Origin of the sequence: Pseudomonas sp. 25 R 14 (assembly GCF_900004755.1) — a bacterium.
Taxonomy (GTDB): Bacteria; Pseudomonadota; Gammaproteobacteria; order Pseudomonadales; family Pseudomonadaceae; genus Aquipseudomonas; species Aquipseudomonas brenneri.
In genome coordinates, this window is record NZ_CVTS01000049.1 from 1 (window position 1) to 55,193 (window position 55,193).

The 55,193-nt window shown below is 61.3% G+C and carries 55 protein-coding genes and 2 pseudogenes (1 of these 57 running past the window's edge); 25 read left to right on the forward strand and 32 right to left on the reverse strand.

Going from position 1 to position 55,193, the window contains the following annotated elements; all coding sequences use genetic code 11:
- A pseudogene (locus tag BFQ03_RS16800) lies at positions 1–459 on the reverse strand (cystathionine gamma-synthase); the annotation flags it as partial.
- 303 nt (positions 460–762) lie between these two features.
- Here BFQ03_RS16800 and BFQ03_RS16805 point away from each other — a divergent pair.
- From BFQ03_RS16805 to BFQ03_RS16820, 4 genes are read left to right on the forward strand one after another with little or no spacing between them, the layout of a single operon-like run.
- On the forward strand, positions 763–2,160 hold the full coding sequence (locus BFQ03_RS16805; RefSeq protein WP_065943598.1) for a COG3014 family protein: 1,398 nt from the start codon (positions 763–765) through the stop codon (positions 2,158–2,160).
- Positions 2,161–2,170: 10 nt separating this feature from the next.
- Positions 2,171–2,539, forward strand: a complete 369-nt coding sequence (locus tag BFQ03_RS16810) for a YcfL family putative periplasmic lipoprotein (protein WP_065943599.1) — start codon at positions 2,171–2,173, stop codon at positions 2,537–2,539.
- Between the two features lie 35 nt (positions 2,540–2,574).
- Complete coding sequence (gene lpoB, locus BFQ03_RS16815) at positions 2,575–3,162, forward strand: penicillin-binding protein activator LpoB (RefSeq protein ID WP_032856934.1); 588 nt, start codon at positions 2,575–2,577, stop codon at positions 3,160–3,162.
- A 3-nt stretch (positions 3,163–3,165) separates the two neighbouring features.
- Positions 3,166–3,906, forward strand: a complete 741-nt coding sequence (locus tag BFQ03_RS16820) for a penicillin-binding protein activator LpoB (RefSeq protein ID WP_065943600.1) — start codon at positions 3,166–3,168, stop codon at positions 3,904–3,906.
- Between the two features lie 78 nt (positions 3,907–3,984).
- On the opposite strand, the gene BFQ03_RS16825 is transcribed toward BFQ03_RS16820, so the two are convergent.
- From BFQ03_RS16825 to BFQ03_RS16835, 3 genes are all read right to left on the reverse strand, one after another.
- Positions 3,985–4,617 (reverse strand): LysE family transporter, encoded by a 633-nt coding sequence (locus BFQ03_RS16825; RefSeq protein WP_032856931.1) that lies wholly within the window; start codon positions 4,615–4,617, stop codon positions 3,985–3,987.
- 70 nt (positions 4,618–4,687) lie between these two features.
- The gene (locus BFQ03_RS16830; RefSeq protein WP_032856930.1) at positions 4,688–5,257 is read right to left on the reverse strand and encodes a mechanosensitive ion channel family protein; all 570 of its coding nucleotides are present in this window, start codon (positions 5,255–5,257) and stop codon (positions 4,688–4,690) included.
- On the reverse strand, positions 5,257–7,167 hold the full coding sequence (locus BFQ03_RS16835) for an ATP-binding cassette domain-containing protein (RefSeq protein WP_065943601.1): 1,911 nt from the start codon (positions 7,165–7,167) through the stop codon (positions 5,257–5,259). Before BFQ03_RS16835 ends, BFQ03_RS16830 begins: the two co-directional genes overlap by 1 nt.
- Positions 7,168–7,217: 50 nt before the next feature.
- On the opposite strand from BFQ03_RS16835, the gene BFQ03_RS16840 reads away from it, so the two are divergent.
- Positions 7,218–7,682: a TIGR02444 family protein gene (locus BFQ03_RS16840; protein ID WP_032856926.1), complete on the forward strand. Its 465-nt coding sequence runs from the start codon at positions 7,218–7,220 to the stop codon at positions 7,680–7,682.
- Here BFQ03_RS16840 and BFQ03_RS29140 read toward each other — a convergent pair.
- A complete protein-coding gene (locus tag BFQ03_RS29140; RefSeq protein WP_083204865.1) occupies positions 7,679–8,863 on the reverse strand; it encodes an AlgP family protein in 1,185 nt (394 codons plus the stop codon). The two genes, BFQ03_RS16840 and BFQ03_RS29140, sit on opposite strands and share 4 nt — an antisense overlap.
- Before the next feature lie 192 nt (positions 8,864–9,055).
- Here BFQ03_RS29140 and BFQ03_RS16855 point away from each other — a divergent pair, with 192 nt between their 5' ends.
- Complete coding sequence (locus BFQ03_RS16855) at positions 9,056–9,721, forward strand: FKBP-type peptidyl-prolyl cis-trans isomerase (protein WP_032856921.1); 666 nt, start codon at positions 9,056–9,058, stop codon at positions 9,719–9,721.
- A gap of 54 nt (positions 9,722–9,775) precedes the next feature.
- On the opposite strand, the gene BFQ03_RS16860 is transcribed toward BFQ03_RS16855, so the two are convergent.
- The 7 genes from BFQ03_RS16860 to BFQ03_RS16890 all read right to left on the reverse strand — a co-directional run bounded on the left by BFQ03_RS16860 (position 9,776) and on the right by BFQ03_RS16890 (position 16,167).
- Positions 9,776–10,234: an Rsd/AlgQ family anti-sigma factor gene (locus BFQ03_RS16860; RefSeq protein WP_032856919.1), complete on the reverse strand. Its 459-nt coding sequence runs from the start codon at positions 10,232–10,234 to the stop codon at positions 9,776–9,778.
- A gap of 205 nt (positions 10,235–10,439) precedes the next feature.
- Positions 10,440–10,961, reverse strand: coding sequence for a disulfide bond formation protein B (locus tag BFQ03_RS16865; protein WP_032856918.1), 522 nt, complete (start codon positions 10,959–10,961; stop codon positions 10,440–10,442).
- A 236-nt stretch (positions 10,962–11,197) separates the two neighbouring features.
- The gene (locus tag BFQ03_RS16870; protein WP_032856917.1) at positions 11,198–12,439 is read right to left on the reverse strand and encodes a heme biosynthesis protein HemY; all 1,242 of its coding nucleotides are present in this window, start codon (positions 12,437–12,439) and stop codon (positions 11,198–11,200) included.
- A gap of 5 nt (positions 12,440–12,444) precedes the next feature.
- On the reverse strand, positions 12,445–13,557 hold the full coding sequence (locus BFQ03_RS16875) for a uroporphyrinogen-III C-methyltransferase (RefSeq protein WP_032856915.1): 1,113 nt from the start codon (positions 13,555–13,557) through the stop codon (positions 12,445–12,447).
- A gap of 19 nt (positions 13,558–13,576) precedes the next feature.
- Entirely contained in the window at positions 13,577–14,344 is a 768-nt protein-coding gene (locus tag BFQ03_RS16880; RefSeq protein WP_065943602.1) for a uroporphyrinogen-III synthase, read from the reverse strand.
- Positions 14,341–15,282 carry a hydroxymethylbilane synthase gene (hemC, locus tag BFQ03_RS16885; RefSeq protein ID WP_032856911.1) on the reverse strand — a complete coding sequence of 314 codons (942 nt, stop codon included), beginning with the start codon at positions 15,280–15,282 and terminating at the stop codon, positions 14,341–14,343. The genes BFQ03_RS16880 and hemC overlap by 4 nt, the downstream gene beginning before the upstream one ends.
- A gap of 138 nt (positions 15,283–15,420) precedes the next feature.
- Complete coding sequence (locus BFQ03_RS16890) at positions 15,421–16,167, reverse strand: LytR/AlgR family response regulator transcription factor (protein WP_032856909.1); 747 nt, start codon at positions 16,165–16,167, stop codon at positions 15,421–15,423.
- A gap of 551 nt (positions 16,168–16,718) precedes the next feature.
- Between BFQ03_RS16890 and argH the strand changes: the two genes are divergently transcribed.
- Positions 16,719–18,113 (forward strand): argininosuccinate lyase, encoded by a 1,395-nt coding sequence (argH, locus tag BFQ03_RS16900; protein WP_032856907.1) that lies wholly within the window; start codon positions 16,719–16,721, stop codon positions 18,111–18,113.
- A gap of 111 nt (positions 18,114–18,224) precedes the next feature.
- Here the strand turns inward: argH and BFQ03_RS16905 are convergent, their stop codons facing one another.
- Complete coding sequence (locus BFQ03_RS16905; protein ID WP_032856905.1) at positions 18,225–18,884, reverse strand: glutathione S-transferase family protein; 660 nt, start codon at positions 18,882–18,884, stop codon at positions 18,225–18,227.
- A 126-nt stretch (positions 18,885–19,010) separates the two neighbouring features.
- Between BFQ03_RS16905 and BFQ03_RS16910 the strand changes: the two genes are divergently transcribed.
- The 3 genes from BFQ03_RS16910 (at position 19,011) to BFQ03_RS16920 (ending at position 22,742) form a co-directional block, all read left to right on the forward strand.
- Entirely contained in the window at positions 19,011–19,295 is a 285-nt protein-coding gene (locus tag BFQ03_RS16910; protein ID WP_032856903.1) for a hypothetical protein, read from the forward strand.
- 186 nt (positions 19,296–19,481) lie between these two features.
- Positions 19,482–19,736, forward strand: coding sequence for a TIGR02647 family protein (locus BFQ03_RS16915; protein WP_032856902.1), 255 nt, complete (start codon positions 19,482–19,484; stop codon positions 19,734–19,736).
- A 168-nt stretch (positions 19,737–19,904) separates the two neighbouring features.
- Positions 19,905–22,742: a class I adenylate cyclase gene (locus tag BFQ03_RS16920; RefSeq protein WP_065943603.1), complete on the forward strand. Its 2,838-nt coding sequence runs from the start codon at positions 19,905–19,907 to the stop codon at positions 22,740–22,742.
- Here BFQ03_RS16920 and rnk read toward each other — a convergent pair.
- The 3 genes from rnk to cyaY all read right to left on the reverse strand — a co-directional run bounded on the left by rnk (position 22,739) and on the right by cyaY (position 23,846).
- The gene (gene rnk / locus BFQ03_RS16925) at positions 22,739–23,149 is read right to left on the reverse strand and encodes a nucleoside diphosphate kinase regulator (protein WP_032856900.1); all 411 of its coding nucleotides are present in this window, start codon (positions 23,147–23,149) and stop codon (positions 22,739–22,741) included. The genes BFQ03_RS16920 and rnk overlap by 4 nt on opposite strands.
- 143 nt (positions 23,150–23,292) lie before the next feature.
- A complete protein-coding gene (locus BFQ03_RS16930; protein ID WP_032856898.1) occupies positions 23,293–23,511 on the reverse strand; it encodes a DUF1289 domain-containing protein in 219 nt (72 codons plus the stop codon).
- 2 nt (positions 23,512–23,513) lie between these two features.
- Entirely contained in the window at positions 23,514–23,846 is a 333-nt protein-coding gene (cyaY, locus tag BFQ03_RS16935) for an iron donor protein CyaY (protein ID WP_032856896.1), read from the reverse strand.
- Between the two features lie 239 nt (positions 23,847–24,085).
- Between cyaY and BFQ03_RS29150 the strand changes: the two genes are divergently transcribed.
- The 6 genes from BFQ03_RS29150 to BFQ03_RS16960 are packed head-to-tail and all read left to right on the forward strand — an operon-like array spanning position 24,086 to position 28,672.
- Positions 24,086–24,247 (forward strand): LPS translocon maturation chaperone LptM, encoded by a 162-nt coding sequence (locus tag BFQ03_RS29150; RefSeq protein ID WP_032856894.1) that lies wholly within the window; start codon positions 24,086–24,088, stop codon positions 24,245–24,247.
- A gap of 9 nt (positions 24,248–24,256) precedes the next feature.
- Entirely contained in the window at positions 24,257–25,504 is a 1,248-nt protein-coding gene (gene lysA / locus BFQ03_RS16940) for a diaminopimelate decarboxylase (RefSeq protein WP_032856892.1), read from the forward strand.
- A gap of 4 nt (positions 25,505–25,508) precedes the next feature.
- Positions 25,509–26,339 carry a diaminopimelate epimerase gene (gene dapF, locus BFQ03_RS16945; RefSeq protein WP_032856890.1) on the forward strand — a complete coding sequence of 277 codons (831 nt, stop codon included), beginning with the start codon at positions 25,509–25,511 and terminating at the stop codon, positions 26,337–26,339.
- A gap of 13 nt (positions 26,340–26,352) precedes the next feature.
- On the forward strand, positions 26,353–27,078 hold the full coding sequence (locus tag BFQ03_RS16950; protein WP_032856888.1) for a DUF484 family protein: 726 nt from the start codon (positions 26,353–26,355) through the stop codon (positions 27,076–27,078).
- 2 nt (positions 27,079–27,080) lie between these two features.
- On the forward strand, positions 27,081–27,980 hold the full coding sequence (gene xerC, locus BFQ03_RS16955; RefSeq protein WP_032856886.1) for a tyrosine recombinase XerC: 900 nt from the start codon (positions 27,081–27,083) through the stop codon (positions 27,978–27,980).
- Positions 27,977–28,672 (forward strand): HAD family hydrolase, encoded by a 696-nt coding sequence (locus BFQ03_RS16960; protein ID WP_032856884.1) that lies wholly within the window; start codon positions 27,977–27,979, stop codon positions 28,670–28,672. Before xerC ends, BFQ03_RS16960 begins: the two co-directional genes overlap by 4 nt.
- A 183-nt stretch (positions 28,673–28,855) precedes the next feature.
- On the opposite strand, the gene sutA is transcribed toward BFQ03_RS16960, so the two are convergent.
- The 4 genes and pseudogenes from sutA to glnK form a co-directional block, all read right to left on the reverse strand.
- Positions 28,856–29,182, reverse strand: a complete 327-nt coding sequence (gene sutA / locus BFQ03_RS16965) for a transcriptional regulator SutA (RefSeq protein WP_032856883.1) — start codon at positions 29,180–29,182, stop codon at positions 28,856–28,858.
- A 103-nt stretch (positions 29,183–29,285) separates the two neighbouring features.
- Positions 29,286–29,447 (reverse strand): annotated as a pseudogene (locus tag BFQ03_RS29160) (YjbQ family protein); the annotation flags it as partial.
- A 249-nt stretch (positions 29,448–29,696) separates the two neighbouring features.
- Positions 29,697–31,034: an ammonium transporter gene (locus BFQ03_RS16970; RefSeq protein ID WP_065943604.1), complete on the reverse strand. Its 1,338-nt coding sequence runs from the start codon at positions 31,032–31,034 to the stop codon at positions 29,697–29,699.
- 34 nt (positions 31,035–31,068) lie between these two features.
- Positions 31,069–31,407, reverse strand: coding sequence for a P-II family nitrogen regulator (gene glnK / locus BFQ03_RS16975; RefSeq protein ID WP_002555808.1), 339 nt, complete (start codon positions 31,405–31,407; stop codon positions 31,069–31,071).
- A gap of 420 nt (positions 31,408–31,827) precedes the next feature.
- Between glnK and BFQ03_RS16980 the strand changes: the two genes are divergently transcribed.
- Positions 31,828–32,088: an accessory factor UbiK family protein gene (locus BFQ03_RS16980; RefSeq protein WP_032856880.1), complete on the forward strand. Its 261-nt coding sequence runs from the start codon at positions 31,828–31,830 to the stop codon at positions 32,086–32,088.
- A 208-nt stretch (positions 32,089–32,296) separates the two neighbouring features.
- On the forward strand, positions 32,297–33,793 hold the full coding sequence (locus BFQ03_RS16985; protein WP_065943605.1) for a YifB family Mg chelatase-like AAA ATPase: 1,497 nt from the start codon (positions 32,297–32,299) through the stop codon (positions 33,791–33,793).
- Here BFQ03_RS16985 and BFQ03_RS16990 read toward each other — a convergent pair.
- On the reverse strand, positions 33,790–34,374 hold the full coding sequence (locus BFQ03_RS16990) for a TetR/AcrR family transcriptional regulator (protein WP_032856840.1): 585 nt from the start codon (positions 34,372–34,374) through the stop codon (positions 33,790–33,792). The genes BFQ03_RS16985 and BFQ03_RS16990 overlap by 4 nt on opposite strands.
- A gap of 113 nt (positions 34,375–34,487) precedes the next feature.
- Between BFQ03_RS16990 and BFQ03_RS16995 the strand changes: the two genes are divergently transcribed.
- Positions 34,488–35,399 carry an ABC transporter six-transmembrane domain-containing protein gene (locus tag BFQ03_RS16995; protein WP_032856839.1) on the forward strand — a complete coding sequence of 304 codons (912 nt, stop codon included), beginning with the start codon at positions 34,488–34,490 and terminating at the stop codon, positions 35,397–35,399.
- Between the two features lie 6 nt (positions 35,400–35,405).
- On the opposite strand, the gene BFQ03_RS17000 is transcribed toward BFQ03_RS16995, so the two are convergent.
- A complete protein-coding gene (locus BFQ03_RS17000; RefSeq protein ID WP_065943606.1) occupies positions 35,406–37,382 on the reverse strand; it encodes a methyl-accepting chemotaxis protein in 1,977 nt (658 codons plus the stop codon).
- Between the two features lie 190 nt (positions 37,383–37,572).
- Positions 37,573–38,493: a LysR substrate-binding domain-containing protein gene (locus tag BFQ03_RS17005; RefSeq protein ID WP_065943607.1), complete on the reverse strand. Its 921-nt coding sequence runs from the start codon at positions 38,491–38,493 to the stop codon at positions 37,573–37,575.
- Between the two features lie 152 nt (positions 38,494–38,645).
- Between BFQ03_RS17005 and BFQ03_RS17010 the strand changes: the two genes are divergently transcribed.
- Positions 38,646–40,040, forward strand: a complete 1,395-nt coding sequence (locus BFQ03_RS17010; RefSeq protein ID WP_065943608.1) for a NorM family multidrug efflux MATE transporter — start codon at positions 38,646–38,648, stop codon at positions 40,038–40,040.
- A 66-nt stretch (positions 40,041–40,106) separates the two neighbouring features.
- On the opposite strand, the gene BFQ03_RS17015 is transcribed toward BFQ03_RS17010, so the two are convergent.
- Positions 40,107–41,780: a putative bifunctional diguanylate cyclase/phosphodiesterase gene (locus tag BFQ03_RS17015; protein WP_032856835.1), complete on the reverse strand. Its 1,674-nt coding sequence runs from the start codon at positions 41,778–41,780 to the stop codon at positions 40,107–40,109.
- A gap of 267 nt (positions 41,781–42,047) precedes the next feature.
- Here BFQ03_RS17015 and rep point away from each other — a divergent pair, with 267 nt between their 5' ends.
- Both rep and BFQ03_RS17025 read left to right on the forward strand, forming a co-directional pair.
- Positions 42,048–44,057, forward strand: a complete 2,010-nt coding sequence (rep, locus tag BFQ03_RS17020) for a DNA helicase Rep (protein ID WP_032856834.1) — start codon at positions 42,048–42,050, stop codon at positions 44,055–44,057.
- Positions 44,058–44,114: 57 nt separating this feature from the next.
- Complete coding sequence (locus tag BFQ03_RS17025) at positions 44,115–44,687, forward strand: xanthine phosphoribosyltransferase (RefSeq protein WP_029289761.1); 573 nt, start codon at positions 44,115–44,117, stop codon at positions 44,685–44,687.
- Between the two features lie 130 nt (positions 44,688–44,817).
- Here the strand turns inward: BFQ03_RS17025 and BFQ03_RS17030 are convergent, their stop codons facing one another.
- The 6 genes from BFQ03_RS17030 to dadA form a co-directional block, all read right to left on the reverse strand.
- On the reverse strand, positions 44,818–46,740 hold the full coding sequence (locus BFQ03_RS17030) for an acetyl-CoA hydrolase/transferase C-terminal domain-containing protein (protein ID WP_065943609.1): 1,923 nt from the start codon (positions 46,738–46,740) through the stop codon (positions 44,818–44,820).
- 133 nt (positions 46,741–46,873) lie between these two features.
- Complete coding sequence (locus tag BFQ03_RS17035) at positions 46,874–47,287, reverse strand: c-type cytochrome (protein WP_032856832.1); 414 nt, start codon at positions 47,285–47,287, stop codon at positions 46,874–46,876.
- A gap of 181 nt (positions 47,288–47,468) precedes the next feature.
- On the reverse strand, positions 47,469–48,017 hold the full coding sequence (locus BFQ03_RS17040; RefSeq protein ID WP_032856831.1) for a cupin domain-containing protein: 549 nt from the start codon (positions 48,015–48,017) through the stop codon (positions 47,469–47,471).
- Positions 48,018–48,133: 116 nt separating this feature from the next.
- A complete protein-coding gene (alr, locus tag BFQ03_RS17045) occupies positions 48,134–49,207 on the reverse strand; it encodes an alanine racemase (protein WP_065943610.1) in 1,074 nt (357 codons plus the stop codon).
- Positions 49,208–49,284: 77 nt separating this feature from the next.
- Complete coding sequence (locus BFQ03_RS17050) at positions 49,285–49,638, reverse strand: RidA family protein (protein WP_032856829.1); 354 nt, start codon at positions 49,636–49,638, stop codon at positions 49,285–49,287.
- Complete coding sequence (gene dadA, locus BFQ03_RS17055; protein ID WP_032856828.1) at positions 49,610–50,911, reverse strand: D-amino acid dehydrogenase; 1,302 nt, start codon at positions 50,909–50,911, stop codon at positions 49,610–49,612. The genes BFQ03_RS17050 and dadA overlap by 29 nt, the downstream gene beginning before the upstream one ends.
- Before the next feature lie 156 nt (positions 50,912–51,067).
- Here dadA and BFQ03_RS17060 point away from each other — a divergent pair, with 156 nt between their 5' ends.
- The gene (locus BFQ03_RS17060; protein WP_003206849.1) at positions 51,068–51,556 is read left to right on the forward strand and encodes an Lrp/AsnC ligand binding domain-containing protein; all 489 of its coding nucleotides are present in this window, start codon (positions 51,068–51,070) and stop codon (positions 51,554–51,556) included.
- A 126-nt stretch (positions 51,557–51,682) separates the two neighbouring features.
- On the opposite strand, the gene BFQ03_RS17065 is transcribed toward BFQ03_RS17060, so the two are convergent.
- Positions 51,683–52,036, reverse strand: coding sequence for a YkgJ family cysteine cluster protein (locus BFQ03_RS17065; protein ID WP_029289779.1), 354 nt, complete (start codon positions 52,034–52,036; stop codon positions 51,683–51,685).
- A gap of 115 nt (positions 52,037–52,151) precedes the next feature.
- On the opposite strand from BFQ03_RS17065, the gene BFQ03_RS17070 reads away from it, so the two are divergent.
- Entirely contained in the window at positions 52,152–53,444 is a 1,293-nt protein-coding gene (locus tag BFQ03_RS17070) for an NAD(P)/FAD-dependent oxidoreductase (RefSeq protein WP_032856827.1), read from the forward strand.
- Position 53,445: 1 nt separating this feature from the next.
- On the opposite strand, the gene BFQ03_RS17075 is transcribed toward BFQ03_RS17070, so the two are convergent.
- Positions 53,446–53,679 (reverse strand): DUF1127 domain-containing protein, encoded by a 234-nt coding sequence (locus tag BFQ03_RS17075; RefSeq protein WP_032856826.1) that lies wholly within the window; start codon positions 53,677–53,679, stop codon positions 53,446–53,448.
- A 166-nt stretch (positions 53,680–53,845) separates the two neighbouring features.
- On the opposite strand from BFQ03_RS17075, the gene BFQ03_RS17080 reads away from it, so the two are divergent.
- Positions 53,846–55,193, forward strand: partial view of an aminotransferase-like domain-containing protein gene (locus BFQ03_RS17080; protein ID WP_032856825.1) — the 5' portion only. 86 nt of this gene lie beyond the right edge of the window; 1,348 of the gene's 1,434 nt are visible here — the first part of the coding sequence; its start codon is at positions 53,846–53,848; its stop codon lies beyond the right edge, outside the window.

The window sequence follows — 55,193 nt, forward strand, 5'->3', positions numbered from 1 at the left end:
CGCCCCGGCGTCACCGTGGCACACCGAGCAATGCTGGGCGTACAGCGGCGCACCGCGGGTCGGGTCCGGGGTAATGGCCGGCGCCTGGCTGACTTCATAGGCCACCGCCAATTGCGCACCTAACTGCCGCGCCTGACGTGCGACTGCGTTGCCATCCTGGTGACGGGTGACGGCGGCCAACAGTTCATCGACGCCCTTGACCAGGCCTGCGCGCTCGGGCTTGTCCGGCAGCTCGGCCACCAACCCCTGCAATACACCGAGAAATTCCACCTGTTCCTGGTATTCGGACTCATCGACCACCTTGCCCGCCTCCACCGTCGGCGGATAGTCAGCGCCGATATAGTCCAGTAAATGCAGGGCCTGGGGCGCACCTTCTGCGGTGGCCGCCAGCAGATTGAAGCTGCACGACACCAACGCCGGCAACAACAGCCAGGCGAGAAAACGGGAGGGGGCAGTCATGAATGACTCTCAAATGGAAACAAGAAGTAACACATTGTCGAATTTTAATCGGTTTGACTCAAGGCGTTAGTGCTTTTCCCGCCGAAATGACGTGCTCCGATAGTGGCACAAGCCTTTCGCAATGGAGCTTAAAAGCCATTGTTTTGCCAGTAGCGCAGCCTATAATGCGCCGCCTTCGTTATCGCGAAACGGCATTTGTGCTCCTCTTTTTATGAGGAATATGTGGGAAAGGCTTTTCCTGCAATTGGTTATTCGGCCCGACCAGCCCCTTCGGCCGATTACGCTCAGGGAAGCAGCACCTCAATGGCATCTCGCGTCTTCATCTCCCTTGCTCTCGCCGCAGTTACGCTGCTGTCGGGTTGTTCGATGTTCCGCAGTTACGACACAGAACTGCAAGCCACCAACCAACAGTTGGCCAGCGGCAACGTCGACGGCGCATTGACCCTGCTGGAAAAAAACAACAGCCGCGACGACAAGGACCTTCTCTACTACTTCGAGAAAGGCGAATTGCTGCGCGCCAAGGGCGACCTGGCCGGCAGCCAGGCGGCCTGGCACCGGGCGGACCTGGCGGTGTACAAGTGGGAAGAGGCGGTCAAGTTCGACACCGAGCGCTACCTTTCGCAATTCGGCAGCTTCCTGGTCAATGACAAGGTGCGGCGCTACGAAGGCTATGACTACGAAAAAGTCATGCTCACCACCCAGATGGCGCTCAACCTGCTGGCGGTCAATGACTTCGACGGCGCCCGCACCGAGATCAAGAAAACCCACGAACGCGAAGCCGTGATCGCCGAGTTGCGGGACAAGGAATACCTCAAGCGCGAAAACGAGGCCGAACGCCAGGGCGTGGCCACGCAGTTCAAGGACCTGCGCGGCTATCCGGTAGAAAGCCTCGACGCGCCGGACGTGGTGGGCCTGAAGAACAGCTACCAGAGTGCGTTCAGCCATTACCTGGCCGGCTTCGTCTACGAAGCCCTGGGCGAAAAAGACCTGGCCGCGCCGGGCTATCGCAAGGCCGCCGAACTGCGCCCCAACACGCCGCTGCTGGAACAGGCCCTGCTCGATCTGGACGCCTCAGCCGTAGCGGCTGACGAAAGCGACGTGCTGATCGTGGTCCAGAGCGGCCTGGCGCCGGCGCGCGACTCGATCCGCCTGCCACTGCCAATCCCCATCGACGGGCATTGGGTGATCACACCGCTGTCGTTTCCGGTGATCAAGCCAGACACCTCGACAGCCACCTTCGCCCAGATCGGTGTCGATGGCCGGCAACAGAACCTCACAGCCCTCAACAGCACCACCGCCATGTCTCGCCGTGCCCTGCGCGACGATATGCCGGGGATCATCCTGCGCACCACCGTGCGCGCCATCAGCCGTGGCGTGACGCAAAAGAACCTGAACCAGACCAACCCAATGGCCGGCCTGGTACTGGGCATCGCCTCCGCTGTCACCGAGGGCGCCGATACCCGCACCTGGCGCACCCTGCCGGACATGACCCAGGTCGCACGCCTGCGCCTCAAGCATGGCGAGCACCAGGTGAGCCTGCCCAATGCCCTGGGCGGCACCCTGGTGACGGTCAAGGCCGAACAACGCCATCAGGTGATCACCTTGCGCGTGGTCGGCAACCAGGTATTCGCCAGCGGCCTGGCGGCCCATGTGGTCGCAAGCAACCCGGCCCAGGCTGTCGCCAGTCTCAAACAACCTTAAGGAGCACGTTATGCGTCATTTTATCCTCGGCGCCCTGGCGCTGGTCTTCCTCGCCGGTTGCGCCACCCCGCCGCCGGAGCCGGGCAGCGCCGCGAGCAAAGTCGTGGTGATGGGCAAGTTCAAGGGCATCGCCGTCGGCGCGATTCGCGTGGCTCGCGAGAACGGCTTCCTGACCACCAAGGTGCAACTGAGCAACATCACCAGCAGCAACCAGATGATGTATTACCGCTTCGCCTGGCTGGGCGCCGATGGCTTCCCGGTGGGCGATGAAGAAACCTGGAAAGTGCTGAACCTCTATGCCAACCAGGCCACCTTCCTGCCGGCCATCGCCAATCTGCCCCAGGCCGCCGATTTCCGCCTTGAAGTGAAAACGCCTTGAGTCTGCCCCCTATTCAGCTTTCGAGAGACTTTCCCATGCTTGCACGCTTTTCGTTCCTCGCCGTAGTCGCCGTCCTGGCCAGCGGTTGCGCCAACACCTCGCCGGTCATCGGCGGCAAAAACATCAGCTACGGCGATACCAAGGCCGTGGAACTGGTGACCAACGAGTTCGGCTCCACCGACTTGCAGATGATCGCCGAAAGCATGACCCGCTCCCTGGCGCAGTCCGGCATTCTCCAGGGCCGCCCGGTGGTGCAGGTGTATGACGTGAAGAACAAGACCAGCGAGTATATCGATACCCGCGAGATCACCACCTCGATCAAGACGCAGTTGATGAAAACCGGCACCGCCCGCTTCGCCAGCGACAACACCGATATGCAAAGCCAGGTTGACCAGCTCAAGCTGCAAAACCAGAGCGGCCTGTACAAGAAATCCACGGTCAGCAAGACCGGCAACATGATTGCCGCCAAGTACCGCCTGGAAGGCTCCATCAGTTCCATCGTCAAGCGCAGCGCCGACTACAAGGACGTGTTCTACAAGTTCAGCCTGCAACTGGTCGACGTCGAAAGCGGCCTGGCCGAATGGATGGACGAAAAAGAAATCCGCAAGACCACGGAGCGCTAAGCCATGCGCCTATGGATCGGCCTGCTCGGCCTGCTGTGCGCCTTTGGCGCCTCGGCGGCCCCCAAGATCGCCGTCACTGACCTGGCGTACGAAGCCCGCGTAGAGGAATACATCCACGCAGTCTCGGCCAGCAACAACTTCCAGGCCAGCGCCTATAACGCCAGCGGCGCCTCCAGCTACAGCGAGTTCGAAAGCCGCAGCAGCTACATCGAACAGGGCGAACTGCGCAAATTCAGCGGCGATATCAAGGGCGAGATTCTCAAGTCGCGCCAATTCCAACTGGTCCAGGGCACGCCCTACACCAGCGAAGCCAAGGGCGATGTGTACGACGTGATCAAGCGGATCAAGGCCGGCCACTTCAAGGGCGCGGACTATGTGCTGTTCGGCACCTTGTCGGACATCGACTTCACCCGGGACATCAACGCCCTGGATCGCACCAGCAGCTATTCGGCAGTGCTGGGGCTGAGCGTGGTGGCGGACTTCAGTCTGATCAACACCCGCACCTATGAAATCACCTCGGCGTTTACCGCCATGGGTGAGGGCCAGGACACCAAGCTGGTGAGCAGTCGTGATGTGCGCGTGAACCTGAACCGGCCACGGGTGGTGAGGGAAGTGTCGAAAGCCTTGGGTGAGGACGTGGCACGCCAGCTACAAGAGCAACTGGGCGGCGGCGATCAAGAGCCCGGCCAGCCGGCATTGCGCAACAACCTGCCAAGGGACGAAGCGCCGAAGATCCTGCGCTGAGCCTCAATGGCTCGGCTAGCACACATCAATGTGGGAGCTGGCTTGCCTGCTCCCACAGTTTTGATTGGGTTTATTCCGTCAGGCGGTGGCGCGGTGCAAGCTGGCCAGGAACGCCGCAGCGCCCACGAACAACCCGGCAAACGTGCGGTTCACGCGCTTCTGCTGCTTGGGCGTGCGCAACAGGCGCAACACTTTCGATGCCAACCCGGTGTAGCCGGCCATTACGATCATATCCACGCCGATCATCGTCGCGCCGAGGATCAGGTACTGGATCAGCAGCGGCGCCTGCGGGTTCACGAACTGCGGCAGTACCGCCAGCATGAAGACCAGGGCCTTGGGGTTGCTGGCGTTCACCAGAAAACCACGGAACATCATCGCCATGGGCTTGCCAATAGGGCGCACGGCAGCGTCATCGGTCATATCCATGGGCAAGGCACGCCATTGCTTGACGGCCAGGTACACGAGGTAGGCCACGCCGAACCATTTGATCGCGTAGAAGGCGGTAGACGATGCCGCAAGCACTGCCCCAAGGCCGCCGGCAACCACAGCAATCTGCATCGCCAAGCCCAGCTGCAGGCCGATGGCGTTCCAGTAACCGCGCACAAAGCCGTATTGCAGGCCACTGGACATCGAAGCGATGGCACCCGCACCGGGAGAGAGACTGATGATCCAACTGGCCAGGAAAAAGGCCAGCCATGTGTCGAGCGCCATTACACACCTCGTAGCAAATTCGTTGTGAGCACTAAGCTAACTCCGAGGGCCGAGGGCTGGCTAGAGAATTTTAAGGCAGGGGGCTGATATCGCTGCCGCGCCAGCGGCGTACCGCGCGCTGGAAGAACAGGCTGTTGGGCACTTGCACCACAGCGCTGTCGGTACCCGCCTCAGCCACTTCGATCAGCGTGGTGTAAAGCAGGTTGATCGCGATCACCCGGCCTTTGACGCCCGGCTTGTCGACGGTATCCACCAACTCGACCACATCACCCAGGCGAAACGGCCCGACGGTGAAAATCAAAATCGCACACAGCAGGTTGGACAACACCGACCACATGGCAAAGAACGCCACGGCCGCCACGGCCACAAAGCCTGACAGTGCGGTCCACAGCACAGTGGCCGAAACCCCCAGGCGTTCGAGGACAAAGATCAGCGCACTGCCCATGATCAGCCAGCGCAGACCACCACGCAGCGGCATCAGCAGTTGCGGCGGGAACGGGTAGCGCTCGCCCAGGCGCGTCAGGCCCTTGGCGACAAAACGCTGGGTCAGGTAGCCCGCCAGCAGGATCAACAGGATTTGCACGCCAACCCAGATCGGTTCGATCCATTGCGCCGGCAGTGGCAGTTGCAAGGCTTCCATCAGGACAGCGCCTCCAGCTCCGCTTGCAGACCTTCCAGCAATTCGAGGGCTTCCATCCAGGTTTCCTCCAGTTGCCCTTCGCGCACCTTGAGCTTGGCCTGTTCGGCCAGCAGGTCGCGCAGTTCATCCTTGCGTGCCGCTTCGTACACGGCGCTGTCACCGAGGCTGGCCTCGATCTTGGCCAGGCGCTCGTGGACTTTGCCCAACTCGGCTTCCAGTTTGTCGGCTTCACGCTTGTGCGGCGCCAGTTGCTGACGCAGCGCAGCAGCGGCCTGGCGCTGGGCTTTCTTGTCGGTCTTGTCCGGGTTGACCGGGGTGTTGCTGACTGGCGCGTTACGCAGGCGATACTCGGTCAACCAACGGGCGTAGTCGTCCAGGTCACCATCGAACTCTTCGACTTTGCCATCGGCCACCAGCAGGAAGTTATCAGTGGTGCTCTTGAGCAAGTGGCGGTCGTGAGACACCACCAGTACCGCACCACTGAATTCCTGCAGGGCCATGGTCAGCGCCAGGCGCATTTCCAGGTCCAGGTGGTTGGTCGGTTCGTCGAGCAGCAGCAGGTTCGGCCGGTCCCAGGCGATCAGCGCCAGGGCCAGGCGGGCCTTTTCGCCGCCGGAGAAATTCAGCACCGGCTCGTCGATGCGCGCGCCACGGAAGTCGAAACCACCGAGGAAGTCGCGCAGGGTCTGCTCGCGCTCGGTCGGCGCCAGGCGCTGCAAATGCAACAGCGGGCTGGCCTTGGCGTCGAGGGAGTCCAACTGATGCTGGGCGAAGTAGCCCACCACCAGGTTCTCGCCACGGGTCAGGCGGCCGGCCAGGGGTTGCAGCTCACCGGAAAGATTTTTGATCAGCGTCGACTTGCCCGCGCCGTTAGGCCCGAGCAAACCAATGCGCGCACCCGGGGTGAGCTGCAGCTTGACCTTCTCCAGGATGGTTTTGTCGCCATAACCCAGGCGTGCATCCGAGAGGTCGAGCAAGGGGCTGGAGATTTTCACCGATTCGCGGAACACGAAGTCGAACGGCGAATCGACGTGGGCCGCCGACAGTTCTTCCATGCGCTCCAGGGCCTTGATCCGGCTCTGGGCCTGGCGGGCCTTGGTGGCCTGGGCCTTGAACCGGGCGATATAACTTTCCATGTGCGCCCGCTGCGCCTGCTGCTTCTCGAAGGCCTGTTGTTGCTGGGCCAGGCGTTCGGCACGGGCACGCTCGAATGCCGAGTAACCACCGCGATAGAGGGTGATTTTTTTCTGTTCGACATGGGCGATGTTATCGACCACGGCGTCGAGGAAGTCCCGGTCGTGGGAAATCAGCAGCAAGGTGCCTTGGTAGTTCTTGAGAAAATCTTCCAGCCACAGGATCGCATCGAGGTCCAAGTGGTTGGTCGGTTCGTCGAGCAGCAACAGGTCCGACGGGCACATCAGGGCCTGGGCCAGGTTCAGGCGCATGCGCCAGCCACCGGAGAAGTCGGCGACCGGGCGATCCATCTGTTCATTGGTGAACCCGAGGCCGGCGAGCATCTTGCGCGCGCGGGCGTCGGCGGTGTAGCCGTCGGCACTGTCGAGTTCCGAGTGCAGGCGAGCCTGAGCGGCACCGTCCTGGGCTTTCTCGGCCTCGGCCAAGTCGTGTTGCACCTGGCGCAGGCGCAGGTCGCCATCGAGCACGTAGTCGATCGCGATGCGGTCCAGGGTGTCGATCTCCTGGCGCATATGAGCGATACGCCAGTCGGCTGGCAGCAGGCAGTCCCCGGAATCCGGGGTCAGCTCACCGAGCAACAGGGCGAACAACGTGGATTTGCCGGCGCCATTGGCACCGATCAGGCCGGCTTTGTGACCGGCGTGCAGGGTCAGCTCGGCGTCTTCAAGAAGACGTTGCGGGCCACGCTGTAATGTTAGGCTTTGAAGTCGGATCATAATGGCGGCGGAGTCTACCAGCTTCGTTGGCCGCTGGCTTGGGTGTGAATATGTGCGCTGACCTGTGGAGCTTTGCTCTTTCGACCTACGCCCGTGCGGGCGTGGAAGACACGTGCCTGCGCTTGCAGGAACAAGGGACGGATGTGTGCCTGTTGTTGTGTGGGCTGTGGCTGGAGCAACGCGGGGCCGTACCTGAGCCTGAACGTGTGCGGGCGCTGCGAACAATTGCCGAGCCCTGGCAGGTAACCGTAGTGGAGCCCTTGCGCAAGGTACGCAAGCAATGGCGCGCTATGGCGCAGCAGGATGCCGGGCTGGGAGCGTTGCGCGAGCAGGTCAAGGCCCTGGAACTGGAAGCCGAACGGCAGTTGCTGTTACGTCTGGAGGCGTTGGCACAGGCTTGGCCAACGGGAGGAAGCGCCACGGATCAGAAATGGCTTGAAGGACTGGCGACCGAGGCCGCCAACCTCGACCACGGCGCGCTGCATCAACTGCGCGCCGCGGCCACCGGCACTTAGGAAGCGCTGGTTGGGGTGGTGCCTGGTGCTACCGGGGCAGACGTGCTGCTGGCCGGTGCAGTTGTAGCGGCTGGAGCGGCAGGGGTCGCTGGTTTGGCAGCAGCTGGCGCTGGCGCTGGTTTGGCGGCTGGTTTCGCAGCAACAGGTTTGGCAGCTGGCTTGGCAGCAGCAGGTTTGGCAGCCGGCTTGGCGGCTGGTTTCGCGACAGCAGCTTTAGCAACTGGCTTGGCGGCTGGTTTCGCGGCAGCAGCTTTAGCAACTGGCTTGGCGGCTGGTTTCGCGGCAGCAGCTTTAGCAACTGGCTTGGCGGCTGGTTTCGCAGCAGCAGTTTTAGCAGCAGGCTTGGCGGCTGGTTTCGCGGCAGCGGTTTTAGCAGCGGGCTTGGCGGCTGGTTTTGCGGCAGCAGTTTTAGCAGCGGGCTTGGCGGCTGGTTTTGCGGCAGCGGTTTTAGCAGCGGGCTTGGCGGCTGGTTTCGCGGCAGCCGTTTTAGCAACTGGCTTGGCGGCTGGTTTTGCGGCAGCAGTTTTAGCAACTGGCTTGGCGGCTGGTTTCGCAGCAGCGGTTTTAGCAGCTGGCTTGGCGGCTGGTTTTGCGGCAGCAGTTTTAGCAACTGGCTTGGCGGCTGGTTTCGCAGCAGCGGTTTTAGCAGTTGGCTTGGCGGCTGGTTTCGCAGCAGCGGTTTTAGCAGCTGGCTTGGCGGCTGGTTTCACAGGCGCTTTTTTAGCAGCAGGCTTGGCCGCAACTTTAGCCGGTGCCTTGGCAGCAACTGCCTTGGCCGGTGTACGAGTGCTCAACACTTTAGCCACCGCTTCTTTCACGCGACCAACGCCCTGCGCCAGTTTCAGGCTCTCTTGGGCATCGCGCTTGAGTTGAAGGATGTAGGTGCGGGTTTCGGATTGACGATCCTTGAGGGCATCGAGCAAGTCCTCAAGTTCTTTTACGGCGCCCTTGGCTTTGGTTTGTGCCTTGGCTTTGCCGGCGGTCGCGGCATCTTGCAGTTTGGTGCGGGATTTATGCAGTTTTTCCTGAGCCTTGCCGCGTTGCTTTTCCAGCTTGGCGAGCAATTTCTCTGCATCAGCCAAGGCTTGTGAGCAAGCGCTTTCCAAATGTTCGAGCAGGCTGCCCGAGAGTTGTTGGAGCAAGTGCAACGGGGTATTAACAGGCTTCTGTTTGGCCGACATGGTTTACCTCCTGGCTGACGTGGGTGCGGCTCATACTAGCCCTCTGCTCTTACCGCCGCTAGGGCATGTTGACAGTATCGAATGCGTTGCGTTGCACCGCACAGAAATTCTTATCGATATAACGAAAAACCACTCCGTTATTTACCCCTCCACACTGGCATAATCCACCGCACTTTCGGCTGGAGAATACCCATGTCGCGTTACCTTTTTTTCATCCTGGGTTTGTCGCTTTCAGTGGCCAACGCGAGTGAGCCGGCGGCGTCCAAAGACAGCCACGACCTGGCCTACAGCCTGGGCGCCAGCCTGGGTGAACGCCTGCGCCAGGAAGTTCCCGACCTGCAGATACAGGCCTTGCTCGACGGCCTCAAACAAGCCTATCAAGGCAAGCCCCTGGCACTGGATGACGCACGCATCGAACAGATTCTGGCCCAGCACGAAGCGCAGGCAAGCATCGAGTCACAGGTGCCGCAAAGCGAAAAGGCACTGGCCGCCGAACAGAAATTTCTCAGCACGGAAAAAGCCAAGTCCGGCGTGCGTGAATTGGCTGACGGCATCCTGCTCACCGAACTGACTCCCGGCAGCGGGAAAAAACCGGGCGCCAATGACCGTGTGCAAGTGAAGTATGTTGGACGATTGCCCGATGGGACGATTTTCGATCAGAGCACGCAGCCCCAATGGTTTCGCCTGGACAGCGTGATCAGCGGCTGGCAAAGCGCGCTGCAACAGATGCCGGTAGGCGCAAAATGGCGCCTGGTGATTCCTTCTGCACAGGCCTATGGCGCAGACGGTGCGGGCCAGTTGATCGCACCTTACACACCACTGGTTTTCGAGATTGAGTTGCTCGCCACAGGTGCCTGAACCCAACGAAAAACGGTGCGCCATGCGCACCGTTTTATGTCTTGCCGCCGGGGCTCAAGCCTGGGTTGCAGGCTCTTCCTTGTGGGCGTTGTGCAGCACTTCGATCAGGCAGTCTTCCAGCTCGAAACGCTCATGGAGCAGGCCGCCAAGCTCTTTGAATTTCGCGGCAACGCACTCGCCCTTGTCACAGAGGTCGTTGAAGGCGAGGAGCTTTTCGGTGATGACATCAATGCGCGGGTAAATGGTCTCGGCCAATTCCAGGCCACGTTGGTCATCGAAAGCCTCGGCCTCCTTGGTCAGTTGCTCATAGACCCCGAAGTGCCCTGCCGAAACGTAATCCACCAGCACTCCACAGAATTCCTGCAAAGGCCCACGGTTCTCAGCCAACGCCTCAGGCTTCTCGCCAAGCGCATCAAAGGAGCGGACCAGTTCGTGACGTGCCTTCAACCAGCTATCGATCAGCTTGTGCACACCACCCCAGCGTTCCTGAGCATTCTGACAACTTTCCAACATGATGATCTCTTCCCTTATGGGCGGTGCCGCTTTTGCCCGCGCAACACTTCGAGGATAAAGCGGCAACCGGACAACGCCGCATCGAACAAACTGTTTCAATAACGCGTGCGGGCCAGATTATGCCCGCATGACTATGGCTTCAAGGTACGCAGACCAGAAAGTTCATACAAGTGTTTAATCCCTTCCTACGCCCCAACACACCCAATCAGTGCTTCACGAACCGCAAACCCTGACCGGACAACAAGCGGGAAAACTGCGTTGCCCCCAGTATCAGCATGGCCACGAAGAACAGCAGGCTCCATTCCGGAATGCTCAGGTCGAACAACGTCCAGTTGATTTCCACACAGTCGACGGTGCCCTTGAATGCCAATTGCAGAGCTTGCCCCAGCGACAGGTTATCGATCATGTACTCCAGGCTTGGCCAGCAGTTGGGCATCTGGTCAGGGGGGATGTTCTGCAATAACACCTGGCGCACCGCCGTCACTGCACCGAGCAACGCACACCCCGTGCTCGCCGCCCAATACAGGTAAATGCCTACACGCCTGGGGCCATGGATCGCTGCTATCAGGTTGATCAGCGTGAACACCGCCAACAGGCTGCGCTGGATCAGGCACAGGAAACAAGGTCGCAAAAGAGCCCCGTATTCCAGATAAAAAGACGCGCCCAACGTCAACACACCGGCCATGAACGCCAGGAAGAACAAGGAGCGTGAGGGGGCCAAAGACATTGTTTATCCGCAACGCAAGAGATAGGTAGTTACGGTAGAGGAAAGACCTTACCCCTTTCAATACGCGCTGGAGCAGACGCTTCCGCGAGATTGCAGGGATATCCCGTCAGAGGGCAGGTAACTTTACGCGGTGCCGTGTGGGAAACCACCTCAAGCCCCTGAAGCCCGCAAAACCGAAGGATTTTGAAGAGTTGGTTGCCAGATGCTTCTGAGCCAACCCTTCAAAATATCCTACGTTAAACCCGGGCAGGCACCGGTAGCGGTGAAGCCAGCAGGCGACTGTCCAACAGACCCAGGCCCTCCTGGAACAGTTGATTACTGCGCTCGGTATCACCCAACTGCGCCAGCAACCGCGCCAACTCGGCACAGGCCTCGGGGTTGCGTTGCACCTGCAGGCTGCTTTCCAGATAGTCCCGCGCCTTGCCCCACAAACTGTTTTGCAGGCAGAGCCGACCCAGCGTCAGCAACAGGCTGGCATCCCCCGGATGGTCCTTGAGCCAGCCTTCGGCGAATTTCAACTGGCGGGCCGGATCCCCACCGCGCAGCAGGCCATACAAGCGGATCAGGTGACTGTCGTAACCGCGCTTGATCGCGCCACGCAAAGCCTCCTCGGCCTTGGTATCGGCGCCCAGTTGACGCAATTGTTCGGCATAAGCCAGCACCAGTTGCGGCTCCTGGCGCTGGGCCGAGGTCAATTGCTGCCAGGCCCGCTCAAGGGATTGCAGGCCGGCTTCACCGTGCTCTTCGCGCTGGACGGCCAGGCTCAGGTTTTCACCCCAGGCCCGGCGCTCCAGATCCGCCAGCTCGGTGGCGGGCAGTACTTTATCCTTGCGCAGTTCCGGCAATAACCGGATCACCGAGGACCAGTCACCCCGCTGCTGGTGCAAGCGCTGGAGCTGACGCAACACCTGGGCGTTGTGCGGATGGCGCTCATGCATGGCCTGTAGCGTCACCAGGGCGGCATCCGTGTCGCCACGGTCCATCTGCAACTGTGCATGGCTCAAAGCAATGGCCAACTCGGCCTGGGGCTGACGCTCCAGGGCACGCTCCAGCAAGCTGTCAGACTCTTCATAACGCCCCTGCTCGTTGGCTGCCCGGGCCGCACCAAGGTAATACAGCAAGGGTTGGCGCTCAGCTTGCGCAGCACGGTGCAAATGCCGCTCCGCACTGGCCCAACGCCCTTCCGCCAGGTCCATCTGACCCTGTTCGATAGCCACCTGCACCCGCCGGCTACGGTTGCGCCGCGACCAGGGATTGACCACGCCACCGGAGGTCGTCACCAGGCCCAGCAGCACCCGCAGCAGGTAGATCGCCAGACCGACGACAAACACCGCCACCAGGGTCGACCACAGGCCAGACTCGTAATGCAGCACATGGGGATAGCTGATCAGCACATAGCCGGTGTGTTTCGAGATGCCCACCGCCAGCGCCAGGGCGAGCGCAATCGCCAGCACGAGGATCACATAGAAACGCTTCATCGGCGTTACTCCTGGGTCGCCGGCTTACCGGCGGAAGCCTTGGCTTCGTCGGCAGACAGATGGCGGCGTTCAAGGTAAGCCTGCACCGCAGACAAACTCGCGGCGAGGTCCGGGGTCACCACCGAGACGGCCTTGGGCTCAAGCTCGGTGATGCGCGCCAGCATGGCCTGGCTTTGCGGGTTGTCCTGGTTGAAGTTGCCCTGCAACACACTGCGGGCCTCGCCCAATGCGCGGGCGTACACCGCTGGCTCGCCATTGAGCGCAGCCCATTGGGCTTGCTCAAGCGCCAGGCTCAGGGCCAGTCGCACCTGGTTCAGGCCTTGGCCTGCCAGCAGCGGACGGATGTTGTCGTCGGGGTTGAAATCGATGCGGAAGTAGCGGGAAATCTGCTCCCACCATTGGCTCCAGCGACTGTCCGTATCGGTAGTCGGGCGGCCCTGTGCGGTTTCTTGAAGCTGGAACTCCGGGGAAACGGCTGCCAACTGCACCACCTGGTCACGCAAGGCAGCCAACTGCAAGTACAGCCCGGTACGATCCGGCTGCTCGACACTGCGCAACGCCACCAGGCTCTTGGCCAACTGCTCACGGGCGGCGTAGGAGCCGGGGTCGCTCTGCTCACGCAGGATCTCATCGGCGCCCTGCACCAGCGCCTGGGCACTGTTGATGTCCTGCAGCGCTGACAGGCGCAGGCTGGCCAGACGCAACAAGTGCTCGGCCTCAGCCAGGCGCCAATCCTTGCGGCTGGCGCCCAGGACGGTTTCCAAACGCTGGTTCAGGCGTTGCTGGTCGCCCTGCAACTGCGCCACCAACCGACGGCGCTCCTCCAACTCATCAGCGCCCGGCAATTGTGCCAGGCGTGCGGCCAACTGCTGTTGTGCCTGCTTGATGCCCTGGGCTTGTTCGTCCAGGGTCTGTACCTGGCCAAACTGCTGCTGGCTGCTGGCTTGCAGGGCCCGGACCTGCCAGATCCCCCAGCCGCCGGCCGCAACACCTGCGGCACCGAGCAACAAGGCGAGGACCGCCAGGCCGTTACCACGGCGAGGCGCAGTGACCGGGGTCTCAACAGGCGCATCAAGCGCAGGCTGAGCTTCATCTTTAGGCAAGGCTGTTTCGCTCACGTGTCCATCCTTTGCGTTATTAGAGAGTGGGAACGGGCTGGCTCCGTAACGCCACTAGCAAAGCCGCGGCACTGGCACCGCGACAATCCACAACTGTTTCCGCGCCCGCCGCCCGCGCCATTTCGGCGACGCGTGGACTGGGCACGAACAACGGCAACTGTGCCACGCGTGGCCAATCGGCGCCGGCGAGCGCTTGCAGATGTAAAAAACCCTGCCCACTGCTGACCACCACGCCGTTCAAGCGTTCCACTTCAATGCGCTGCATCAGCACACCGGTGTCGTAGGCCGGAAGAAAACGACGATACAACTCCAGATAATCGACACTAGCACCTTGGCCGCGTAAACGCTCAGCCAGCAACTCGCGCCCACCCTGCCCGCGCAGGATCAAGACACGGGCAGCGTCGACAGCGACAGCCTCGCGCAACCTGGGCAAAGCAAGCAAGGCCTCGCTGTCATCCCCAAGCTCGGGGTAACTCACGTCCAGGCCATGCTCGGCCAGGACCTGGGCTGTTGCCGCACCGACGCTGAACCACGGCAAGCTCGGCACCGCTGGCGCGTATCGGTCGAGCAATTGCAGCGCCAGGCGCGCGGCCGGCTTGCTCACGACGATCACTGCGCAATAGCGATCCAGGTCCTGGAAAACCACCGAGTGTTCGCCAGCAAAGGGCAAGGCTTCGGTTTCCAGCAACGCCAGGCTGCTGCTGAAGATACCGGCATCAGACAGCGACACCGCCAGGGCTGCCGATTCCTCCGCAGGCCGTGTCAGCAGCACACGCCAGCCGGTCACTGCGGACCGGCCTCGCCATAGACTTTTTGCAGAATGGCACCGGCGCCTTTTGCCAGGAGTTCTTCGGCCACCTGGACACCCAGGTTCGCGGCGTCGGCTTGTGGCCCGCGGATTTCGGCAGTGAGCAGCAAGCCGCCGTCGGGGTCGCCCACCAGGCCGCGCAGCCAGAGGTTATCGCCCTCAAGCACCGCGTAACAGGCGATCGGCACCTGGCAACCACCGTTGAGGTGTTTGTTCAAGGCACGCTCGGCGGTGACGCGAATTTCGGTTTGCTGGTGATCCAGAGGCTTGAGCAGCGCCTGGATTTCGCGGTCAGCGGTGCGGCATTCGATACCGACGGCACCCTGGCCACCCGCAGGCAGGCTGTCCTCGACACTGATGGCCGAGGTGATGCGATCCTCAAAACCCAGGCGGATCAGGCCGGCTGCAGCCAGGATGATCGCGTCGTACTCGCCGGCATCCAGCTTGGCCAGGCGAGTGTTGACGTTGCCCCGCAGGAAACGGATTTGCAGGTCTGGGCGGCGGGTCAGCAGTTGCGCCTGGCGACGCAGGCTGGAGGTGCCGACGATGCTGCCCAGCGGCAGCTCATCCAGGGAGGCGTAGGTATTGGACACGAAGGCATCACGCGGGTCTTCACGCTCGCAGATGCAATACAGGCCCAGGCCCTCAGGAAAATCCATCGGCACGTCTTTCATCGAGTGCACGGCGATGTCGGCTTCATTCTCCAACAGGGCGGTTTCCAGCTCCTTGACGAACAGGCCCTTGCCACCGATTTTCGACAGCGGCGAGTCGAGCAGCTTGTCGCCGCGACTGACCATGGGTACCAGGGACACCGTGAGGCCCGGATGGGCCTGCTCAAGGCGGGCTTTGACGTATTCGGCCTGCCACAAGGCCAGGGCGCTTTTACGGGTGGCGATGCGGATTTCGCGAGAGGACATGGATCAATCCGTACTGAATAGATACGGCAGATAATAACAGCTCAGGCACAAGCGCCTTGATTTGAATCAGCAAGTGCGGGGCCTCCCTGGCCGCATCGCACCGGGATATGGGACATGAACATCGCCGCAACCCTTGGGCTAAAGCTGCTGCATCATCTTGCGCACACCTGCGACATGGCGCCGGCTGACGATCAACGCGTCGCCGTTAAGCCCTTTGAGGAATAACTGGAAATGCCCCAGGGGCGTGCGCTGCAGGCGCTCGATGCGCTCGCGGGCCACCAGCGCATTGCGGTGGATACGCACGAAGCGCTCGCCGAATTCATCTTCCAGGGCCTTGAGCGGCTCATCGAGCAGCACTTCACCGTGCTCGTGACGCAAGGTCACGTACTTGTGATCGGCAATAAAATAAACCACCTGATCCACAGGAATCAGCTCAATGCCCTTGCGGGTCCTGGCGCTGATGTGGCTGCGCGGGCCGTTGCCACTTTGCGCTGCGGGCTGGGTCAGGGCGGCAAGCTGGACGCGATTGGGTCGCTCCGCCTTCTTCAAGGCCTTGAGCACTGCATCGGCAGAGACCGGTTTGACCAGGAAGCTGACACCACTGGCCGCCAGGGCATCCGAGGAAAATTCCTCCTCGGTGGCGCACAACACCAGTGCTGGCGGCGACTCGCGCTCGCTCAACCGGGCGGCTACCTGCAAGCCATCGAGGCCCGGCATGCGGATATCGAGGAGCACGACATCCGGCTTCAAGCTTTCGATCAAGGTCAAGGCCTCGTCGCCACTTGCGGCGCTCGGCTCTAGGGCAGTGTATCCCTCAAGCTCACTGACCATACGGTTCAGTCGCTCGCGGGCTTGGGGTTCGTCATCAACGATCAGGACATTCATATTGCGCTGGATTCCTGCGTGAGTCTCGCACAAGGATAGCGTAGACAGGTGCGGTGACTTCCGTCACGGCGATCCACGCTAAGACTAGCGGGAGCGGCAAAAAGTGCCCCGAGAGCGGCACCAATATTTACCCGGACCTGCTCAATACCGCCAGAAGCCCGATACCGCAGGGCATCGTCATAGGGTTTGCTGATACACAATATGAACACCCCCTCTACTTTATGGTTAGCCTGGAGTTCGACTTCACCACCCGGCAATGGTGCACTGCACCCCTGTCAGTGGAACTGTAGACGCTCATGAAGACGATATAGCTCAATCGTCAAATATCGTTTCAATAAACACCCCATGTTTACCTCAGGAATCGCCCGCGTTAAAGCCCTTGTGCGATCCTGCCTCCAGTCTCATCCCGGACGCGGTCGACGGCAAGGCACTTTGCCATCCATCAAACAAATAAAAATGCCGATGCGGCGTATCAACGCCTCCACGGGCAACCCTGTTATTATCGACGGCACACTTTCATGCCCTCTTTTAAGCAGATCACGAGCGAATCCATGAGCACCGACAAGACCAACCAGTCCTGGGGCGGCCGCTTCAGTGAGCCCGTCGACGCCTTCGTCGCGCGCTTCACCGCCTCCGTCACCTTCGACCAGCGCCTCTATCGCCACGACATCATGGGCTCTATCGCCCACGCCACCATGCTGGCCAAGGTCGGCGTGCTGACCGATGCCGAGCGCGACAGCATCATCGATGGCCTGACCACCATCCGTGGCGAAATCGAGGCTGGCACCTTCGACTGGCGCGTGGACCTTGAAGATGTGCACATGAACATCGAAGCCCGCCTGACTGACCGTATCGGCGTGACGGGCAAGAAGCTGCACACCGGACGTAGCCGCAACGACCAGGTGGCCACCGATATCCGCCTGTGGCTGCGCGATGAAATCGACCTGATCCTGGGCGAAATCACCCGCCTGCAAAAAGGCCTGCTGGAACAGGCCGAACGTGAATCGGACACCATCATGCCCGGTTTCACCCACCTGCAGACCGCACAGCCCGTGACTTTCGGCCACCACCTGCTGGCCTGGTTCGAAATGCTCAGCCGCGACTACGAGCGCCTGGTCGATTGCCGCAAACGCGCCAACCGCATGCCGCTGGGCAGCGCCGCGCTGGCGGGCACCACCTACCCGATCGACCGCGAATACACCGCGCAACTGCTGGGTTTTGACGCAGTAGGCGGCAACTCCCTGGACGGCGTGTCGGATCGTGACTTCGCCATTGAGTTCTGCGCCGCGGCCAGCATCGCGATGATGCACTTGTCGCGGTTCTCCGAAGAACTGGTGCTGTGGACCAGCGCGCAGTTCCAGTTCATCGACCTGCCGGATCGTTTCTGCACCGGCAGCTCGATCATGCCGCAAAAGAAAAACCCTGACGTGCCAGAGCTGGTTCGTGGCAAGAGCGGCCGTGTTTTCGGTGCCTTGATGGGCCTGCTGACCCTGATGAAGGGCCAGCCCCTGGCCTACAACAAGGACAACCAGGAAGACAAGGAACCGCTGTTCGACGCCGCCGACACCCTGCGCGACTCGCTGCGCGCGTTTGCCGACATGATCCCGGCGATCAAGCCCAAGCACGCGATCATGCGTGAAGCGGCCCTGCGCGGTTTCTCCACCGCCACTGACCTTGCGGACTACCTGGTGCGCCGTGGCCTGCCGTTCCGTGACTGCCATGAAATCGTTGGCCATGCTGTGAAATACGGCGTGGACACCGGCAAGGATCTGGCGGAAATGAGCCTGGAAGAGCTGCGTAAGTTCAGCGACCAGATCGAGCAGGACGTGTTCGCGGTGCTGACCCTGGAAGGTTCGGTGAATGCCCGCAACCACATCGGCGGCACCGCACCGGCCCAGGTCAAGGCCGCCGCTGCGCGCGGCCAGGCACTGCTCGCCAGCCGCTAACAACTGGCAGTCCAAAATGTGGGAGCGGGCTTGCTCGCGAAGGCGGCGGATCAGTCAATTTATATACCGACTGCCACAACGCTATCGCGAGCAAGCCCGCTCCCACCGTTATTACTTCTTCGCCGCGATCATCGCCATGAAGGCTGGCATCGCCGCCTCCTTGTCCGCCGCCACTCGCTGGGCGTTAGGCATGTCTTGCAGCTTCTTCAGCAAGGCCTTGGCCTGCGGAAACTCAGCCAACAGATCCAGGCCAAACAGCTTCCCACCGACCGCACACGCCAAGTCCACGCTGTACAGGAAGTACAAGTCGGCCAACGTAAGACTCTCCCCCGCCACATACGGCGCAAACTTGCCGTGGCGCCCCAGCGACGCAATCCCCAGCAGCAGCTCGGCCCTGGACTTGTCCTTGATCGCTTCTGGCACCGACATGCCAAAGAACGCCTCGGCATAACACGCGCGGGCTGGCAGTTCGATGTACAACTCGATTTCCCTGCACAACGCCAACACCTGGGCACGCTGGAACGCATCGCCAGGCAGCAGGGCCGGGCCCGACTGTGTCTGTTCGAGGTATTCGAGAATCACGCTGGTTTCGTTGATGAAGCCTTTTTCGACCTTCAGCACCGGCACCTTGCCGCGCGGGCTCACCGCCAGGGCTTCGGGGGTTTGCCCGGCATAAAACGGCACTTCCTCGAAGGGCAAGCCCTTTTCCAGGAGCGCCAGCTTGACCATGTTGTAGTAGTTACTGACCGAAAATCCGTAGAGCTTGAGCATCACAAAGCCTCCAGGCCGTGCAGGGGGTTGGCTGGGTAGGTTATAGATCGTGATGAGCCACCTGACCAGCAGCATCACCTGGCTGAATGGGGGTAAACTGGCGCCCTTTCCTGACAGGAGGCTGCCATGAGCGAGCCAACCGATATCGACAACGACGAAGAAGAGTTCGCCGAGTCCACCCTGACCCAAGCGATCGAAAACCAAATCGAAAGCGACAACCCGCCTGCGGCCAAGGCCACGTTCAACAAGCTGACCCTGGTGGGCTACGAGCGCGAAGACATCCTGAACCTGATGGCCCACGTGCTGGCCGTCGAAATCGACGCGATGCTGGAAGAAGACCGCCCGTTCAATACCGATTGGTATGAAACGGCGCTGCGCGCACTGCCAGAGCTGCCGCCCGAAAACCAGTGACCCTGCCCTTGTAGGAGCGAGCTTGTTCGCGAAAAACCTGAGCGCGCTGCGGTTACTCAACTGCCCCGCGTCAACGTTAGCGCTTTTCGCGAGCAAGCTCGCGCCTACACACTGGACAGTTCGCTCAAGTACGTTCACCTTAGGCTCTGCTAGCGTCTGACAATTCCTAGAACGTCTGGAGTCCTTATGTCGTATACCCCTGAGTTGGTTGCCGAACTGGAAATCCTTGTACTTTTCCCCCTGGATAGCACTCATGAAGGTCTGAAAGTCCACCAGACCGCCGCTCCAACTGCCATTGCTGCTGCCAAGCGCCTGTTCGAGAAAAAACTGATCGACCAGCCAGATGGCGGCTACCTGACCAGCCTGGGTCGCGACGCCGCAGAACAAGCCCAGACCTTGCTGACGATTCTGACCACCGCGACCACCAAAGAAGCCGCTTGATACCTCGTATCGCCCACGGGATCCTCTGTTCATGGATTCCGCGGGCACTCCTGCGCCCGCGATAAAATTCTGACGTCAAAAACAGATTCCTCTTAAACCTCCTACGATTCTGTCTGTAAACTCCTACACGGCTGCCCACGCCGGGCCCTGCGAGCCATTGAGTTCGACATGACCAGTACCCATGAAATCCGCCCTGACTTGGATGAAGGCATTGACCGCAAGGTACTGGCCCAACTGCGCGCGCGTTTCCTGACCCTCAACGCAGGCCGCATGGCCCGTGCCGTCGAAGGACTGACCCCGCGCCAGCAAAGCGTGCTGGCGCTGCTGCCGTTGTTTTTCCACGTCAATCACCCGCTGCTGCCGGGTTATGTCTCGGGCAGTACCCCGGCCGGGCTGTCGAATTTTGAACCGGACGCCCAGGTCCTGGCCGAAGCCCAACGCCTGACCCGCTCGTTTTCCTACAAGCCACGCCACGGCAACTCGCCAACCCCGATCCACGGTCTGTTTCTGATGGGCAGCCTCGGCACACTGGCCCAAGCCGACCAGAGCGATATGGACGTCTGGGTCTGCCACGCCGAAGACCTGGACGAGGTCGAACTGGGCGAATTGCGCAAGAAATGCCAGTTGCTGGAGACCTGGGCCCTGAGCATGGGGGCCGAGGCGCACTTTTTCCTGATCGAACCCAAGCGTTTTGTACAGGGTGGTCGCGATACCCAGCTCAGTTCGGATGACTGCGGTACCAGCCAGCACTATCTATTGCTGGACGAGTTTTACCGCACCGCAATCTGGCTGGCCGGACGCACGCCGATCTGGTGGCTGGTACCGGTCTACGAAGAAGCGCGCTATGCCGAATTTACCCACGCGCTGGTTTCCAAACGTTTTATCCGCGCCGACGAAACCCTCGACCTCGGACATCTGGCTCATATTCCACCAGGAGAATTCATCGGCGCCGGTTTGTGGCAACTGTTCAAGGGCATCGAGTCGCCCTATAAGTCCGTGCTCAAGCTGTTGCTGACCGAGGTGTATGCCAGCGAGCACCCCAAGGTGCAGTGCCTGAGCCTGCGCTTCAAACGGGCGGTGTTCGCCAACCAACTGGATCTGGATGAGCTGGACCCGTACATCGTGGTCTATCGGCGTATCGAGGAATACCTGCTGGGCCGCAACGAGCCCGAGCGCCTGGAACTGGTGCGGCGCAGCCTGTACCTGAAGGTCAACCGCAAGCTCACCACCGGCCAGCGCACCACCGGGTGGCAACGTGCGCTGCTGGAGCGTCTGGCCAATGAATGGGGCTGGGACCCGCGACAACTGGCCCTGCTCGATAGCCGCAGCCAGTGGAAAGTGCGCCAGGTGGCGTCCGAGCGCCGCGCGCTGGTCAACGAGCTCAATTACAGCTATCGCTTCCTGACCCAGTTCGCCCGCACCGAGCAGACCGTCAGCCTGATCAACAAACGCGACCTCAATGTGCTGGGCCGGCGCCTGTACGCCGCCTTTGAACGCAAGGCCGGCAAAGTCGAGTTCATCAACCCAGGGATTGCCCCGGACCTGGCCGAAGACACCCTCACCCTGGTCCACTCGCCCAACCGCAAGGAGCCGGGCCAGTCCCATTGGGGCCTGTACAACGGCAGCCTGACCGCACTGGAATGGGAACACTTTGCCCCGATCAAGCGCAGCCGGGACCTGCTGGAGATGCTCACCTGGTGCCATCGCAACGGTGTGATCGACAGCAGCACCCGCCTGGCCTTGCACCCAGGCACCAGCGACTTGAGCGAGTTCGAGCTGTTCAACCTGCTGGGCAGCCTGCAACAGACCGTCGCCCTGCCCCTGGCCACAGTCGATGAGGAGCGCTTGCTGCGCACAGCGATACCCGATGAAGTGCTGTTGCTGGTCAACGTCGGTGTCGACCCGCTCAAGCACCACCGCGATTTGAATATCCTGATGACCACCGAGCGCACCGACTCGTTGAGTTACGCCGGCGTCAGGGAAAACCTGGTGCTGACCCTGGATCAGGTGACGCTCAACAGCTGGAACGAGGTGATGGTCAGCCGCTACGACGGGCCCCACGCCCTGCTCGACTGCCTGCGCGACTATCTGAACCAGTTGCCGCGCAACCAACTGCCACGGCTGCGGGTGCGCTGTTTCTGCCACAACCGGGCACAGTTCATTGCCCAGCGTGTGGAAGAGATTTTCGATACCGCGCAAAACCTGATGCTCAGCCAGCTCAACCACCGCTACCTGATCCAGGTGCAACAGCATTATCACGTCATGGAACTGGCCCCAGGGCAAGCCACTCATGTGCCACTGGCCAGCCAGCAGGCGCTGGTGGATTACCTCAGCGAAGAATTGGCCAGCTACAGCCCGCTGCACCTGGATGCCATGGCCCTCGAAGACCACGACCTGGCAGCCTTGCTGCCCATGGGCCAGGCCGATTGTGTGCAAGTGTTTTATCGCATCAACGAGGGCTTCGCCGAGCTGTACGTGCTCGACGAGTTCAATGCGCTCTGGCAACAACGCCTGCCGTTTCACGATGAACAGAGCCTGTTGGTGCCATTGCAACGTTTCCTGCAATCGGTCATTTATCGGCGTGACGCGCTGTCACCGCTGGACCCGCAGCAGCCACTGGGGGCTGTGCAGGTGCTGTATTACCAACTGTCATCGGCAGGCGGCCGCGCCCGGCGGGTCGAGCCACGACCTGCGCCCCAGACGCCGGCCAACAAACCGTTCTACGACGTGCAGGCAATTATCGGCAAGGGCGCACCAGGGCAGGTGGGGATTACCCTGTACTGCAATCAGCGGGAGTTTTGCGAACTGGAATTTGGCGACCAACTGTTTGCAGTCGTCGCCCAGGAGATCGTCGGGCAGCGCCGGGAAACCGAGCGCTATCGTTGCTACATCACCGATCTGGACCTGTCCGGCCTGCTCGGTGATGTCCAAAGCCCGAGCAATCTGTACCTGCGCTACAAGGCCGAGCTGGAGCAGGCGCTCAACCAGGCGTTGAACCAGGTTTAGAGTGGGAACGCGCCGCCGTCCTTGGGCTGGCCTTCGACACTCAGCAGCTCAAGCTTGAGGGTCTTGCCGCCCGGAGCTGGCCAATCGATATGCTGGCCGACTTGCAGGCCCAGCAACGCACTGCCCACCGGGGCCAGGATCGAAATTTTGCCTTCGTCGGCATTCGCATCCTTGGGGTAGACCAGGGTCAGGTGATAGTCCTTGCCGCTGCTTTGCTCACGGCAATGGACGCTGGAGTTCATGGTCACGACACCGGCAGGCACTTCATCGTGGCCGACCACTTCGTCAGCGCGGTCAAGTTCGGCTTGCAGGGCGATGACGCCTGGCAATTTGTCGTCCATACGGTCGATCAGTTGCTCAAGACGTTGCACATCGAGACGGGTGAGGATGATGGAAGGTGCAGTCATGATTGCGGCAGTCTCCTTTTTTTCTGCACAAAAAAGCAAAACCCCGCCAGGAAAAGGCGGGGTTCTCACGGACCTCGATGAGTTGAGGCGTACCCGGACACTACCACAGCACAACAAATAAACAAGATGGGCCGGCCTGAAGGTCAGGCGCCGGCCTTGCGTTGCTCGGCCTGGGCGACAATCACGCGGCGCCGCTGATCGTCAGCGGAGCGCCATTCACGGATGTCTTCCACGTGTCGGAAGCAGCCAAGGCAGACTTTTTGCTCATCCAGCCGACACAAACTGATACAAGGTGACGGCACTGCCGGGCTGACATTGCTGAACAGCGGCTTGGGCGCTCGGGCGGGTGCGGGCTGAGTCACAATCAGATCTCGTCGAAATCCAGCTCGACGCCGGCTTGTTCCTGGACGAGACGCGCGAGCATTTCGCCCAACTGCTCTTCGGTTTTGTCACACATCCAGTGGCCACTTTCTTCGTCGTAGTCAAAGTGGAAACCACCGGAACGCGCGGCCAGCCAGAGCTGACGCAGCGGCTCCTGGCGACTGAAAATCAACTGGCTGCCGTTTTCGAACTTGACGGTGAGCACACCGGCGGAGTTCTCCTGATCCAGGTCTTCGCCACTCTCGTCGAAAATATCCTCCAGCGCTTGCTGGGTCGCATCGACCAGGTCGTGGAAGCGGGCTTCGGTCAAACTCATGGTGGGAACCTCAAAAAGTGTCTACTCACGCTCAAGCGGCGCACGATACGGACGCGCCATGATGATTGCAAAGGATACCGATTTCATTCCCGTCAGCCGCGTGAAATATCCGCGATAGATGTAGGCCACTTCACGACATACTCGGCAAAGCCCCGCCGGACGGGTGTCCCGGCGCATAGGCAAGCTGGCGGGTGGTCGGTATACTCGGGCGCAATTAATGCATATTCAAGGATTTAGCCATGAAGCGCCTGATCTCTTCCCTTGCTGCGCTCGTCGCGGTCGCTTGCCTCGTCAGTGCCTGTGGTCAAAAAGGCCCGCTGTACCTGCCCGATGACAGCAAAGACCCGAATGAACAGGCGCAAACGTCGCAATCCAAAGCGCACAAGCACGACACCAACTAAGGGCACATCATGGACGCTTTTAACTACCGGGACGGCGAGCTGTTCGCGGAAGGCGTGGCGCTGTCCGCGATTGCCGAACGCTTCGGTACCCCGACCTACGTGTACTCCCGTGCCCACATCGAAGCGCAATACCGCTCCTTTACCGATGCGCTCGTCGGCGTACCGCACCTGGTGTGCTACGCGGTCAAGGCCAACTCCAACCTCGGCGTGCTCAATGTCCTGGCGCGCCTGGGCGCTGGTTTCGACATCGTGTCCCGTGGTGAGCTGGAGCGTGTATTGGCCGCTGGCGGCCAGGCCGACAAGATTGTGTTCTCCGGTGTCGGCAAGACCCGCGAAGACATGCGCCGCGCCCTGGAAGTAGGCGTGCATTGCTTCAACATCGAATCCACCGACGAGCTGGAGCGCCTACAAGTGGTAGCCGCCGAGATGGGCGTGCGCGCGCCGATCTCCCTGCGCGTCAACCCGGACGTCGATGCTGGCACCCACCCGTACATTTCCACCGGTCTCAAAGAAAACAAGTTCGGCATCGCCATTGCCGACGCCGAAGACGTGTACATCCGTGCCGCCCAGTTGCCAAACCTGGAAGTGCTGGGTGTGGACTGCCATATCGGCTCGCAATTGACCACTTTGCCACCGTTCATCGACGCCCTCGATCGCCTGCTGGCACTGATCGACCGCCTCGGTGAGTGCGGCATCTACCTGCACCACATCGACCTCGGTGGTGGCGTGGGCGTGCGTTATCGCGATGAAGAGCCGCCGCTGATTGCCGACTATATCCAGGCCGTGCGCGAGCGCATCGAAGGCCGCGACCTGACGCTGATGTTTGAGCCGGGCCGCTATATTGTCGCCAATGCGGGCGTGCTGCTGACCCAGGTCGAGTACCTCAAGCACACCGAACACAAGGATTTCGCCATCGTCGATGCGGCGATGAACGACCTGATCCGCCCGGCGCTGTACCAGGCCTGGATGAATGTCACCGCCGTGACGCCGCGCGCAAGCGTTGCCCGCGCCTATGACATCGTCGGCCCGATCTGCGAGACCGGCGATTTCCTGGCCAAGGACCGTGAACTGGCCCTGGAAGAAGGCGATCTGCTGGCCGTGCATTCGGCCGGTGCCTATGGGTTTGTCATGAGCTCCAACTACAACACCCGCGGGCGTACCGCCGAGGTGTTGGTGGACGGTGATCAAGCGTTTGAAGTGCGTCGCCGCGAGACGGTAGCCGAGTTGTTTGCTGGCGAAAGCCTGCTGCCGGAGTAATCCCATGCTGCTGCGTTTTACCAAGATGCACGGCCTGGGCAATGACTTCATGGTCCTTGACCTGGTCAGCCAGCACGCGCACATCCTGCCCAAGCACGCCAAGCTGTGGGGCGACCGCCATACCGGCATCGGCTTCGACCAGTTGCTGATCGTCGAGGCGCCGAGCAACCCGGAGGTGGATTTCCGTTATCGGATCTTCAACTCCGACGGTTCCGAAGTGGAACAGTGCGGCAACGGTGCGCGTTGTTTCGCCCGTTTTGTGCTGGACAAGCGCCTGACCGCCAAACGGCAGATTCGCGTCGAGACCAAAAGCGGCATTATCGAGCTGGATATCCGCAGTGACGGCCAGATCAGCGTCGACATGGGCGCCCCGCGCCTGGTGCCAGCCGATATTCCGTTCCAGGCTGACGCCCAGGCGCTGAGTTATCCGCTGGATGTCGACGGCACTGTCGTCGAGGTGGCAGCCGTGTCCATGGGCAACCCCCATGCCGTGCTGCGGGTCAACGACATCAACAATGCGCCGGTGCATGAACTGGGGCCGAAGATCGAACATCACCCGCGCTTTCCGGCACGGGTCAACGTCGGCTTCCTGCAGGTCATCGACCGCTCCCGTGCGCAATTGCGTGTGTGGGAGCGCGGCGCCGGGGAAACCCAGGCTTGCGGCACTGGCGCCTGCGCCGCTGCCGTGGCTGCGATCAGCCAGGGCTGGATGGATTCGCCACTGCTGATCGACCTGCCCGGCGGACGCCTGTCCATCGAATGGGCAGGCCCAGGCCAACCGGTGAAAATGACCGGCCCGGCATCCCGTGTATACGAAGGACAAGTCCGTCTATGAGAGCGCCTCGCCAATGACCGATAAGCCCCAGGCACCCGCCAAGCAGCCCGAAGGATCCCCTTGCGAAAGCCTGGAGGCAGCGGCCGTCGCCGCTTACCTGGAGGCTAATCCGGACTTCTTCGTCGAACACGAAGAACTGCTGCCGGCCTTGCGCATTCCCCACCAGCGCGGCGATACCGTGTCGCTGGTGGAACGGCAGATGAAAATCCTGCGCGAGCGCAACATCGAAATGCGCCATCGACTCTCGCAGCTGATGGACGTGGCCCGCGACAACGACCGTCTGTTCGACAAGACCCGCCGCCTGATCCTGGCGCTGCTGGATGCAGGCAGCCTGGAAGACCTGACCATTGCCGTCGAAGACAGCCTGCGCCAGGACTTCCAGGTGCCGTTTGTCAGCCTGATCCTGTTCAGCGACAACCCGATGCCGGTTGGGCGCTGGGTCAAGGGCAGCGAGGCGCAGACCGCCATTGGTGGCCTGCTGTCGGAAGGCAAGACCATCAGCGGCACCCTGCGTGAGCATGAGCTGGACTTCCTGTTTGGCGAGGACCAGCGCGTGCAGATCGGCTCTACCGCGGTGGTCGCCCTCAGCCATCAAGGCTTGCACGGTGTCCTGGCCATCGCCAGCCGTGATCCGCAGCACTACAAGAGCACCGTAGGCACGCTGTTTTTGACCTACATTGCCGAAGTGTTGAGCCGCAGCCTGCCGCGCTTCACCACCGCCCTGCGCGCGGTGCGCTAGCCATGGAACGACAACTGGACGCCTACTGCGCTCATCTGCGCAGCGAGCGCCAGGTGTCTCCCCATACGCTGGAGGCCTATCGGCGGGACTTGAACAAGGTCCTGGCGTTCTGCGAGAAACAACAGATCGGCAGCTGGAAGGCCCTCGATATCCAGGGCCTGCGCAGCCTGATTGCCCGCCTGCACCAGCAAGGCCAGTCCTCGCGCAGCCTGGCGCGCCTGCTGTCGGCGGTGCGCGGCCTCTATCACTACCTCAACCGCGAAGGCCTGTGCGATCACGACCCGGCCAACGGCCTGGCACCGCCCAAGGGCGAACGCCGCCTGCCCAAGACCCTGGATGCCGACCGCACCCTGCAACTGCTCGATGGCGCGGTCGAGGATGACTTCCTGGCGCACCGTGACCAGGCGATCCTGGAGCTATTCTACTCTTCGGGCCTGCGCCTGTCGGAGCTGACCAGCCTCAACCTCGATCAGTTAGACCTGGCCGATGGCCTGGTGCAAGTACACGGTAAAGGCAGCAAGACCCGCGTGCTGCCCATCGGCAAAAAGGCCCGGGATGCCCTGTTGGTGTGGCTGCCCCTGCGGGCCTTGAGCAATCCGCCGGACGCCGCTGTGTTTGTCAGCCAGCAAGGCCGACGCCTCGGGCCACGAGCCATTCAGTTACGGGTCAAGGCCGCCGGCGAGCGAGAGCTGGGGCAAAACCTGCATCCGCACATGCTGCGGCACTCCTTTGCCAGCCACCTGCTGGAATCGTCACAAGACTTGCGCGCCGTGCAGGAACTGCTCGGCCACTCGGATATCAAGACCACCCAGATCTACACCCACCTGGACTTCCAGCACCTGGCGACGGTGTACGACAGCGCCCATCCACGGGCCAAACGCGTTAAAGGCGGCGACTCATGAGCATCAAGTTAATCACCTTCGACCTGGACGATACCTTGTGGGATAACGTCCCCGTCATCATCAGCGCCGAAGCATCGATGCGCCAATGGCTGGCCACCCATGCGTCCAAGGTCGGCGACTTTTCCCTGGAGCATTTCGCCAGCCTGCGCCAGCAGGTGTTGCAGCGTCATCCCGAGCTCAAACACCGGATCAGCATCCTGCGCCACCGGGTGCTGATGCACGCCTTTGAAGAGGCCGGTTACCCACAACCGCAAGCTACGCAAATGGCCGATACCTGCTTTGAGGCGTTCATTCACGCGCGACACCAGCTCACGGTATTCCCGGAAGCAGAGCCAATGCTTGATGCCCTGCGCCAGCACTTTCTGCTGGGGGTGATCACCAATGGCAACGCCGATGTACAGCGCGTAGGCCTGGCGGATTACTTCCACTTTGCCCTGCGGGCCGAAGATATCGGCATCGCCAAGCCGGATGTGCGCTTGTTTCAGGAAGCATTGCAGCGGGGCGGGGTGGAGGCCAGTGCGGCGGTGCATATTGGCGATCACCCGGGTGATGACATCGCCGGGGCACAGCAGGCGGGGCTGCGGGCAGTGTGGTTCAACCCGACGGGCAAGGCCTGGGAAGGCGAGAAATTGCCGGATGCGCAGATTCGTAGCTTGACCGAGCTGCCCTCACTGCTCCACAGCTGGAAATAACTGTAGGAGCCGGCTTGCCGGCGAAAAACCCGAGAGCACCGCGTGACGTCAGGCACCCCGCATTATCGTTGACGATCTTCGCCGGCAAGCCGGCTCCTACAGAAGTCATCACTGCAGAAAAAGAGTCGCCCATGAAAAAGCCCGCAGCGACGGCGGGCTTTTTCAGCAAGCAAGTAACCGACCTCAGATAGGACGGCTGCCGTACTTGTTATCCGGCTTTTTCGGTGGATCTGCCACCACGTTGGCCTCGACTTCCTGCACTTTGCCGCCCTTGGCGAGGAATTCTTCCATCGCACGGGCCAGCGCATCGCGCTCTTTGTTCTTGGCTTCAACGCTCGGCAACTCGTCAACCGACACAGCAGCCTTGGCCTTGCCTTTGGCTGTCGGGGCCGGCGCGTCATCGCCGCCGTCGTCGTCAGCTACGTCTTCGGCAGCCGCCTCAAGACCTTCTTCGGTTTCATCGTCGTCACCTACTTCGAGGTCGTCGTTTTCCAGATCATCGTCGCTCATGTTCTACCTCATGACTTGCGAAAAGCAGATTAGTTATAGCCCAGCTTCACCATCTGTCGAAGGCTGCCGGAAAAAAATCAACATCCACCGGATAACCAGTGGCTTATGCCCCATCACCATGCAAAGTGGCGAGGACTTCACGAGCACCGTCATGATCACGCTGCTCGCCCAGATAAACGCTTTGCCATGTGCCCATCACCAAGTGGCCGGACTTGACCGGCAAACTCAGTTGGCGGCTCGACAGGCTACCCTTGAAATGACCCGGGGCCTGGCCCGCAGAGTAATCAGAGCCTGTTGCCACCTACAGTTATGCGCCCATCGGCGCGCATTCTAGCGCGCTCTGGGAAAAAACAAAGTGCCGAATACGCCTACATGCCTGTAAGACATTCGCACAGTGAAAAGTACTTTGTGGATCCAATCACAAACTCGGCACAAAAAATCTCACACGCGTTCATGACAGCAAATACCAGACAAAAAAATGCCCGGCAAGCCGGGCATGTTTTTTCAAGCGTACTTACAAGTTGTAGCCGCGTTCGTTGTGCTCCGCCAGGTCCAGGCCAACAGCCTCTTCCTCTTCGGTCACCCGCAGGCCAATGGTCAGGTCCAGCGCCTTGAGAATCACAAAGGTCACGATACCGGTATAGATCACGGTGAAACCAACGCCCTTGGCCTGGATCCAGACCTGTGCGGCAATATCGGTCACCGTGCCGAAGCCACCCAGGATCGGAGCCGCGAACACACCGGTGAGGATTGCGCCGACGATACCGCCGACACCGTGCACACCGAAGGCATCCAGGGAGTCATCGTAGCCCAGCTTGCGCTTGAGGCTGGTGGCGCAGAAGAAGCAGATCACACCCGAAGCCAGGCCGATCACCAGGGCACCCATCGGGCCCACTGTACCGGCGGCCGGCGTAACGGCCACCAGGCCGGCAACCACACCAGAGGCAATGCCCAGGGCGCTTGGTTTGCCGTGGGTGATCCACTCGGCGAACATCCAGCCCAGCGCCGCAGCAGCGGTGGCGATCTGGGTCACCAGCATCGCCATGCCGGCGGTGCCGTTGGCCGCTGCAGCGGAGCCGGCGTTGAAGCCGAACCAGCCGATCCACAGCATCGCGGCACCAATCAGGGTGTAACCCAGGTTATGCGGGGCCATCGGGGTGGTCGGGTAGCCTTTACGCTTGCCGAGCACGATGCACGCTACCAGGCCAGCCACACCGGCGTTGATGTGCACCACGGTGCCGCCAGCGAAGTCCAGCACGCCCCAGTCCCACATCAGGCCGCCGTTGCCGCTCCAGACCATGTGCGCGATCGGCGCATAGACCAGGGTGAACCAGATGGCCATGAACAGCAGCATGGCGGAGAACTTCATGCGCTCAGCAAACGCACCGACGATCAGCGCCGGGGTGATGATCGCGAAGGTCATCTGGAAGGTGATGAACACCGCTTCCGGGAACAACGCCGCAGGGCCTGTGATGCTGGACGGAGTGACACCCGCCAGGAACGCCTTGCCCATGCCGCCGAAGAACGAGTTGAAGTTGACGACGCCCTGCTCCATGCCAGTCGTGTCGAACGCAATGCTGTAGCCGTAGACGACCCACAGGATGCTGATCAGACCGGTAATGGCGAAACACTGCATCATCACGGAAAGAATATTCTTGGAGCGGACCATGCCGCCGTAGAACAGCGCGAGGCCAGGGATGGTCATGAACAGCACCAGCGCGGTAGCTGTCAGCATCCAGGCGGTATCGCCGGAATTGAGGACTGGAGCCGCCACTTCGTCTGCCGCCATGGCCAGGCTGGGCGTTACGATGGACAACAGGGCTCCTAGCCCTGCGAATTTACGCAGAGTCATATTGTTTTCTCCTGGGGCGTTGGGGTTTGGCGGCTTAGATTGCGTCGGTATCGGTTTCGCCGGTACGGATGCGAATAGCCTGTTCCAGATTGACCACGAAGATCTTGCCGTCACCGATCTTGCCGGTGTTGGCCGCCTTGGTTATCGCCTCGATAACCCGATCAAGATCCTTGTCGTCAATGGCGACATCAATCTTCACCTTCGGCAGGAAATCGACTACGTATTCCGCGCCGCGATACAGCTCGGTATGACCCTTCTGCCGACCGAAGCCTTTGACCTCAGTGACGGTAATGCCCTGCACGCCGATCTCGGACAGTGACTCGCGTACATCGTCCAACTTGAACGGCTTGATGATGGCAGTGACTAGCTTCATGAAAACTCTCTCCCGAATTGGTGGACTTGCCCCAGGAAAACAAACCCGTCTCAAGTCTAAGCGCAGTGCCTGGCTTTGTAACGCATCGTCGCCTCGGCAATTGCCTTTGCGACGCCAGCTAACCGTTGGTGACGAAACATGTACCCTGGTCCGTCAGCGCACTGCATTCGTCACAGCGACTGCATCAGTGCATGGGTCATGATCGTCTAAGCAGAAACCTTGCCAGCTCCGTAAAAATCACTGAAATCAATCCGTTGCCGGCTTACGTCCACCCATGGGCCCGTGCAGCGGCCTGGATACGCACAAAAACAGTGCACCACCATTCAGGCCAATGCGCGAAAATCGTGCGCAGGGCACATGAAAAAGACTATAGGCACTGCGTGATACACTGCCGGCCAACTGTTTTCCGGAATGTTTCCCATGCTCGCGCCCAAAGACCTCCTCGACGCCCTGAGCGGCCACGCCTCTCGCCTGTTCAGCGGCGACACCCCGCTGCCCCGCAATGAAATCGAAAGCCAGTTCAAGGCCTTGCTGCAAAGCGGGTTCAGCAAACTGGACCTGGTCAGCCGCGAAGAATTCGACAGCCAGATGGTCGTCCTGGCCCGCACCCGTGCACGGCTGGAGAGCCTGGAAGCGAAGGTGGCGGAGCTGGAAGCACGGTTGAAGCCCAGCGAGCAATAACACGCCGCCCCTGTAGGAGCGAGCTTGCTCGCGAAAAACCTGAGAACGCCGCGTGCATCCAGAAGCCCCGCGTTATCGTTGACGTTTTTCGCGAGCAAGCTCGCTCCTACATGGATACGTTCTGTAAAACCTGCGCACGGCATCCTCCCCTCCCTCGTCTACCCTTGAAAAACCCGCAGGAAGCGGTCGCCCATTTCAAGGAACGAGCATGTCCCTCGCCATCGTCCACAGCCGCGCCCAGATCGGCGTCGAAGCCCCTGCCGTCACGGTCGAAGTGCATATGGCCAATGGCTTGCCGTCGCTGACGTTGGTGGGCCTGCCGGAGACCGCCGTCAAGGAAAGCAAGGACCGCGTGCGCAGCGCCATTCTCAACAGCGCGCTGCAGTACCCCGCACGCCGCATCACCCTCAACCTGGCGCCCGCCGACCTGCCCAAGGACGGCGGGCGGTTTGACTTGGCGATTGCCTTGGGGATTCTCGCGGCCAGTGTGCAGGTGCCAGCGCTGGAGCTGGATGACGTGGAGTGTCTTGGCGAACTGGCCCTGTCCGGCGAGGTGCGAGCGGTGAAAGGCGTATTACCGGCGGCCCTGGCTGCACGCAAGGCCGGGCGCACACTGATCGTGCCTCGGGCCAATGCCGAGGAGGCGTGCCTGGCCTCCGGGCTGAAGGTGATTGCAGTGGATCACCTGCTGCAAGTGGTGGCACACCTGAATGGGCTGGTGCCGATCGAACCTTACAAGTCCGACGGGTTGCTGTACCTGAACAAGCCGTACCCGGACCTGAGCGAGGTGCAGGGCCAACTTGCCGCCAAGCGCGCGCTGCTGATTGCCGCAGCCGGTGCCCACAACCTGCTGTTCAGCGGACCACCCGGCACCGGCAAGACCTTGCTCGCCAGCCGCCTGCCCGGCTTGCTGCCACCGCTGAGTGAACAGGAAGCCCTGGAGGTCGCCGCGATCCAGTCGGTGGTCAGCCTCGCTCCGTTGAGCCACTGGCCCCACCGGCCATTCCGTCAGCCGCACCATTCAGCATCCGGGCCGGCGCTGGTAGGTGGCGGTTCGAAACCCCAGCCTGGGGAAATCACCCTGGCCCATCACGGGGTGCTGTTTCTCGATGAATTGCCGGAGTTTGATCGCAAGGTACTTGAGGTGCTGCGCGAGCCGCTGGAGTCCGGGCATATCGTGATTTCCCGCGCCCGCGACCGCGTGAGTTTCCCAGCGCGATTTCAACTGGTAGCGGCAATGAACCCCTGCCCCTGCGGCTACCTGGGCGAACCCAGCGGGCGCTGTCGTTGCACGCCGGAGCAGATCCAGCGCTACCGCAACAAACTCTCCGGGCCGTTGCTGGACCGTATCGACCTGCACCTGACCGTCGCCCGGGAAAGCACCGCACTGAACCCGGCCAGGCAAACCGGCAATGACACGGCCAGCGCTTCAGCCCTTGTCGCCAGCGCCAGGGATCGCCAGCAACAACGCCAGGGTTGTGCAAATGCCTTCCTCGACCTGACGGGCCTGCGGCGCCACTGCCTGCTCTCGAAAGTCGATGAAGGCTGGCTGGAAACCGCCTGCGAGCGCCTGACCTTGTCGTTGCGCGCAGCTCATCGGCTACTCAAGGTCGCACGCACCCTGGCGGATCTGGAGCAGGCAGAAAGCATCACGCGCAATCATTTGGCCGAAGCGTTGCAGTACCGGCCGGCAGCCATGAATTAAAGCGGCCTGGGCAGATCCAGCAACAGCCCCGCAACTTCCATCACCTCCTCCAGCACGGCTTCTGCCGACTCAACAGAGGGTTTGAGCAACAGGTCATCGGTATAGCCCATCGTCACGGCAAAGATCTGGCGCGCAGCACGGCTGGACGAGTCGCAGCGGAACACCCCGGTGGCGATCCCCTGCTCGATCACTTCGGCGAGCATGGCTTGCCACTGGGCATTGATCAGCAGATACGCCTGGGCCAGTTCCGCGTCATGCATCGCTTCATCCCAGGCATCCAGCCAGAGTGCCCAGCCAGCATCGGCGGTGCATGGCAGGCAGCCGCGCAAGAAGCCCACCAGGGCCTCAAGCGGCGGTGCATCCGCCAACGGCGCGCGCACTTCGTCCAGTTGCTCATTGGCAAAACGGATGAATGCTTCACGGCGCAGTTCTTTCCAGTCGCTGAAGTAGTGATACACGTGGCTGCGGGATAATCCGGCATGCTCCGCCAGGTCGCGGGTGGAGACATCGGCAAAACCCTTGCTGCGAAACAGCTCCAGGGCAGCAGCAATGATCTGGTCTTTACGGTCGATACGCGACATGGGCAATTCCTTACGGGCACCGGCAGATAAGCGGCGCTTGCTTTTTGAGCGACTGCTCAAGGATACTTGAGCGGTCGCTCAATAGTAGCGCCTATTACTCCTTTGGTGCACCCATGCCATCCGTAACGCCAAACATCCTGATCGAAGAAAGCAAGAAAATCGGCCAGCAATCCGCCAGCCAAACCCTCAAGGCAATCGCCAAGGCCTATCCCGGCAAGCTGTTCTGCACGCTGTCACTGGTCGCGCTGGAGAACGCATTGCTGCTGGCCTATCCCCTGTTTGCCGGTTTTGCGGTGGACTCGATCCTGCGCGGCGATGCCGGCAGTGCGTTGTTCTATGCGGCGGTGGTGATGGCTTTCTGGGTAGTCGGTGCCGCACGCCGGGCCCTGGATACCCGCACCTTCACCCGGATCTACGCCGATCTTGCCGTACCGGTGATTCTCAATCAGCGCCTGCAAAATCACAGCACGTCAAAGGCCGCCGCGCGGGTGGTGCTGGCGCGGGACTTTGTCGACTTCTTCGAAAAACATGTGCCAATTATTGCAACGGCCTTGGTGTCCATCGTCGGTGCAGCCGTGATGTTATTGGTGATTGAACCTTGGGTTGGCCTGGCTTGCTTTGCCGCGCTGGCGATATGCATCACCCTGCTGCCGCGCTTTGCCCGTCGTAACGAGCAACTGCACGAACGGTTGAACAACCGCCTGGAGAAGGAGATCGGCCTGGTAGAGAAAGTCGGCGCCCAAACCCTTCGACGCCATTATCAACTGCTGTCGCGCCTGCGGATCTGGCTGTCGGACCGCGAGGCCGCTGCCTACCTGTTCATCGGCGCGTTGGCCGCGCTGCTGTTTATCGTCGCGATCAGCCAACTGGCCTTGTCGCCGGCGGTCAAGGCCGGCCATATCTATGCAGTGATGACCTATCTGTGGACCTTTGTCAGCAGCCTCGACGAAGCGCCAGGGATGGTTGATCAACTGGCGCGGCTCAAGGACATCGGCAAACGGGTGGACCCGGGGCTGGGGGACTGATCAGCCTTAGCGGAACCGATCCACTTCCTGGCGCAACCCTGCCGCCAGGGTCTCCAGTTCCCTGGCGGTAACGGCCAGGTTCGACACCACTTCACGCTGTTCGCTGTTGGCCAGGGCGATGCTCTGCAGGTTGCTGCTGAGCAGGGTTGCGGTGCTGCTCTGCTCCTGGGTGGCGGTGGTGATCGCGGCAAACTGCTGGCCGGCCGAGCGGCTTTGTTCGTCAATGCGCGCCAGGGCCGACGCGACGTCGGCATTGCGCGACAGGCCTTCCTGCATCAGCACATTGCCCTGCTCCATGGTGCTGATGGCATTGCCGGTTTCCTGCTGGATGCTCTGGATCATCCCGGAAATTTCATCGGTGGCCTGACGGGTACGCGACGCCAGGTTGCGCACTTCATCGGCGACCACCGCAAACCCACGCCCTTGCTCCCCGGCCCTTGCCGCCTCGATGGCGGCGTTGAGCGCCAGCAGGTTGGTCTGGTCGGCAATCGAGGTGATCACCCCGACGATGCCGCCGATTTCCTGGGAGCGCTGGCCCAGGGTATTGATCACCGTGGCCGTGCTGTTAAGTGCCGTGGCGATATGTTCCAGGGACGACGACGCCTCCTGCATCGAATCACGCCCGATGCGGGTCTGCTGCGCATTTTCCTGGGCCAGGCGTTCGGTATTGCCCATGTTGTCGGCGATGTTCAACGAGGTCGCGCTGAACTCTTCCACCGCGCCGGCCATGCTGGTGATCTCGCCGGACTGCTGCTCCATGCCTTCATAGGCCCCACCCGAAAGGCCCGACAGCGCCTGGGCACGGCTATTGACCTCCTCGGCCGCCTTGCGGATATGCGAGACCATGGTCGACAGGGCCTCGCCCATCTGGTTGAAACTGCGCGCCAGTTGACCGATTTCGTCATGGCTGGACACATTCAGCCGCGCACTCAGATCACCCGCGCCCAGGGCCTCGGCCTGGCGCACCAGATCGCCCAGGGGCTGCAGTTTGCTGCGCAGCAACCAGACCGCAGCACCCACGGCCAGCAGCATCGCCAACACACTGCCGATTACCAGGCGGATGCCCACTGCCCAGGTCACGGCACGAATCTCGGCCTTGGGCATGCTCGCCACTACCGACCACGGGCCGCCGTCAAACGGCACTGCAACGCTGTAGAAGTCTTCACTCTGGTCGCTCCAGAAACGCCCCTGGCCAGGCTTTTGCGCCAACTCCAGGATCACGGGAACCGCCTGCTCCAACGCCTGCACACCGGCAGGCGGCACCAGCCAGTGTTTTTGCTCGTCCAGCAGCGCCAGCGAGCCGGTCTGGCCAATGCGGAAACGCTTGAGGTTGGCGAACTGGGCGTTCTGCGCATCGGTGTAGTCAAAGCCGATAAACAACACCGCGATCACCTTGCCGCTGGCATCGCGTACCGGGCTGTACTGGGTCATGTAGGAACGTTCGAACAGCACCGCGCGGCCAATGTAGCTCTGCCCGGCGAGCAGACGCTGGTAGGCCGGCCCCTGGCGATCCAGCACCGTGCCGATGGCGCGGTTACCGTCCTGTTTGGTCAGGGAGGTGCTGATGCGGATGAAATCTTCGCCACTGCGCACAAACACCGTGGCCACGCCGCCGGACATCTGCTTGAACTCATCGACGTCGTCGAAGTTGTTGTTCAGCGCTTCATCGCCCAGGTACAGGCTCGGGGTCTGCACCCCGGCCACGTTCACCCTCTGCTCGGGACGTACGCTCAAGCCGGCGCCGAAGCGCTTTTCAAACAGCCCGCTCAAACGCTGGGTGCTTTCGCGCAAGGTGCTGTGGAAGGTATTGAGTTGGTCGGCGAGCAAACGCGCTTCGCTGGCCAGGTGTTCTTCGCGGGTCTGCAGGTTGGCCGAATCGAGGGAGCGCAGGGCAAACACGGTGCTGCCGCTGATCACGACAGCCAATATGACCGCCAGGGCAAGGCCCAGTTGCGAAGCTATGCGGGCGCGGGGTTGAGACATGACAGCTCCTGGCCGAGGCCGGATCATCCTGATCTCATAGCGCTAATCGGCGAATTTCTTGAAATAGGGGGCACGCTGGGCCGCGGCGTATTGGCGGCTCCGACACCCCTTACTTCGGCGGCCTGGATCAATACTTGAGCAAATCACAGGGGTATCACCCAAACACATTGTTTGCGGGCGCTGCATCGATTCAGTCGAGTTGCTCGACTGCCGGCAATTCCATGGCCCGAACCTCGCTTTGCAGGAAGTCCGACAACCGGCGCAGACGCTCACCGCCGGGGCGAGTCTTCGGCCAGACCAGGTAATAGCCTTCGCCGCTGGCCACTGCGGTCGGCCACGGCAGGCTCAAGCGTCCCTGGGCGACATCTTCGGCCACCATCAGCAGATCGCCCATGGACACACCATAGCCCCGGGCAGCGGCAATCATGCCCAACTCCAGCGTATCGAACACCTGCCCGCCCTTGATCGCCACCCGTGCGGCCAATCCCGTGCGTTGCAGCCAACGCCGCCAGTCACGGCGATCCGGCGTGGGGTGCAGCAGTTCAGCGCTGGCCAGGCGCTCCACATCCCAGGGGCCATCGTTGAGCAAATTCGGGGCGCCTACCGGGATCAGCAACTCGGGAAACAGGTAACTGGCCTCCCAGTCCGCAGGAAAATGCCCATCGCTGAGCAGGACCGCGCAGTCGAACGGCTCCTGATTGAAGTCCACTTCATCGATGCTCATCCACGCGCTGGTCAACTGCACCTCATTACCAGGCTGTAGGTGCCGGAAGCGACTCAACCGCGCCAGCAACCAACGCATGGTCAAGGTGGACGGGGCCTTCATGCGCAGGATGTCATCTTCGGCATTCAAGGTATGGCAGGCGCGCTCCAGGGCGGCAAACCCTTCACGCACGCCCGGCAGCAGCAGGCGTGCCGACTCGGTGAGCTGCAAGGTGCGCCCGCTGCGCTGGAACAGGCGACAGGCGAAGTGCTCTTCCAGGGTGCGGATATGCCGGCTGACCGCACTTTGGGTAATTGACAACTCCTCGGCCGCGCGGGTGAAGGAGTTGTGCCGGGAGGCAGCTTCAAATGCGCGCAAGGCATACAGCGGAGGAAGACGGCGAGACATGAGGAAAACTCCGACGGCACGATCCCGAAACCCTACCAGAATCATCCTTGCATGAGTTTTAATCATGCGAACGATCGCATTTATCCCTTTGTGCAAAGCGCTGAGAGCGCCGAGAATCAACCCTTGCACCCCTTCCTGAATTATTGAGCGTGATGATCATGCAGCATCCGGCGCGTACCGAACTCTGGGCCATTCTGCGGCTGTCAGGGCCGTTGATTGCCTCACAGTTGGCGCACATGCTGATGGTGCTGACCGACACCCTGATGATGGCCCGCCTGAGCCCCGAAGCCCTGGCCGGCGGCGGGCTGGGTGCGGCGAGCTATTCGTTTGTGTCGATCTTTTGCATCGGCGTGATTGCCGCCGTGGGCACCCTGGTCGCTATTCGCCAGGGCGCCGGTGACATCGAAGGAGCCACCCGCCTGACCCAGGCCGGGCTCTGGCTGGCCTGGCTGATGGCGCTGGTAGCCGGCTTGCTGCTGTGGAACCTCAAGCCAGTGCTGCTGCTGTTCGGCCAGACCGAAACCAACGTGCAGTCGGCCGGCCAGTTCCTGATGATCCTGCCGTTCGCCCTGCCCGGCTACCTGACGTTCATGGCCCTGCGCGGCTTCACCAGCGCCATCGGCAAAGCCACGCCGGTAATGGTGATCAGCCTGTGCGGCACGGTGATCAACTACCTGCTCAACCATGCATTGATCGAAGGCATGTTCGGCCTGCCCAAGCTGGGCCTGATGGGCATTGGCCTGGTCACCGCGATTGTCGCCAACTGCATGGCCCTGGCGCTGTTGTGGTACATCAAATACAACCGTGCCTACGCGGCCTATCCACTGGGCAAGGGCCTGCTGCGGCCCAACCTGCACTATTTGCGCGAGCTGTGGCGCCTGGGCCTGCCGATTGGCGGCACCTATGCGGTGGAAGTCGGGTTGTTCGCCTTCGCTGCGCTGTGCATGGGCACCATGGGCAGTACGCAGTTGGCTGCGCATCAGATCGCCCTGCAAATCGTCTCGGTGGCGTTCATGGTGCCGGCGGGCATGTCCTATGCCGTGACCATGCGCATCGGCTTGCACTACGGCGGCGGTCAGTTACTCGACGCACGGCTGGCCGGGCGGGTCGGGATTACCTTTGGCGCGACGGTAATGTTGGGGTTCGCCATGGTGTTCTGGCTGTTCTCGGACCCGCTGATCGGCCTGTTCCTGGACCATGACGACCCAGCCTTTGCCCAGGTGATCAGCCTGGCCGTCAGCCTGTTGGCCGTGGCTGCGTGGTTCGAGCTGTTCGATGGCGTGCAGACCATCGCCATGGGCTGCATTCGTGGGCTCAAGGATGCCAAGACCACTTTCCTCGTCGGCCTGGGTTGCTACTGGTTGATTGGCGCACCGGCGGCCTGGTTGATGGCGTTTACCCTGGACTGGGGACCGACTGGCGTATGGTGGGGCTTGGCCCTGGGCCTGGCCTGTGCGGCGATTACCCTGACGTGGGCGTTTGAAAGAAAGATGAAGCGGATGATTGCCCAGGAACCGCAAATCGACACGGCCCCACAGCCGAACTGAAGCATGGACTCGGTCAATGTGGGAGCTGGCTTGCCTGCTCCCACATTTTTGATTGGGTTTACAGGGTTAGATCACCTCACCCAACAACGCCTGCTGGCTGCTGCCAAACGTCAGATACTCCACCAACTCCGGCAACGGCAATGGCTTGCTGATCAGGTAACCCTGGGCCTGGTCACAACCAAACAGCCGCAACAACGCCAGTTGCTCAGGGGTTTCCACGCCTTCGGCCACCACTTCCAGGTTGAGGTTGTGGGCCAGGTTGATCATCGCATGCACCAGCTTGCGGTTTTCCTCGCGCTCCTCCATGCCGCCGACAAAGCTCTTGTCGATCTTGAGCAAGGCAATCGGCAAGCTGTTGAGGTGGACGAACGAGGAGAATCCGGTGCCGAAGTCATCCAGGGAAAAACGCACACCCAGGCGGCCCAAGGCATCCATGGTCTGCTTGACCAGATCGCTGCGGCGCATCACGGCGGTTTCGGTAAGCTCGAATTCCAGCCATTGCGCCTCCACCCCACGCTCGGCAATCAGCCGGCTCAAGGTCGACAGCAACTGACTGTCCTGAAACTGGCGAAACGACAGGTTGACCGCCATGTGCAGCGCCGGCAGGCCGCGTTCGCGCAGGTCCTGCATATCGCGCAGGGCACGGGAAATCACCCAGTAGCCCAACGGCACGATCAGGCCGCTCTGCTCGGCCAGGGGCACGAACTCGCTCGGCGGCAACAGGCCGCGCTCGCCATGGCGCCAGCGCACCAGGGCTTCGAGGCCGACGATATGCCCATCGTCCAGGTCCAGGCGCGGTTGGTAATGCAGCTCCAGTTCGTCTCGGCGCAGCGCCCGGCGCAGTTCGCTTTCCAGGTCGGCAAGGCTACGGGCATTGCGGTTGATACGCTCGTTGAAGATATGAAAGGTGCAGCCCTGGGTGCTCTTGGCTTGCTGCATGGCGATATGCGCGTGCCACATCAACGGGTCGGCGCCAGCCTTGGCGCGGGCGTGGGCCACACCGAGGCTGCAACCGATCAGCAGGCTCTCGCCGTCGACCCAGTAAGGTTCGGCCATGGCCTCGGTGATCCGTTCGGCCATCCACTCGGCGCGTTGCGGCGCGCGGCGGGTGTCGATCAGCAAGGCGAATTCGTCACTGCCCAGGCGCGCCAGTTGGTCGCCGGCTTCCAGTTGGCTCTTGAGCCGCGAGACCACTTGCAGGATCAGCCGGTCGCCCGCCTGGTGGCCAAGGGCATCGTTGGCGTGGCGAAAGTTGTCCAGGTCCAGGTGACCAAGGGCCAGGCCCCGCCCGTCGTTTTCCGCCAGGCGTGCGGCCAGCAGGGTCTGGAACCCCTGGCGATTGGCGATGCCGGTCAGCGGATCTTGTTCGGCCAGGCGTTGCAGGGTGTTTTCCAGCAAGCCGCGCTCGCGCACATGGCGCAGGCAGCGGCGCACCGTATCGACATCAAACGCACCGAGGATCAGCCAGTCACTGGCGCCCAGCGGCGCAACCAGCGGCTCCTGCTCCAGCAGCAAGACGGTCGGCAGGCTGCAACGGCCCGGGCCGGGTTGCAGGCTGGGGGTGGTCAGCAAGACGGCCGTGCGGTCGTCATCGAACAGGCTGCTCACCGACTCCCAGTTTGGCGCACTGATCAGCACTGCCCCGTCGCCCATCGGCGCCAGGCACTCGCGCAACAACGCTGCCCACGTAGGCGTATCGGCCAATAGCAGCAAACGCAAGGGTTCGACAGGCGTAGACAAGCTAGCTCCCTAGACTGTGCAAGATTTCGTTGGCGGCGGGCATTATGACGTGCAGCCTGATAATCACCAATGATATTGGTTATCAAATACGCGCAGTGCGGCTCTAGATCGAACGATAGACCCAAAAACCCCGCACATCCTGCGTCAAAGTAACAAAAGCGGCAAATTTAGATCGAGTGGTACGTCACACTGTCGTTCAGAGGCAGCAGAATCTTGCCAGCCTGTTAAAATGCCCGCCCTTTTGAACAATGACTCCCAAAATTCCGTATGTCCCGACTCAATCCCCGGCAGCAAGAAGCCGTGAACTACGTCGGCGGCCCTCTATTGGTGCTCGCCGGTGCTGGCTCCGGCAAAACCAGCGTGATCACCCGCAAGATCGCGCACTTGATCCAGAACTGTGGCATCCGTGCCCAGTACATCGTCGCCATGACCTTTACCAACAAGGCCGCGCGCGAGATGAAAGAGCGCGTCGGCACCCTGCTCAAGGGTGGCGAAGGCCGTGGCCTCACCGTGTGTACCTTCCACAACCTGGGGCTGAACATCATCCGCAAGGAGCATGCGCGGCTGGGCTACAAGCCGGGCTTCTCGATCTTTGACGAGACCGATGTCAAGGCCCTGATGACCGACATCATGCAGAAGGAATACGCGGGCGACGACGGCGTCGACGAGATCAAGAACATGATCGGCGCCTGGAAAAACGACCTGATCCTGCCCCCCGAAGCCCTGGAAAACGCACGCAACCCCAAGGAACAGACCGCCGCTATCGTCTACACCCACTACCAGCGCACGCTCAAGGCGTTCAATGCGGTGGACTTCGACGACTTGATCCTGCAGCCGGTCAAGCTGTTCCAGGAACACGCCGACATCCTCGAAAAGTGGCAGAACAAGGTGCGCTACCTGCTGGTGGACGAATACCAGGACACCAACGCCAGCCAGTATTTGCTGGTGAAGTTGCTGATCGGTACGCGCAACCAGTTCACCGTGGTGGGCGACGACGACCAGTCGATCTACGCCTGGCGCGGTGCGCGCCCGGAAAACCTGATGCTGCTCAAGGTCGACTACCCGTCCTTGAAAGTGGTGATGCTGGAGCAGAACTACCGCTCCACCAGTCGTATCCTGCGTTGCGCCAACGTGCTGATCTCCAATAACCCCCACGAGTTTGAGAAACAACTGTGGAGTGAGATGGGCCATGGCGACGAAATCCGCGTGATCCGCTGCCGCAACGAAGATGCCGAAGCCGAGCGCGTGGCCGTCGAGTTGCTGACCTTGCACCTGCGCACCGACCGCCCCTACAGCGACTTCGCCATCCTGTATCGCGGCAACTACCAGGCCAAGCTGATCGAGCTGAAATTGCAGCACCACCAGATTCCGTATCGCCTGTCGGGCGGCAACAGCTTTTTCGGACGCCAGGAAGTAAAGGATCTGATGGCCTACTTCCGGTTGATCGTGAACCCGGACGATGACAACGCCTTCCTGCGTGTGATCAACGTGCCGCGCCGGGAAATCGGCTCCACGACCCTGGAAAAACTCGGCAACTACGCCACCGAACGCAAGATCTCGATGTACGCCGCCACCGACGAAATCGGCCTGGGCGAGCACCTGGACACGCGCTTCACCGATCGCCTGTCGCGCTTCAAGCGCTTTATGGACAAGGTGCGCGAGCAGTGCGCCGGCGAAGACCCGATCAGCGCCCTGCGCAGCATGGTCATGGACATCGACTATGAAAACTGGCTGCGCACCAACAGCTCCAGCGACAAGGCCGCGGATTACCGCATGGGCAACGTCTGGTTCCTGATCGAAGCGTTGAAGAACACCCTGGAAAAAGACGAAGACGGCGAAATGACCGTCGAAGACGCGATCGGCAAGCTGGTCCTGCGCGACATGCTTGAACGTCAGCAGGAAGAAGAAGATGGCGCCGAAGGCGTGCAGATGATGACCTTGCATGCGTCCAAGGGACTGGAATTCCCCTATGTGTTCATCATGGGCATGGAAGAGGAAATCCTCCCACACCGCTCCAGTATCGAAGCCGACACCATTGAAGAAGAACGGCGCCTGGCCTACGTAGGCATTACCCGCGCGCGCCAGACCCTGGCCTTCACCTTTGCGGCCAAGCGCAAGCAATACGGCGAGATCATCGACTGCGCCCCGAGCCGCTTCCTCGATGAACTACCACCGGACGATTTGGCCTGGGAAGGCAACGACGACACCCCGACTGAAGTCAAGGCGGTACGCGGCAACACCGCCCTGGCAGATATACGCGCGATGCTAAAGCGCTAGAATCGACTACTTTTTAATCTACTTTCGGCGCCCCTTGCGCCACCAGAGGAAGCTTTTGTGGAAGCACTGCACAAGAAAATTCGCGAAGAAGGCATCGTGCTTTCCGACCAGGTACTCAAAGTCGACGCCTTTCTGAACCATCAGATCGACCCGGCGCTGATGAAGCTGATCGGCGACGAATTCGCCGCGCTGTTCAAGGACTCGGGGATCACCAAGATCGTTACCATCGAAGCCTCGGGCATCGCGCCGGCGATCATGACCGGCCTTAACCTCGGCGTGCCGGTGATTTTCGCCCGTAAGCAACAGTCCCTGACCCTGACGGAAAACCTGCTGTCGGCGACGGTGTATTCCTTCACCAAGAAAGTCGAAAGCACCGTGGCGATCTCCCCGCGCCACCTGACCAGCAGCGATCGCGTGCTGGTAATCGATGACTTCCTGGCCAACGGCAAGGCGTCCCAGGCGCTGATTTCGATCATCAAACAGGCCGGCGCCACCGTGGCGGGCCTGGGGATTGTGATCGAGAAGTCGTTCCAGGGTGGCCGTGCGGAGCTGGATGCCCAGGGCTACCGTGTTGAATCGCTGGCGCGGGTGAAGTCCCTGGCCGGTGGGGTCGTGACCTTCATCGACTGAAGGTGAGCGAGCACAGTTAAAAATGTGGGAGCGGGCTTGCTCGCGATAGCGGTGGATCAGCCACTCATGAACTGGCTGACAGACCGCATTCGCGAGCAAGCCCGCTCCCACATTGGGTTTGTGGTGGCCGTTAGTGTGTGGTGGCCTTGAGGCCTGCGAGCAGCAAGCGCTGATACAGGTCCTCTTTAAACCCCTGCGGCTTATCCAGGCGCATCCGCACCAGATGCCCGGGAAACGCCGCAGGCTCCGGCGCATCCAGCGCCGCCTTGCCCAACTCCAGAATCTCCGTCAGCTTGAACTTGCTCTTGAGCCAATTCAGCGCCCGCAACAAATCCCGCTCTTCATCACTGAAGTCACTGCCCAGCGGATACTCCGGAAACAGCCTTGAATGGCGCGCCTGCACCGCCTGCAACCGCTCGGGCGTATTGTCGGCAAAGCGTGGATCGAGCGCAAAATCCTTGGGCAACTTGCCGGCTTTTTGCGCCTGTTCGATCAAGTCGGCCTGGAACCGTGAGTCGGTGACATTGAGCAGCGCCTCGATCACCTTGGCGTCGGTCTGGCCGCGCAAGTCAGCGATGCCGTATTCCGTGATCACGATATCGCGCAGGTGTCGTGGAATCGTGCAATGGCCGTACTCCCAGACAATATTGGAGCTGACCTCGCCGGCCGATTCGCGCCAGCTGCGCAGGATCAGGATCGAGCGCGCGCCTTCCAGTGCATGACCCTGGGCGACAAAGTTGTATTGCCCGCCCACACCGCTGAGCACGCGGCCGTCTTCCAATTGGTCGGCAACGCCTGCACCCAGCAACGTCACCATGATCGCGCTGTTGATAAACCGCGCATCCACGCGCTGCAAACGCTTGAGTTCTTCCTGCCCGTACAGCTCGTTGATATAGCTGATGCGGGTCATGTTGAATGCCTGGCGCTTGGCGTGAGTCATTTCCTGCAAGCGCTGGTAAAAACTACGCGGCCCCAGGAAGAAACCGCCATGGATCGACACGCCGTCGGGCTGTGCTGCATCGTCCAGCAGGCCCGCGTTGGCCTGCGTCTGTGTCGCCACATCGGCGTAGACCTTGCGCCGCACAATCCCGGCATCGGCCAGCACCAGCAGGCCGTTGACGAACATCTCGCTGCAACCGTAGAGGCCCCGGGCAAACGGCTCGACCCCGCCCTCACGGCTGATCAGCGGCGCCCATTGGTACACATCCAGGTCAGTGAGCAACTGCCGGTAGCCTTCGTTATCGGCCTGGCGCGCCAGCAGCGCAGCGGTCAGGGCGTCACCCATCGAACCAATGCCGATCTGCAAGGTACCGCCATCGCGCACCAGGGTGCTGGCGTGCAAACCGATGAAATGGTCCTGGAACCCCACCGGCATGTTCGGTGTGGAGAACAGTGTGGTGTGGTCTTTCTCGTCGATCAGGAAGTCGAACTGGTCCATGCCCAACTCGGCGTCGCCCGGCATGTAGGGCAAGTCCTCATGCACCTGGCCGACCACCAGGATGGTCTCCCCGGCCGCGCGGCGCTTGGCGATCATCGGCAACAGGTCGAGGGTGATATCAGGGTTGCAGCTCAGGCTCAGGCGATCCGGGTGCTCACTGCTGCTGGCCACCAACTGTGCAACCAGGTTCAGGCCGGCAGCGTTGATATCGCGGGCGGCATGGCTGTAGTTGCTGCTGACGTAATCCTGCTGGGCCTGGGCGCTGTGCAACAGGCTACCGGGCTGCATGAAGAACTGCTGCACGTGGATATTGGCCGGCAGGCTGTCCTTGCGCAGGGCGGCGAGGAAGTCCAGTTCAGGATAGTCGCCAAACACCCGCTCGATAAACGGTTCGAGAAAGCGCTTGTGCAAACCATCGCCCAACGGCGGGCGGCCCAGGCTCAGGGCGGTGTAGATCGTCAGCTCGCGCTCGGGCAGCTTGGCGATGCGCCGGTACAACGCGTTGGCAAACAGGTTCGGCTTGCCCAGGCCCAGCGGCATCCCCATGTGAATATGCGCAGGCAAGCGTGCCAGTACGTCGTCGACCGCTTGCTCGATTGAACACAACTGCACCATCCGACCCTCCTGAACATTCCATGAATTGGGGTTGGACCGAGCTTGCCGGGTCTTTGCTGCAATGAACAGCCTTGGCAACCAAATTGCGGGCACAAAAAAGCCGCTGGTCAGCGGCTTTTTGGCGAAGATCGGTTTATTTCAAACCAGACATCTTCTCGATCGCACCTTTGAGGTCAGCATCCGAGCAATCGGCGCACGTCCCTTTAGGCGGCATGGCATTGATGCCGGTGATGGCCTTGGCCAGGATGCCGTCAAGGCCGCCCTGGTGGTCGGCGCGCTCTTTCCAGGCTGCGGTGTCACCGATTTTCGGTGCGCCCAACAGGCCTGTGCTGTGGCAAGCGTTGCAGTGTTTGGCAATGATCTCGTCCGGCGTTTTCGCGCCGCCGCCGCCCGCTGTCACAGCGACTTCCATGCCCTTGCATTCTTCACCCTGAATACAGACCTTCCCGACGGGTTCAAGGCGCTTGGCAATATCATCATTGGTCGCAGCTTGAGCGCTGGCAGCCCAAAGGGCCAGTACGGTTGCTGGTACAGCCAGCATTTTCATAATTAGGTTCACGCGTTCACCCTCATGGTGGCTATTCACGCCTGCGGCCACGGTTTCGCAGGCGGCGAAAGTATAACGGTTAGGCCGCCTCACTGAAACAACCCTATTATCCAAGGGGAGATTCAGCAGGGCGAAATGCAACTACGGGCACCTCTGCAAGGTAGGCAGGGCGCCTCTTCTGTTAAAAGTTCGCGGGTGTGGCTGCGCTGATTAGTCGCGCCGGCACATCGAACGGATTGCGAAAACGGTGCGGCTTGGTGCTTTCAAAGTAGTAGCTATCGCCGGCTTCGAGCACAAAAATTTCGGCGCCTACCACCAATTCCAGACGACCCTCCAGCAGGATCCCGGTTTCCTCGCCATCATGGGTCAGCATTTCCTCGCCGGTATCAGCGCCTGGCGGGTAGATTTCGTTGAGAAACGCAATCGCCCGGCTGGGATGTGCCCGGCCCACCAGTTTCATGGTGACCGCGCCATCGGAGATGTCGATCAGCTCATTGGCTTTATAGACGATCTGCGTCGGTTTTTCCTGGAGGATCTCTTCGGAAAAGAACTCGACCATGGACATGGGGATGCCGCCCAGCACCTTGCGCAAGGAGCTGATGGAGGGGCTGACACTGTTTTTCTCGATCATCGAAATGGTGCTGTTGGTGACGCCCGCACGCTTGGCGAGTTCACGCTGGGAAAGACCTTTCAGTTTACGGATGGATTGCAGTCGTTCGCCGACGTCCAATGCAGGAGCCTCCTAGGATTCAGGCTTTGTTGTAATTGAGCGTTATCATGGCGACAGCGTTCAGTATTTACAACACTTTGGTCTGAATCCCGGTGGGCTTCATCTGTAGCCGGCGGCTAAGTGCCGGAATAGAGCCGTGGCACGCGGCGCAGGTTGCAGAAAATCTGATAGGGGATGGTCTCGGCGGCGGTCGCCACATCGCTGGCGAGGATGTTTTTGCCCCACAACTCGACGGTTGAACCCAGACCCGCCTGGGGTACATCGGTCAGGTCGATGCACAGCATGTCCATCGACACCCGCCCCAACAACTGGCTGCGCTGGCCGGCGACCAGTACCGGCGTGCCGGTCGGCGCATGCCGTGGATAACCATCGGCATAACCCATGGCAACCACACCGATACGCATCGGCTTGGGCGTCACGAATCGCGCGCCGTAACCCACTGGCTCGCCCGCCGGTAATTCGCGCACGCAGATGACTTTCGACTCCAGGGTCATCACCGGCTGCAAACGCGCGGCAACCGCCTGGTCTTCGCCGAAGGGCGTCGCACCGTAAAGCATGATGCCGGGCCGTACCCAGTCGCTGGAAACGCTCGGCCAGCCCATCACCGACGGCGAGTTGCGCAGGCTGACCTGGGCCGCCAAGCCCTGGCGCGCGGCCTCGAAGACCGCGACCTGTTCATCGCTGCTCGCGCAGTCCAGTTCATCGGCACGGGCGAAGTGGCTCATCAACACGATCTTGGCCACTTTGCCACTGGCCAGCAGGCGCTGGTAAGCGTCGTGATAATCCTTGGGATGCAACCCGACCCGGTGCATGCCCGAATCCAGCTTCAACCACACCGTCAGCGGCTTGCTCAGGCGCGCCTGTTCAATCGCTTCCAGCTGCCACAACGAATGCACCACGCACCAGAAGTCATGCTCGATGATCAGCGGCAGTTCGTCGGCCTCGAAGAACCCTTCGAGCAACAACACCGGCCCACCAACTCCGGCAGCGCGCAGTTCCAGCGCCTCCTCGATACAGGCCACGGCAAAACCGTCGGCCTGGTCTTCCAGGGCCTGGGCCACGCGCACGGCGCCATGGCCGTAGGCGTCGGCCTTGATCACGGCAAGGGCCTTGGCCCCGGTCAGTTCGCGGGCCAATTGGTAGTTGTGGCGCAGGGCTTGTAGGTCGATCAGGGCACGGGCAGGACGCATGGCGGCAGGCTTCTAGGCGGCGGTAGGAAGAAAAAACCGGTACCGACCGACAGCGCCGGCACCGGAAGAGGGATCGTTTAAGGCAGAGCGGCCACGACAGACAGCTCGACCAGGATTTCTGGCTCACACAGTTTCGACTCGACCGTGGCACGGGCGGGTGCGACGCCTTTTGGCAGCCACTTGTCCCATACCGCGTTCATGCCGGCAAAGTCGGCGTCGATGTCTTTGAGGTAGATCGTCACCGACAGCAACTTGGTTTTGTCGGTACCGGCCAGATCCAGCAAACGCTCGATATTGGCCAGGGTTTCACGGGTCTGCTGTTCAATCCCGGCACTCATGTCGTCGCCGACCTGCCCTGCCAGATACACGGTACCGCTGTGGACAACGATCTGGCTCATGCGCTCATTGGTGAGCTGGCGCTGGATTGACATGTTTTGTGGACTCCTGAGGGCTGCCATAACGGGAAATATCAAGGCCTGCGGCACTGATCTGCGGGGTTTTCTTGGCCATCAGGTCCGCCAGCAAGCGACCAGAGCCACAGGCCATGGTCCAGCCGAGGGTGCCGTGGCCGGTATTCAAGAACAGATTCTTGAAAGGGGTGGCGCCGACAATTGGCGTACCGTCCGGGGTGGTCGGGCGCAGGCCGGTCCAGAACGTCGCTTCACTCAAATCACCGCCCTGAGGATAAAGGTCGTTGACGATCATCTCCAGGGTTTCGCGCCGGCGTGGGTTCAGCGACAGGTCAAAACCGGCTATTTCAGCCATGCCACCGACCCGGATGCGGTTGTCGAAGCGAGTGATCGCGACCTTGTAGGTTTCGTCGAGAATGGTCGAGGTCGGAGCCATCGCCGGGTTGGTGATCGGCACGGTCAGGGAGTAACCCTTGAGCGGGTACACCGGCGCCTTGATCCCCAGCGGCTTGAGCAACTGTGGCGAGTAACTGCCCAGGGCCAGCACGTAGCGGTCAGCGGTTTCCAGCTTGCCGTCGATCCACACACCGTTGATACGATCACCGGCGTGGTCCAGGCGCTGAATGTCTTGCTCGAAACGGAACTCAACGCCCAACTGCTTGCACATATCGGCCAGGCGCGTGGTGAACATCTGGCAGTCGCCGGTCTGGTCATTGGGCAGGCGCAAGGCACCGGCCAGGATATCCGTGACGCTGGCCAGGGCCGGCTCGACGCGGGCGATACCGGCACGGTCGAGCAGCTCGAACGGTACGCCGGACTCTTTGAGCACGGCAATATCCTTGGCCGCACCATCCAGTTGTGCCTGGGTGCGGAACAATTGGGTAGTACCCAGGCTACGGCCTTCGTAGGCAATGCCGGTTTCAGCGCGCAGTTCATCGAGGCAGTCGCGGCTGTACTCGGACAGACGCACCATGCGCTCCTTGTTCACCGCATAGCGATTGGCGGTGCAGTTGCGCAGCATCTGCGCCATCCACAAGTACTGGTCGATATTGGCCGTGGCCTTGATCGCCAGTGGCGCATGGCGCTGCAGCAACCACTTGATAGCCTTGAGCGGTACGCCCGGCGCGGCCCATGGCGACGCATAGCCGGGCGAGACCTGGCCGGCGTTGGCGAAGCTGGTCTCCATTGCAACGGCCGGCTGACGGTCGACCACGACCACCTCAAAACCGGCACGCGCCAAATAGTAGGCACTGGCCACACCAATGACACCGCTACCCAAGACCAAAACGCGCATTTTTATATCCTCATCACGGCTTGACCGCTGACGTTTGTTGTTCAGCACAAAGATGTGGGCAGTATAAAAAGCAATGACCAGTGCATTTCACTATATAAGTGCCTATATTTGGCGACAATTCTCGGCAAAAACCCTTTTCACGGAGGAGCATCCCCTATGCGGACCAATACCCAGACCAAGCGGGAGCTGGACAAGATCGACCGCAACATCCTGCGCATCCTGCAAGCGGACGGGCGGATTTCGTTTACCGAGCTGGGGGAAAAGGTAGGGCTGTCGACCACGCCCTGCACCGAACGGGTCCGGCGCCTGGAGCGCGAGGGCATCATCATGGGCTACAACGCCCGCCTCAATCCGCAGCACTTGAAGGGTAGCCTGCTGGTGTTTGTCGAGATCAGCCTCGACTACAAATCCGGCGATACCTTCGAAGAGTTCCGACGTGCTGTGCTGAAACTGCCCCATGTGCTGGAGTGCCACCTGGTTTCAGGGGATTTCGACTACCTGGTGAAGGCGCGGATTTCCGAGATGGCTTCGTACCGCAAACTGCTGGGCGACATCCTGCTCAAGCTGCCCCATGTGCGCGAATCCAAGAGCTATATCGTGATGGAAGAGGTGAAGGAAAGCCTGAACCTGCCGATCCCGGATTGAGAGTACGCCGCATATTCCTGTGGGAGCGGGCTTGCTCGCGAATGCGGTGTATCAGTCAACATATCCATGACTGACCCACCGCATTCGCGAGCAAGCCCGCTCCCACATTTTGACCACGTACATCGGCTAGACCAGCACCTGCCGGGTGGTCGCCATGTACTCGTGGATCTGCTTCTCCACCCGCGGGTGAATCAGCTCCACCGGCCCACGGTTGTTGGGGCATGGCAAGCTGGGCGTAGTACCAAACAACCTACAGATCAATGGGCGCTCGTCGTACACCGTGCAACCGTTGGGCCCCAGGTGTACACAGTTCAGCTCATCCATGGCCGCTTCCTGCTCGGCTGCGGTCTTGCGCGGCAGGCGCGACATTTCCTCGGTGGATGTAGTCACCGGCCCACAGCAATCATGGCAACCCGGCACACACTCAAACGAGGGAATCTGCCGGCGCAGCGCGTTGACTTTCTGGCTGTTGCAACTCATCGAAACCCATACCGAACGGCGAATAGGTGTGGATTTTGCCCTAAAACCCCTGGGTGAGACAGCTTCACCCGACCGCTGTATCCTGCGTCAAATTTTCCAGACACGGATGCTTCCCATGATCGCCAGCGCCCGGCACACCGCTTCCTACTACGCCGCCAGCAGCCTGCCGCAACCCGATTACCCGGCCTTGGCGGGCGAAGTCGTCGCCGATGTGTGCGTGGTGGGCGGCGGGTTCTCTGGGTTGAATACGGCCCTGGAGTTGGCTGAACGCGGGTTTAGCGTGGTGCTGCTGGAGGCGCGCAAGATCGGCTGGGGCGCCAGCGGGCGCAATGGCGGACAGTTGATTCGTGGCGTCGGCCATGGCCTCGATCAGTTTGCCAATGTGGTCGGCACCGAAGGCGTGCGGCAGATGAAGTTGATGGGCCTGGAAGCCGTGGAAATCGTGCGCCAGCGGGTCGAGCGCTTCCAGATTGATTGCGACCTGACCTGGGGTTACTGCGACCTCGCCAACAAGCCCCGCGACCTGCAAGGCTTGGCCGCCGATGCCGAAGAGTTGCACGACCTGGGTTATCGCCATGAACTGCGCCTGCTGCAAGCCGGGGAAATGCGCAGCGTGATCGGGTCCGACCGTTACGTGGGCGGCATGATCGACATGGGCTCCGGCCACCTGCACCCGCTGAACCTGGCCCTCGGTGAAGCCGCCGTCGCCCAGCAGTTGGGCGCACGGCTGTTTGAACAGTCCCAGGTGCTGCGCATCGACTACGGCCCTGAAGTCAAAGTCCACACCGCCCAGGGTTGCGTGCGCGCCAAGACCCTGGTGCTGGGCTGCAATGCCTATCTCAATGGCCTCAACCCCCACCTGAGCGGCAAGGTGCTGCCCGCCGGCAGCTACATCATCGCCACCGAACCCTTAAGCCCGGCCCAGGCCGCCGAACTGCTGCCGCAAAACATGGCCGTGTGTGATCAGCGGGTCACAGTGGATTACTTCCGGCTGTCGGCCGACCGGCGCCTGCTGTTTGGCGGTGCCTGCCATTATTCCGGGCGTGATCCCCAGGACATTGGCGCGTATATGCGGCCGAAGATGCTCAAGGTTTTCCCGCAATTGGCCGAGGTGAAGATCGACTACCAATGGGGCGGCATGATCGGCATCGGTGCCAACCGCCTACCGCAGATTGGCCGGCTGGCCGACCACCCCAATGTGTACTTTGCCCAGGCCTATGCCGGCCACGGTCTGAACGCCACCCACCTGGCGGGCAAGCTGCTGGCCGAAGCCATCAGCGGCCAGCACCGTGGGCGCTTCGATCTGTTTGCCCAGGTGCCCCACATCACCTTCCCCGGCGGCAAGCATTTGCGCTCACCGCTATTGGCCCTGGGCATGCTCTGGCACCGCATGAAAGAACTGCTCTGACTCACCCGCGCCAGAACGGCTTCAAGCCTTCCTGGCGCGCCTGTTCGGCAGTCAGGCCGATATCACGCAATTGCTCCCGGCTCAGGCCCAGCAAGGCCTTGCGCGTATGGCGACGGCGCCAGAACAGTTCCCAGCGGCTCGGATTGCCAGGCGCCAGCCCGGTCATCCCACGTTCCTGCCCTGCTTCCAGTTCCTGACTGTGTAGCGCCAGCCGCACATCGCTCAAGCCACTCATTGTCCTGCCCCTCATTTGCCTGTTGCCATGAGTGACTAGAATGAATGGCGCGACAAAACCATTACAGATTCAACAAACCTTTATTAAATCCATACAGATACTGCCAAACGCAGGCTGAATCCTGTATTTTCCCTTCATCTGTACTGGTCCCCCGGGAGCGACCGCCATGACCCTCTACGTCAATCTCGCCGAATTGCTGGGTACCCGCATCGAACAGGGCTTCTATCGCCCCGGCGATCGCCTGCCCTCGGTACGTGCCCTGAGCGTGGAACATGGGGTCAGCCTGAGCACCGTGCAGCAGGCTTATCGGCTGCTGGAAGACAACGGCCTGGCCACGCCCAAGCCAAAATCCGGCTACTTCGTGCCCGTCGGGCGCGAGCTGCCGGCGCTGCCCGCCGTGGGTCGGCCGGCCCAGCGTCCGGTGGAAATTTCCCAGTGGGACCAGGTACTGGAGCTGGTCCGCGCGGTGCCGCGCAAAGACGTCATACAGTTGGGCCGCGGCATGCCGGATGTACTGTCACCGACCATCAAGCCCTTGCTGCGCAGCCTCGCCCGGGTCAGCCGGCGCCAGGACCTGCCGGGCCTGTACTACGACAACATCTACGGCTGTATGGAATTGCGTGAGCAAATAGCCCGTCTGTCATTGGATTCCGGCTGCCAGCTCGACGCCCAGGACATCGTGATCACCACCGGCTGCCACGAGGCGTTGTCCTCCAGCATCCGTGCGATTTGCGAGCCCGGCGATATCGTCGCCGTGGACTCGCCGAGCTTCCACGGCGCCATGCAAACCCTCAAGGGCCTGGGCATGAAAGCCCTGGAAATCCCCACCGACCCGCTGACCGGTATCAGCCTCGAAGCCCTGGAACTGGCCCTGGAGCAATGGCCGATCAAGGTTATCCAGCTGACCCCCAACTGCAACAACCCCCTGGGCTACATCATGCCCGAGGCGCGCAAGCGGGCATTGCTGACCCTGGCCCAGCGCTTTGACGTGGCGATTATCGAAGACGATGTGTATGGCGAACTGGCCTACAGCTACCCACGACCGCGCACCATCAAATCCTTCGACGAAGATGGCCGTGTCCTACTCTGCAGCTCATTCTCCAAGACCCTGGCCCCCGGCCTGCGGATCGGCTGGGTGGCACCTGGCCGTTATCTGGAACGGGTGCTGCACATGAAGTACATCAGCACCGGTTCGACCGCCACCCAACCACAGATCGCCATTGCCGAATTCCTCAAGAACGGGCACTTCGAACCCCATTTGCGGCGGATGCGTACCCAATACCAACGCAATCGCGACCTGATGCTCGATTGGGTCAGCCGTTATTTCCCCGCCGGCACCCGGGCCAGCCGGCCCCAGGGCAGCTTTATGCTGTGGGTGGAACTGCCCGACGGGTTCGATACCCTCAAGCTCAACCGGGCCTTGGTCGAACAAGGGGTGCAGATTGCGGTAGGCAGCATCTTTTCCGCCTCGGGCAAATACCGGAACTGCCTGCGGATGAACTACGCTGCCAAGC

Bases quoted from the DNA above. Each gene is read 5' to 3' on its own strand.
- BFQ03_RS16960 (WP_032856884.1), top strand. From the start codon at position 27,977: ATGAGCATCAAGTTAATCACCTTCGACCTGGACGATACCTTGTGGGAT.
- xerC (WP_032856886.1), top strand. From the start codon at position 27,081: ATGGAACGACAACTGGACGCCTACTGCGCTCATCTGCGCAGCGAGCGC.
- BFQ03_RS16970 (WP_065943604.1), bottom strand. From the start codon at position 31,034: ATGACTCTGCGTAAATTCGCAGGGCTAGGAGCCCTGTTGTCCATCGTA.
- BFQ03_RS16830 (WP_032856930.1), bottom strand. From the start codon at position 5,257: ATGGAAGCCTTGCAACTGCCACTGCCGGCGCAATGGATCGAACCGATC.
- argH (WP_032856907.1), top strand. From the start codon at position 16,719: ATGAGCACCGACAAGACCAACCAGTCCTGGGGCGGCCGCTTCAGTGAG.
- BFQ03_RS16905 (WP_032856905.1), bottom strand. From the start codon at position 18,884: ATGCTCAAGCTCTACGGATTTTCGGTCAGTAACTACTACAACATGGTC.
- BFQ03_RS16950 (WP_032856888.1), top strand. From the start codon at position 26,353: ATGACCGATAAGCCCCAGGCACCCGCCAAGCAGCCCGAAGGATCCCCT.
- BFQ03_RS16995 (WP_032856839.1), top strand. From the start codon at position 34,488: ATGCCATCCGTAACGCCAAACATCCTGATCGAAGAAAGCAAGAAAATC.
- BFQ03_RS16910 (WP_032856903.1), top strand. From the start codon at position 19,011: ATGAGCGAGCCAACCGATATCGACAACGACGAAGAAGAGTTCGCCGAG.
- BFQ03_RS17050 (WP_032856829.1), bottom strand. From the start codon at position 49,638: ATGTCAATCCAGCGCCAGCTCACCAATGAGCGCATGAGCCAGATCGTT.
- dadA (WP_032856828.1), bottom strand. From the start codon at position 50,911: ATGCGCGTTTTGGTCTTGGGTAGCGGTGTCATTGGTGTGGCCAGTGCC.
- rep (WP_032856834.1), top strand. From the start codon at position 42,048: ATGTCCCGACTCAATCCCCGGCAGCAAGAAGCCGTGAACTACGTCGGC.
- BFQ03_RS16840 (WP_032856926.1), top strand. From the start codon at position 7,218: ATGTGCGCTGACCTGTGGAGCTTTGCTCTTTCGACCTACGCCCGTGCG.
- BFQ03_RS16825 (WP_032856931.1), bottom strand. From the start codon at position 4,617: ATGGCGCTCGACACATGGCTGGCCTTTTTCCTGGCCAGTTGGATCATC.
- BFQ03_RS16860 (WP_032856919.1), bottom strand. From the start codon at position 10,234: ATGTTGGAAAGTTGTCAGAATGCTCAGGAACGCTGGGGTGGTGTGCAC.
- BFQ03_RS16985 (WP_065943605.1), top strand. From the start codon at position 32,297: ATGTCCCTCGCCATCGTCCACAGCCGCGCCCAGATCGGCGTCGAAGCC.
- BFQ03_RS16805 (WP_065943598.1), top strand. From the start codon at position 763: ATGGCATCTCGCGTCTTCATCTCCCTTGCTCTCGCCGCAGTTACGCTG.
- BFQ03_RS16865 (WP_032856918.1), bottom strand. From the start codon at position 10,961: ATGTCTTTGGCCCCCTCACGCTCCTTGTTCTTCCTGGCGTTCATGGCC.
- BFQ03_RS16870 (WP_032856917.1), bottom strand. From the start codon at position 12,439: ATGAAGCGTTTCTATGTGATCCTCGTGCTGGCGATTGCGCTCGCCCTG.
- sutA (WP_032856883.1), bottom strand. From the start codon at position 29,182: ATGAGCGACGATGATCTGGAAAACGACGACCTCGAAGTAGGTGACGAC.
- cyaY (WP_032856896.1), bottom strand. From the start codon at position 23,846: ATGAGTTTGACCGAAGCCCGCTTCCACGACCTGGTCGATGCGACCCAG.
- BFQ03_RS16820 (WP_065943600.1), top strand. From the start codon at position 3,166: ATGCGCCTATGGATCGGCCTGCTCGGCCTGCTGTGCGCCTTTGGCGCC.
- hemC (WP_032856911.1), bottom strand. From the start codon at position 15,282: ATGTCCTCTCGCGAAATCCGCATCGCCACCCGTAAAAGCGCCCTGGCC.
- BFQ03_RS16915 (WP_032856902.1), top strand. From the start codon at position 19,482: ATGTCGTATACCCCTGAGTTGGTTGCCGAACTGGAAATCCTTGTACTT.
- BFQ03_RS17030 (WP_065943609.1), bottom strand. From the start codon at position 46,740: ATGGTGCAGTTGTGTTCAATCGAGCAAGCGGTCGACGACGTACTGGCA.
- BFQ03_RS17075 (WP_032856826.1), bottom strand. From the start codon at position 53,679: ATGAGTGGCTTGAGCGATGTGCGGCTGGCGCTACACAGTCAGGAACTG.
- BFQ03_RS16835 (WP_065943601.1), bottom strand. From the start codon at position 7,167: ATGATCCGACTTCAAAGCCTAACATTACAGCGTGGCCCGCAACGTCTT.
- BFQ03_RS17065 (WP_029289779.1), bottom strand. From the start codon at position 52,036: ATGAGTTGCAACAGCCAGAAAGTCAACGCGCTGCGCCGGCAGATTCCC.
- BFQ03_RS16855 (WP_032856921.1), top strand. From the start codon at position 9,056: ATGTCGCGTTACCTTTTTTTCATCCTGGGTTTGTCGCTTTCAGTGGCC.
- lysA (WP_032856892.1), top strand. From the start codon at position 24,257: ATGGACGCTTTTAACTACCGGGACGGCGAGCTGTTCGCGGAAGGCGTG.
- BFQ03_RS17070 (WP_032856827.1), top strand. From the start codon at position 52,152: ATGATCGCCAGCGCCCGGCACACCGCTTCCTACTACGCCGCCAGCAGC.
- BFQ03_RS16920 (WP_065943603.1), top strand. From the start codon at position 19,905: ATGACCAGTACCCATGAAATCCGCCCTGACTTGGATGAAGGCATTGAC.
- dapF (WP_032856890.1), top strand. From the start codon at position 25,509: ATGCTGCTGCGTTTTACCAAGATGCACGGCCTGGGCAATGACTTCATG.
- glnK (WP_002555808.1), bottom strand. From the start codon at position 31,407: ATGAAGCTAGTCACTGCCATCATCAAGCCGTTCAAGTTGGACGATGTA.
- BFQ03_RS17035 (WP_032856832.1), bottom strand. From the start codon at position 47,287: ATGAAAATGCTGGCTGTACCAGCAACCGTACTGGCCCTTTGGGCTGCC.
- BFQ03_RS16890 (WP_032856909.1), bottom strand. From the start codon at position 16,167: ATGAATGTCCTGATCGTTGATGACGAACCCCAAGCCCGCGAGCGACTG.
- lpoB (WP_032856934.1), top strand. From the start codon at position 2,575: ATGCTTGCACGCTTTTCGTTCCTCGCCGTAGTCGCCGTCCTGGCCAGC.
- alr (WP_065943610.1), bottom strand. From the start codon at position 49,207: ATGCGTCCTGCCCGTGCCCTGATCGACCTACAAGCCCTGCGCCACAAC.
- BFQ03_RS29140 (WP_083204865.1), bottom strand. From the start codon at position 8,863: ATGTCGGCCAAACAGAAGCCTGTTAATACCCCGTTGCACTTGCTCCAA.
- rnk (WP_032856900.1), bottom strand. From the start codon at position 23,149: ATGACTGCACCTTCCATCATCCTCACCCGTCTCGATGTGCAACGTCTT.
- BFQ03_RS16980 (WP_032856880.1), top strand. From the start codon at position 31,828: ATGCTCGCGCCCAAAGACCTCCTCGACGCCCTGAGCGGCCACGCCTCT.
- BFQ03_RS16810 (WP_065943599.1), top strand. From the start codon at position 2,171: ATGCGTCATTTTATCCTCGGCGCCCTGGCGCTGGTCTTCCTCGCCGGT.
- BFQ03_RS29150 (WP_032856894.1), top strand. From the start codon at position 24,086: ATGAAGCGCCTGATCTCTTCCCTTGCTGCGCTCGTCGCGGTCGCTTGC.
- BFQ03_RS17060 (WP_003206849.1), top strand. From the start codon at position 51,068: ATGCGGACCAATACCCAGACCAAGCGGGAGCTGGACAAGATCGACCGC.
- BFQ03_RS16990 (WP_032856840.1), bottom strand. From the start codon at position 34,374: ATGTCGCGTATCGACCGTAAAGACCAGATCATTGCTGCTGCCCTGGAG.
- BFQ03_RS17010 (WP_065943608.1), top strand. From the start codon at position 38,646: ATGATCATGCAGCATCCGGCGCGTACCGAACTCTGGGCCATTCTGCGG.
- BFQ03_RS17005 (WP_065943607.1), bottom strand. From the start codon at position 38,493: ATGTCTCGCCGTCTTCCTCCGCTGTATGCCTTGCGCGCATTTGAAGCT.
- BFQ03_RS17000 (WP_065943606.1), bottom strand. From the start codon at position 37,382: ATGTCTCAACCCCGCGCCCGCATAGCTTCGCAACTGGGCCTTGCCCTG.